55 protein-coding genes, 1 tRNA gene and 1 pseudogene (1 of these 57 running past the window's edge) are annotated in these 56,588 nt (G+C 55.9%); 31 read left to right on the forward strand and 26 right to left on the reverse strand.

Annotated elements, in window-relative coordinates:
* On the forward strand, positions 1-106 hold the 3' end of the coding sequence (sdhE, locus tag ACOYA6_RS16020) for an FAD assembly factor SdhE (RefSeq protein ID WP_039029834.1). It extends 161 nt beyond the left edge of the window; only the last 106 of its 267 coding nucleotides appear in the window; its start codon lies off the left edge, out of view; the stop codon is at positions 104-106.
* Positions 87-500 (forward strand): protein YgfX, encoded by a 414-nt coding sequence (locus tag ACOYA6_RS16025; RefSeq protein WP_138370507.1) that lies wholly within the window; start codon positions 87-89, stop codon positions 498-500. The genes sdhE and ACOYA6_RS16025 overlap by 20 nt, the downstream gene beginning before the upstream one ends.
* Before the next feature lie 4 nt (positions 501-504).
* Here the strand turns inward: ACOYA6_RS16025 and fldB are convergent, their stop codons facing one another.
* Positions 505-1,026, reverse strand: a complete 522-nt coding sequence (gene fldB, locus ACOYA6_RS16030) for a flavodoxin FldB (RefSeq protein ID WP_039029836.1) — start codon at positions 1,024-1,026, stop codon at positions 505-507.
* Positions 1,027-1,096: 70 nt separating this feature from the next.
* On the opposite strand from fldB, the gene xerD reads away from it, so the two are divergent.
* The 5 genes from xerD (at position 1,097) to lysS (ending at position 7,217) form a co-directional block, all read left to right on the forward strand.
* Positions 1,097-2,023 (forward strand): site-specific tyrosine recombinase XerD, encoded by a 927-nt coding sequence (gene xerD, locus ACOYA6_RS16035; protein WP_419761052.1) that lies wholly within the window; start codon positions 1,097-1,099, stop codon positions 2,021-2,023.
* Positions 2,024-2,048: 25 nt separating this feature from the next.
* Positions 2,049-2,762 carry a bifunctional protein-disulfide isomerase/oxidoreductase DsbC gene (gene dsbC / locus ACOYA6_RS16040; protein ID WP_039029838.1) on the forward strand — a complete coding sequence of 238 codons (714 nt, stop codon included), beginning with the start codon at positions 2,049-2,051 and terminating at the stop codon, positions 2,760-2,762.
* 5 nt (positions 2,763-2,767) lie between these two features.
* A complete protein-coding gene (gene recJ / locus ACOYA6_RS16045) occupies positions 2,768-4,501 on the forward strand; it encodes a single-stranded-DNA-specific exonuclease RecJ (RefSeq protein ID WP_039029839.1) in 1,734 nt (577 codons plus the stop codon).
* A gap of 90 nt (positions 4,502-4,591) precedes the next feature.
* Positions 4,592-5,690 (forward strand): peptide chain release factor 2 gene (gene prfB, locus ACOYA6_RS16050; RefSeq protein WP_138370509.1). Its coding sequence is split into 2 segments (ribosomal slippage): positions 4,592-4,666 and positions 4,668-5,690, totalling 1,098 coding nucleotides; the frame shifts between segments, so codons are not numbered across the junction.
* A gap of 9 nt (positions 5,691-5,699) precedes the next feature.
* Positions 5,700-7,217 (forward strand): lysine--tRNA ligase, encoded by a 1,518-nt coding sequence (gene lysS / locus ACOYA6_RS16055; RefSeq protein WP_422654996.1) that lies wholly within the window; start codon positions 5,700-5,702, stop codon positions 7,215-7,217.
* Positions 7,218-7,263: 46 nt separating this feature from the next.
* Here lysS and idi read toward each other — a convergent pair whose 3' ends face one another.
* Entirely contained in the window at positions 7,264-7,815 is a 552-nt protein-coding gene (gene idi, locus ACOYA6_RS16060; protein WP_039029842.1) for an isopentenyl-diphosphate Delta-isomerase, read from the reverse strand.
* A gap of 181 nt (positions 7,816-7,996) precedes the next feature.
* Here idi and actS point away from each other — a divergent pair, with 181 nt between their 5' ends.
* Positions 7,997-8,731, forward strand: a complete 735-nt coding sequence (gene actS, locus ACOYA6_RS16065; RefSeq protein ID WP_039029843.1) for an amidase activator ActS — start codon at positions 7,997-7,999, stop codon at positions 8,729-8,731.
* Between the two features lie 80 nt (positions 8,732-8,811).
* Positions 8,812-8,885 (forward strand) — tRNA-Gly (locus ACOYA6_RS16070).
* A 43-nt stretch (positions 8,886-8,928) separates the two neighbouring features.
* Here ACOYA6_RS16070 and ACOYA6_RS16075 read toward each other — a convergent pair.
* From ACOYA6_RS16075 to ACOYA6_RS16095, 5 genes are all read right to left on the reverse strand, one after another.
* A complete protein-coding gene (locus ACOYA6_RS16075; protein WP_422654997.1) occupies positions 8,929-9,654 on the reverse strand; it encodes a fimbrial biogenesis chaperone in 726 nt (241 codons plus the stop codon).
* The gene (locus tag ACOYA6_RS16080) at positions 9,651-10,994 is read right to left on the reverse strand and encodes a fimbrial protein (RefSeq protein WP_422654998.1); all 1,344 of its coding nucleotides are present in this window, start codon (positions 10,992-10,994) and stop codon (positions 9,651-9,653) included. Before ACOYA6_RS16080 ends, ACOYA6_RS16075 begins: the two co-directional genes overlap by 4 nt.
* A 16-nt stretch (positions 10,995-11,010) precedes the next feature.
* The gene (locus tag ACOYA6_RS16085; RefSeq protein WP_422654999.1) at positions 11,011-13,524 is read right to left on the reverse strand and encodes a fimbria/pilus outer membrane usher protein; all 2,514 of its coding nucleotides are present in this window, start codon (positions 13,522-13,524) and stop codon (positions 11,011-11,013) included.
* 43 nt (positions 13,525-13,567) lie between these two features.
* A complete protein-coding gene (locus ACOYA6_RS16090) occupies positions 13,568-14,272 on the reverse strand; it encodes a fimbrial biogenesis chaperone (RefSeq protein ID WP_039029860.1) in 705 nt (234 codons plus the stop codon).
* Between the two features lie 77 nt (positions 14,273-14,349).
* The gene (locus ACOYA6_RS16095; protein ID WP_039029861.1) at positions 14,350-14,907 is read right to left on the reverse strand and encodes a fimbrial protein; all 558 of its coding nucleotides are present in this window, start codon (positions 14,905-14,907) and stop codon (positions 14,350-14,352) included.
* 594 nt (positions 14,908-15,501) lie between these two features.
* Here ACOYA6_RS16095 and ACOYA6_RS16100 point away from each other — a divergent pair.
* Together ACOYA6_RS16100 and ACOYA6_RS16105 are read left to right on the forward strand one after the other, a co-directional pair.
* Positions 15,502-16,131, forward strand: a complete 630-nt coding sequence (locus tag ACOYA6_RS16100) for a helix-turn-helix domain-containing protein (RefSeq protein WP_039029862.1) — start codon at positions 15,502-15,504, stop codon at positions 16,129-16,131.
* A 115-nt stretch (positions 16,132-16,246) separates the two neighbouring features.
* Positions 16,247-16,864 (forward strand): outer membrane beta-barrel protein, encoded by a 618-nt coding sequence (locus tag ACOYA6_RS16105; RefSeq protein ID WP_039029863.1) that lies wholly within the window; start codon positions 16,247-16,249, stop codon positions 16,862-16,864.
* A 67-nt stretch (positions 16,865-16,931) separates the two neighbouring features.
* Here the strand turns inward: ACOYA6_RS16105 and ACOYA6_RS16110 are convergent, their stop codons facing one another.
* Positions 16,932-17,294, reverse strand: a complete 363-nt coding sequence (locus ACOYA6_RS16110) for a hypothetical protein (protein WP_422655000.1) — start codon at positions 17,292-17,294, stop codon at positions 16,932-16,934.
* A 259-nt stretch (positions 17,295-17,553) separates the two neighbouring features.
* Between ACOYA6_RS16110 and yjdI the strand changes: the two genes are divergently transcribed.
* Entirely contained in the window at positions 17,554-17,784 is a 231-nt protein-coding gene (yjdI, locus tag ACOYA6_RS16115; RefSeq protein WP_422655001.1) for a 4Fe-4S mono-cluster protein YjdI, read from the forward strand.
* A gap of 10 nt (positions 17,785-17,794) precedes the next feature.
* Positions 17,795-18,067: a GNAT family N-acetyltransferase gene (locus ACOYA6_RS16120; RefSeq protein WP_039029866.1), complete on the forward strand. Its 273-nt coding sequence runs from the start codon at positions 17,795-17,797 to the stop codon at positions 18,065-18,067.
* A gap of 34 nt (positions 18,068-18,101) precedes the next feature.
* On the opposite strand, the gene ACOYA6_RS16125 is transcribed toward ACOYA6_RS16120, so the two are convergent.
* Both ACOYA6_RS16125 and ACOYA6_RS16130 read right to left on the reverse strand, forming a co-directional pair.
* Positions 18,102-19,331 carry an amino acid permease gene (locus ACOYA6_RS16125; RefSeq protein ID WP_138370515.1) on the reverse strand — a complete coding sequence of 410 codons (1,230 nt, stop codon included), beginning with the start codon at positions 19,329-19,331 and terminating at the stop codon, positions 18,102-18,104.
* A gap of 118 nt (positions 19,332-19,449) precedes the next feature.
* On the reverse strand, positions 19,450-19,911 hold the full coding sequence (locus ACOYA6_RS16130) for a multidrug/biocide efflux PACE transporter (RefSeq protein WP_039029868.1): 462 nt from the start codon (positions 19,909-19,911) through the stop codon (positions 19,450-19,452).
* Positions 19,912-20,016: 105 nt separating this feature from the next.
* Here ACOYA6_RS16130 and ACOYA6_RS16135 point away from each other — a divergent pair, with 105 nt between their 5' ends.
* Positions 20,017-20,892: a LysR family transcriptional regulator gene (locus ACOYA6_RS16135; RefSeq protein WP_039029869.1), complete on the forward strand. Its 876-nt coding sequence runs from the start codon at positions 20,017-20,019 to the stop codon at positions 20,890-20,892.
* Between the two features lie 72 nt (positions 20,893-20,964).
* The gene (locus tag ACOYA6_RS16140; protein ID WP_156126885.1) at positions 20,965-21,492 is read left to right on the forward strand and encodes a cupin domain-containing protein; all 528 of its coding nucleotides are present in this window, start codon (positions 20,965-20,967) and stop codon (positions 21,490-21,492) included.
* Between the two features lie 14 nt (positions 21,493-21,506).
* Here ACOYA6_RS16140 and ACOYA6_RS16145 read toward each other — a convergent pair whose 3' ends face one another.
* Entirely contained in the window at positions 21,507-22,283 is a 777-nt protein-coding gene (locus ACOYA6_RS16145) for a lysine/arginine/ornithine ABC transporter substrate-binding protein (RefSeq protein ID WP_138370517.1), read from the reverse strand.
* Positions 22,284-22,298: 15 nt separating this feature from the next.
* Positions 22,299-23,477 carry a M20 aminoacylase family protein gene (locus ACOYA6_RS16150; RefSeq protein ID WP_422655002.1) on the reverse strand — a complete coding sequence of 393 codons (1,179 nt, stop codon included), beginning with the start codon at positions 23,475-23,477 and terminating at the stop codon, positions 22,299-22,301.
* A 235-nt stretch (positions 23,478-23,712) separates the two neighbouring features.
* Between ACOYA6_RS16150 and ACOYA6_RS16155 the strand changes: the two genes are divergently transcribed.
* Together ACOYA6_RS16155 and ACOYA6_RS16160 are read left to right on the forward strand one after the other, a co-directional pair.
* Positions 23,713-24,891: an acetyl-CoA C-acetyltransferase gene (locus tag ACOYA6_RS16155; RefSeq protein WP_138370519.1), complete on the forward strand. Its 1,179-nt coding sequence runs from the start codon at positions 23,713-23,715 to the stop codon at positions 24,889-24,891.
* Positions 24,892-25,219: 328 nt separating this feature from the next.
* Complete coding sequence (locus ACOYA6_RS16160) at positions 25,220-25,903, forward strand: oligogalacturonate-specific porin KdgM family protein (protein WP_039029874.1); 684 nt, start codon at positions 25,220-25,222, stop codon at positions 25,901-25,903.
* A gap of 146 nt (positions 25,904-26,049) precedes the next feature.
* On the opposite strand, the gene ACOYA6_RS16165 is transcribed toward ACOYA6_RS16160, so the two are convergent.
* Entirely contained in the window at positions 26,050-27,225 is a 1,176-nt protein-coding gene (locus tag ACOYA6_RS16165) for an oligogalacturonate lyase family protein (protein WP_039029875.1), read from the reverse strand.
* Between the two features lie 455 nt (positions 27,226-27,680).
* Here ACOYA6_RS16165 and kduI point away from each other — a divergent pair, with 455 nt between their 5' ends.
* Both kduI and kduD read left to right on the forward strand, forming a co-directional pair.
* Positions 27,681-28,517: a 5-dehydro-4-deoxy-D-glucuronate isomerase gene (gene kduI, locus ACOYA6_RS16170; protein WP_422655003.1), complete on the forward strand. Its 837-nt coding sequence runs from the start codon at positions 27,681-27,683 to the stop codon at positions 28,515-28,517.
* A 61-nt stretch (positions 28,518-28,578) separates the two neighbouring features.
* The gene (gene kduD, locus ACOYA6_RS16175) at positions 28,579-29,340 is read left to right on the forward strand and encodes a 2-dehydro-3-deoxy-D-gluconate 5-dehydrogenase KduD (protein WP_039029877.1); all 762 of its coding nucleotides are present in this window, start codon (positions 28,579-28,581) and stop codon (positions 29,338-29,340) included.
* A gap of 104 nt (positions 29,341-29,444) precedes the next feature.
* On the opposite strand, the gene ACOYA6_RS16180 is transcribed toward kduD, so the two are convergent.
* The 6 genes from ACOYA6_RS16180 to ACOYA6_RS16205 form a co-directional block, all read right to left on the reverse strand.
* Positions 29,445-30,572 carry an oligogalacturonate lyase family protein gene (locus ACOYA6_RS16180; RefSeq protein WP_223075434.1) on the reverse strand — a complete coding sequence of 376 codons (1,128 nt, stop codon included), beginning with the start codon at positions 30,570-30,572 and terminating at the stop codon, positions 29,445-29,447.
* 67 nt (positions 30,573-30,639) lie between these two features.
* Positions 30,640-31,929: an ABC transporter substrate-binding protein gene (locus ACOYA6_RS16185; RefSeq protein WP_039029879.1), complete on the reverse strand. Its 1,290-nt coding sequence runs from the start codon at positions 31,927-31,929 to the stop codon at positions 30,640-30,642.
* Positions 31,930-31,942: 13 nt separating this feature from the next.
* Entirely contained in the window at positions 31,943-33,070 is a 1,128-nt protein-coding gene (locus ACOYA6_RS16190) for an ABC transporter ATP-binding protein (protein WP_039029880.1), read from the reverse strand.
* A gap of 12 nt (positions 33,071-33,082) precedes the next feature.
* Positions 33,083-33,985 (reverse strand): carbohydrate ABC transporter permease, encoded by a 903-nt coding sequence (locus ACOYA6_RS16195; protein ID WP_039029881.1) that lies wholly within the window; start codon positions 33,983-33,985, stop codon positions 33,083-33,085.
* Positions 33,978-34,868, reverse strand: a complete 891-nt coding sequence (locus ACOYA6_RS16200; RefSeq protein WP_039029882.1) for a carbohydrate ABC transporter permease — start codon at positions 34,866-34,868, stop codon at positions 33,978-33,980. Before ACOYA6_RS16200 ends, ACOYA6_RS16195 begins: the two co-directional genes overlap by 8 nt.
* 451 nt (positions 34,869-35,319) lie before the next feature.
* Positions 35,320-35,643 (reverse strand): cupin domain-containing protein, encoded by a 324-nt coding sequence (locus ACOYA6_RS16205; protein WP_114385821.1) that lies wholly within the window; start codon positions 35,641-35,643, stop codon positions 35,320-35,322.
* A 137-nt stretch (positions 35,644-35,780) separates the two neighbouring features.
* Here ACOYA6_RS16205 and ACOYA6_RS16210 point away from each other — a divergent pair, with 137 nt between their 5' ends.
* The gene (locus ACOYA6_RS16210; protein WP_039029884.1) at positions 35,781-36,473 is read left to right on the forward strand and encodes an aspartate/glutamate racemase; all 693 of its coding nucleotides are present in this window, start codon (positions 35,781-35,783) and stop codon (positions 36,471-36,473) included.
* Here ACOYA6_RS16210 and ACOYA6_RS16215 read toward each other — a convergent pair.
* The gene (locus ACOYA6_RS16215) at positions 36,460-37,398 is read right to left on the reverse strand and encodes a LysR family transcriptional regulator (protein ID WP_422655004.1); all 939 of its coding nucleotides are present in this window, start codon (positions 37,396-37,398) and stop codon (positions 36,460-36,462) included. The genes ACOYA6_RS16210 and ACOYA6_RS16215 overlap by 14 nt on opposite strands.
* A 119-nt stretch (positions 37,399-37,517) precedes the next feature.
* On the opposite strand from ACOYA6_RS16215, the gene lysA reads away from it, so the two are divergent.
* The gene (gene lysA / locus ACOYA6_RS16220) at positions 37,518-38,780 is read left to right on the forward strand and encodes a diaminopimelate decarboxylase (protein WP_422655005.1); all 1,263 of its coding nucleotides are present in this window, start codon (positions 37,518-37,520) and stop codon (positions 38,778-38,780) included.
* Here the strand turns inward: lysA and ACOYA6_RS16225 are convergent.
* Positions 38,750-39,787, reverse strand: coding sequence for a LacI family DNA-binding transcriptional regulator (locus ACOYA6_RS16225; RefSeq protein WP_039029887.1), 1,038 nt, complete (start codon positions 39,785-39,787; stop codon positions 38,750-38,752). The genes lysA and ACOYA6_RS16225 overlap by 31 nt on opposite strands.
* Positions 39,788-40,078: 291 nt before the next feature.
* Here ACOYA6_RS16225 and ACOYA6_RS16230 point away from each other — a divergent pair, with 291 nt between their 5' ends.
* From ACOYA6_RS16230 to ACOYA6_RS16245, 4 genes are all read left to right on the forward strand, one after another.
* Complete coding sequence (locus tag ACOYA6_RS16230; RefSeq protein WP_039029888.1) at positions 40,079-41,416, forward strand: PTS sugar transporter subunit IIC; 1,338 nt, start codon at positions 40,079-40,081, stop codon at positions 41,414-41,416.
* A complete protein-coding gene (locus ACOYA6_RS16235; RefSeq protein ID WP_422655006.1) occupies positions 41,413-42,840 on the forward strand; it encodes a glycoside hydrolase family 1 protein in 1,428 nt (475 codons plus the stop codon). Before ACOYA6_RS16230 ends, ACOYA6_RS16235 begins: the two co-directional genes overlap by 4 nt.
* 90 nt (positions 42,841-42,930) lie before the next feature.
* On the forward strand, positions 42,931-43,704 hold the full coding sequence (locus ACOYA6_RS16240) for a GntR family transcriptional regulator (RefSeq protein WP_039029890.1): 774 nt from the start codon (positions 42,931-42,933) through the stop codon (positions 43,702-43,704).
* Positions 43,701-44,177, forward strand: coding sequence for a GNAT family N-acetyltransferase (locus ACOYA6_RS16245; protein WP_039029891.1), 477 nt, complete (start codon positions 43,701-43,703; stop codon positions 44,175-44,177). The genes ACOYA6_RS16240 and ACOYA6_RS16245 overlap by 4 nt, the downstream gene beginning before the upstream one ends.
* Here ACOYA6_RS16245 and galR read toward each other — a convergent pair.
* The gene (gene galR / locus ACOYA6_RS16250; protein WP_039029892.1) at positions 44,138-45,154 is read right to left on the reverse strand and encodes an HTH-type transcriptional regulator GalR; all 1,017 of its coding nucleotides are present in this window, start codon (positions 45,152-45,154) and stop codon (positions 44,138-44,140) included. The genes ACOYA6_RS16245 and galR overlap by 40 nt on opposite strands.
* Positions 45,155-45,577: 423 nt before the next feature.
* Between galR and aas the strand changes: the two genes are divergently transcribed.
* Together aas and lplT are read left to right on the forward strand one after the other, a co-directional pair.
* Entirely contained in the window at positions 45,578-47,737 is a 2,160-nt protein-coding gene (gene aas / locus ACOYA6_RS16255) for a bifunctional acyl-ACP--phospholipid O-acyltransferase/long-chain-fatty-acid--ACP ligase (RefSeq protein WP_422655007.1), read from the forward strand.
* Positions 47,730-48,923: a lysophospholipid transporter LplT gene (gene lplT, locus ACOYA6_RS16260; RefSeq protein WP_422655008.1), complete on the forward strand. Its 1,194-nt coding sequence runs from the start codon at positions 47,730-47,732 to the stop codon at positions 48,921-48,923. Before aas ends, lplT begins: the two co-directional genes overlap by 8 nt.
* Before the next feature lie 106 nt (positions 48,924-49,029).
* Here lplT and ACOYA6_RS16265 read toward each other — a convergent pair whose 3' ends face one another.
* The 4 genes and pseudogenes from ACOYA6_RS16265 to ACOYA6_RS16280 form a co-directional block, all read right to left on the reverse strand.
* Positions 49,030-50,070 carry an NADP(H)-dependent aldo-keto reductase gene (locus tag ACOYA6_RS16265; RefSeq protein ID WP_422655009.1) on the reverse strand — a complete coding sequence of 347 codons (1,041 nt, stop codon included), beginning with the start codon at positions 50,068-50,070 and terminating at the stop codon, positions 49,030-49,032.
* 116 nt (positions 50,071-50,186) lie between these two features.
* Positions 50,187-50,405 carry a YgdI/YgdR family lipoprotein gene (locus ACOYA6_RS16270; protein ID WP_039029896.1) on the reverse strand — a complete coding sequence of 73 codons (219 nt, stop codon included), beginning with the start codon at positions 50,403-50,405 and terminating at the stop codon, positions 50,187-50,189.
* Positions 50,406-50,534: 129 nt separating this feature from the next.
* The gene (mutH, locus tag ACOYA6_RS16275; protein WP_138370526.1) at positions 50,535-51,227 is read right to left on the reverse strand and encodes a DNA mismatch repair endonuclease MutH; all 693 of its coding nucleotides are present in this window, start codon (positions 51,225-51,227) and stop codon (positions 50,535-50,537) included.
* A 143-nt stretch (positions 51,228-51,370) separates the two neighbouring features.
* A pseudogene (locus tag ACOYA6_RS16280) lies at positions 51,371-51,469 on the reverse strand (hypothetical protein); the annotation flags it as partial.
* Positions 51,470-51,912: 443 nt separating this feature from the next.
* Between ACOYA6_RS16280 and rppH the strand changes: the two are divergent.
* From rppH to thyA, 4 genes are all read left to right on the forward strand, one after another.
* A complete protein-coding gene (gene rppH / locus ACOYA6_RS16285; protein ID WP_032613763.1) occupies positions 51,913-52,443 on the forward strand; it encodes an RNA pyrophosphohydrolase in 531 nt (176 codons plus the stop codon).
* Positions 52,444-52,455: 12 nt separating this feature from the next.
* Positions 52,456-54,702: a phosphoenolpyruvate--protein phosphotransferase gene (gene ptsP, locus ACOYA6_RS16290; RefSeq protein ID WP_039029898.1), complete on the forward strand. Its 2,247-nt coding sequence runs from the start codon at positions 52,456-52,458 to the stop codon at positions 54,700-54,702.
* A gap of 185 nt (positions 54,703-54,887) precedes the next feature.
* Positions 54,888-55,760, forward strand: coding sequence for a prolipoprotein diacylglyceryl transferase (gene lgt / locus ACOYA6_RS16295; RefSeq protein ID WP_039029899.1), 873 nt, complete (start codon positions 54,888-54,890; stop codon positions 55,758-55,760).
* A gap of 6 nt (positions 55,761-55,766) precedes the next feature.
* Complete coding sequence (gene thyA / locus ACOYA6_RS16300) at positions 55,767-56,561, forward strand: thymidylate synthase (RefSeq protein ID WP_039029900.1); 795 nt, start codon at positions 55,767-55,769, stop codon at positions 56,559-56,561.
* The last annotated feature ends 27 nt before the right edge of the window (positions 56,562-56,588 follow it).

Genomic DNA, 56,588 nt, shown 5'->3' on the forward strand with positions numbered 1-56,588 from the left:
ATTCAACTGGTTGATGAATCACGGCGAACCCGCCGACACCGAACTGCAACGGATGGTGCTTTTAATTCAGACACGGAATCGGGAACGTGGTCCTGTGGCAATCTGATCTACGCGTCTCGTGGCGCTCCCAGTGGATGTCTCTTCTGCTCCACGGCCTGGTCGCGGCCTTCATTCTGCTGATGCCGTGGCCGCTGAGCTACACCCCGTTATGGCTGATACTGCTGTCGCTGGTGGTGTTTGATAGCGTACGCAGCCAGCGGCGCATTAACGCCCGCCAGGGTGAAATCAAACTGTTCATGGATTCCCGGCTGCACTGGCTGGGCAACGAATGGGAGATTGTCGGCACGCCGTGGATGCTCAATTCCGGCATGATGCTGCGCTTGCGCAAAGGCGCAGGACAACGCTGCCATCATTTATGGCTGGCGGCAGACAGTATGGAAGAAGGGGAGTGGCGGGATCTGCGTCGGATGATTTCACAGCAGCCGACGCAGGGGCGATAGCGGTTTAACTGAACTGCTCCGCCATTTCACCGAGGATCTGCTCGCACCAGTTCTGCAGGCGCTCTTCACTGAGGTCGTACTGGTTGGTTTCATCGAGAGCCAGTCCGACAAACAGCTGGCCGTCGGCGATGATCGGTTTCTTACTGGTAAATTCATAGCCTTCTGTCGGCCAGTAACCGATGAACGTCACCCCTTTCGGTGCCAGCTTGTCATGCAGCATACCCAGCGCGTCGAGGAACCATTCGCCGTAGCCCAGCTGATCGCCCATGCCGTACAGCGCGATGATTTTGCCTTCAAGCTGCAGGGAATCGAGCCGATCCCAGATGGCTTCCCAGTCTTCCTGCAGTTCGCCGAAATCCCAGGTCGGGATGCCCAGAATGAGCACGTCATACTGCTCCATCATCGATGGGGCATCGTCTTTAAGGTTATGCAGGGTGACCAGTTCCGGGCCGATAATGTCGCGAATTTTCTCTGCGGCCATCTCGGTGTAGCAGGTGCTGGAACCATAAAACAGACCAATATTCATCGCTAAAATGTCTCAATACTTGCTATGACTTTGCGAGTAGTGTACCAGAAACAACACCCATTCAGGCATAATGCCCCATTGCAGAACGAAAGAGGCGGACGTGGAAAAGGATCTCTCACTCATCGAACAGTTTCTCGATGCGCTCTGGCTGGAGAAGAATCTTGCCGAGAATACCCTTAGCGCCTACCGACGCGATCTGGCTATGCTGGTGGCATGGTTACACCATCGCGGCCTCTCTCTTGCCACGGCGCAAAGCGACGATTTGCAGGCCCTGCTTGCCGAGCGAATGGAGGGGGGATATAAAGCCACCAGCTCCGCACGGCTGTTAAGCGCCATGCGGCGTCTGTTTCAGCACCTGTATCGCGAGAAATTACGTCCAGACGATCCCAGCGCGGCGCTGGCGTCGCCAAAATTACCTCAGCGTCTGCCAAAAGATCTCAGCGAAGCACAAGTTGAGAGATTATTACAGTCGCCGGTGGTTGACCAACCGCTGGAGTTACGCGATAAAGCGATGCTTGAAGTGCTATACGCTACAGGATTGCGCGTGTCTGAACTGGTGGGGCTGACGATGAGCGATATCAGCCTGCGCCAGGGCGTGGTGCGGGTGATCGGTAAAGGCAATAAAGAACGTCTGGTGCCGCTGGGCGAAGAGGCGGTTTACTGGCTGGAGAACTATCTTCAGCATGGCCGTCCGTGGTTGCTGAACGGTGTCTCCATTGACGTGCTGTTTCCCAGCCAGCGTGCGCAGCAAATGACGCGTCAAACCTTCTGGCATCGCATCAAACATTACGCCACACTGGCAGGTATCGACAGTGAAAAACTTTCGCCGCACGTTCTGCGTCACGCTTTTGCGACCCATCTTCTGAACCATGGCGCCGATCTGCGCGTGGTCCAGATGCTGCTTGGTCACAGTGACCTCTCAACGACGCAAATCTACACGCATGTCGCGACGGAACGCCTGCGGCAGCTACACCAACAGCATCACCCACGCGCGTGAGTGATGACTTGTAACAGGAACCCATATGAAAAAGTCTTTAGTGCTGTTCTCTCTGCTGGCAGCATCTTTAACCGGTCTGGCGCATGCTGACGATGCGGCCATCAAACAGTCTCTGGCGAAGCTCGGCGTCACCAGTAGTGAAATTCAACCTGCGCCCGTAGCCGGTATGAAAACGGTGCTGACCAACAGCGGCGTGCTGTATGTAACCGAAGACGGTAAGCACTTTATCCAGGGGCCGCTGTACGACGTGAGCGGCGCGCAGCCGGTCAACGTGACTAACCAGATGCTGATGAAAAACCTGAACGCGCTGGAAAAAGAGATGATCGTCTACAAAGCGGCGCAGGAAAAACACGTCATTACCGTGTTTACCGACATCACCTGCGGTTACTGTCACAAGCTGCATGAAGAGATGAAAGATTACAACGCGCTGGGGATCACCGTGCGTTATCTCGCCTTCCCGCGTGCGGGTGTGCAGAGCCAGCCTGAGCAGGATATGAAGGCCATCTGGTGTGCGAAAGATCGCAACAAAGCCTTTGATGACGCCATGAGCGGCAAAGGCGTTCAGCCTGCCTCCTGTGATATCGACATTGCTAATCACTACGCGCTGGGCGTGCAGTTTGGCGTGACCGGTACGCCAGCAATCGTGCTGAGCAACGGCTACGTCGTGCCGGGCTACCAGGGGCCGAAAGAGATGAAAGAGTTCCTCGACGCGCACCAGAAACAGTTTGGCGGTAAATAATTCGCGTGAAATCTTCGACACAACTTCGTCGTCGTGAAGTGGACGAGAGCGCTGCGCTACCCGCAGAACTCTCGCCGCTGTTGCGTCGGCTATACGCCAGCCGTGGCGTGCGAAATGCAGACGACCTTGAGCGCAGCGTAAAGGGCATGCTCTCCTGGCAGCAGCTGAGCGGCGTCGAGCGCGCCACGGAGCTGCTGTACAACGCCTTGCGGGAAGGGACGCGCATTATCGTGGTAGGGGACTTTGACGCAGATGGCGCCACCAGTACCGCGCTGAGCGTGCTCAGCCTGCGGGCGATGGGGTGCGATAACGTCTCGTACCTGGTGCCGAACCGCTTCGAGGATGGCTACGGCCTGAGCCCGGAAGTGGTCGATCAGGCCCATGCCCGCGGCGCACAAATGATCCTCACCGTGGACAATGGGATCTCATCCCATGCTGGTGTCGATCGGGCGCATGCGCTCGGGATCCCGGTGCTGGTCACCGATCACCATCTGCCCGGCGATACATTGCCGGCGGCGGAAGCAATCATTAACCCTAACCTGCGCGACTGCGACTTTCCGTCGAAATCGCTGGCGGGGGTGGGGGTCGCGTTCTACCTGATGCTGGCCCTGCGTACACGGCTGCGTGATGAAGGCTGGTTTGAGGCGAAGGGCATTGCGGCGCCTAATCTGGCTGAATTCCTCGATCTGGTGGCGCTGGGTACCGTGGCGGACGTAGTGCCGCTGGATGCCAATAACCGCATTCTGACCTGGCAGGGCTTAAACCGCATTCGTGCGGGGAAATGCCGTCCGGGCATTAAGGCGCTGCTGGAGATCTCCAACCGGGATCAGCAGCGGCTGGCGGCCAGCGACCTGGGCTTTGCCCTGGGACCGCGTCTGAACGCCGCAGGGCGGCTGGATGATATGTCGGTGGGCGTGGCGCTGCTGCTGTGCGACAACATCGGCGAAGCGCGCGTGCTGGCCAACGAGCTGGATGCCCTGAACCAGACCCGCAAAGAGATCGAGCAGGGGATGCAGGCCGAAGCCCTGACCCTGTGCGAAAAGCTGGAGCGCAGCGGCGATACGCTGCCCGGCGGGCTGGCGATGTATCATCCCGAGTGGCATCAGGGCGTAGTGGGGATTCTGGCCTCGCGCATCAAAGAGCGTTTCCACCGTCCAGTGATCGCCTTTGCTCCGGCCGGAGACGGCACGCTGAAAGGATCTGGTCGGTCCATTCAGGGGCTTCACATGCGCGATGCGCTGGAGCGTCTTGATACGCTGCATCCAGGGCTGATGCTCAAATTTGGCGGCCATGCTATGGCGGCGGGACTGTCGCTGGAGGAGGCGAAATTCGACCAGTTCCAGCGTCTGTTCAGCGAACTGGTTACCGACTGGCTGGATCCTGCCCTGTTACAGGGTGAAGTGGTCACCGATGGCCCGTTAGCCCCGGCTGAAATGTCCATGGAGGTGGCGCAGATGCTGCGCGATGCCGGTCCGTGGGGACAGATGTTCCCTGAGCCGCTGTTTGACGGGCGTTTCCGCCTGCTGCAGCAGCGTCTGGTGGGTGAACGTCATCTGAAGGTGATGGTAGAACCGGTGGGCGGTGGCCCGCTGCTGGACGGCATCGCCTTTAACGTCGATACCGCGATCTGGCCGGACAACGGCGTACGTGAAGTCGAACTGGCCTATAAACTCGATATCAACGAGTTTCGCGGCAACCGCACCCTGCAAATCATCATCGACCATATCTGGCCACTTTAGCATCACTATTCCGCTATAAAACAGGGCGTGAATCCGGTACAATTCCGCCCTTACACCGCATTTTGACTCGTCCATAAAAGAAAACAGACCATGTTTGAAATTAATCCGGTAAAAAACCGCATTCAGGACCTCACAGAGCGCTCTGACGTTCTTAGGGGGTATCTTTGACTACGATGCCAAGAAAGAGCGTCTTGAAGAAGTAAACGCCGAGCTGGAACAGCCGGACGTCTGGAACGAACCTGAACGTGCACAGGCGCTGGGTAAAGAGCGTTCCTCTCTCGAAGCTATCGTAGATACGCTGGATCAAATGGCGCAGGGTCTGGATGACGTTTCCGGGCTGCTGGAGCTGGCCGTTGAGGCCGACGACGAAGAGACCTTCAACGAAGCCGTCGCAGAGCTCGACGTGCTGGAAGAGAAGCTGGCGCAGCTGGAATTCCGTCGTATGTTCTCCGGTGAGTACGACAGCGCCGACTGCTACCTGGATATCCAGGCCGGTTCCGGCGGTACAGAAGCACAGGACTGGGCCAGCATGCTGACCCGTATGTATCTGCGCTGGGCTGAAGCCCGCGGCTTCAAGACTGAGATCATCGAAGAGTCTGAAGGCGAAGTGGCAGGCCTGAAATCTGTCACCATCAAGATTATTGGCGATTACGCTTACGGCTGGCTGCGTACTGAAACCGGCGTTCACCGCCTGGTGCGTAAGAGCCCGTTTGACTCCGGCGGTCGCCGTCATACCTCGTTCAGTTCCGCGTTTGTCTATCCGGAAGTGGACGACGATATCGACATCGAAATCAACCCGGCAGATCTGCGTATCGACGTTTACCGCGCTTCCGGTGCGGGTGGTCAGCACGTTAACCGTACGGAATCTGCGGTGCGTATTACCCACATTCCTACCGGGCTGGTAACACAGTGCCAGAACGACCGTTCGCAGCATAAAAACAAAGACCAGGCCATGAAGCAGATGAAAGCGAAGCTTTATGAGCTGGAGATGCAAAAGAAAAATGCTGAGAAACAGGCGATGGAAGATAACAAATCTGACATCGGCTGGGGCAGCCAGATCCGTTCTTACGTCCTTGATGACTCCCGCATCAAAGACCTGCGTACCGGTGTCGAAACCCGTAACACGCAGGCGGTGCTGGACGGCAGCCTGGACCAATTTATCGAAGCAAGTTTGAAAGCAGGGTTATGAGGAACCAACATGTCTGAACAACACGCACAGGGCGCTGACGCGGTAGCCGATCTTAACAATGAACTGAAAACCCGCCGCGAGAAGCTGGCTGCACTGCGCGAGCAGGGCGTGCCGTTCCCGAACGATTTTCGTCGCGATCGCACCTCAGACCAACTGCACGCTGACTTCGACGATAAAGAGAACGAAGAGCTGGAAGCGCTGAACGTTGAAGTCGCCGTTGCAGGCCGCATGATGACCCGTCGTATTATGGGTAAAGCGTCCTTCATTACGCTGCAGGACGTTGGCGGCCGCATTCAACTGTATGTTTCTCGCGACGATCTGCCAGAAGGCATCTACAACGAGCAGTTCAAAAAGTGGGACCTGGGCGATATCCTGGGCGCGAAAGGCAAGCTGTTCAAAACCAAGACCGGCGAGCTGTCCATTCACTGCACCGAGCTGCGTCTGCTGACCAAAGCCCTGCGCCCGCTGCCGGACAAATTCCACGGTCTGCAGGATCAGGAAGCGCGCTATCGTCAGCGTTACCTGGATCTCATCTCAAACGATGAATCCCGCAACACCTTCAAAATTCGCTCCCAGATCATGGCCGGTATCCGCCAGTTCATGGTTGGCCGCGACTTTATGGAAGTTGAAACTCCGATGATGCAGGTGATCCCGGGCGGTGCGTCCGCGCGTCCATTCATCACCCATCACAATGCCCTGGACCTGGACATGTACCTGCGTATCGCGCCGGAACTGTACCTGAAGCGTCTGGTGGTAGGTGGTTTCGATCGCGTATTCGAGATCAACCGTAACTTCCGTAACGAAGGTATCTCCGTACGCCATAACCCAGAGTTCACCATGATGGAACTCTATATGGCCTACGCGGATTACAAAGATCTGATCGAGCTGACCGAATCCCTGTTCCGTACCCTGGCGCAGAATATTCTGGGTAAAACCGAAGTGCCATACGGTGACGAGGTGTTCGACTTCGGTAAGCCGTTCGTTAAGCTGACCATGCGCGAAGCAATCAAGAAATACCGTCCGGAAACCGAGATGGCGGATCTGGATAACTTCGACTCCGCGAAAGCGATCGCTGAGAGCATCGGTATCAAGGTTGAGAAGAGCTGGGGTCTGGGCCGTATAGTGACCGAGATCTTCGAAGAAGTGGCCGAAGCGCACCTGATTCAGCCTACCTTCATCACCGAATACCCGGCTGAAGTTTCTCCGCTGGCGCGTCGTAACGACGAGAACCCGGAAATCACTGACCGCTTTGAATTCTTCATCGGTGGCCGCGAAATCGGCAACGGCTTTAGCGAGCTGAACGATGCAGAAGACCAGGCGCAGCGCTTCCAGGATCAGGTTGATGCGAAAGCGGCGGGCGACGACGAAGCGATGTTCTTCGACGAAGACTACGTGACCGCGCTGGAACACGGCCTGCCGCCAACTGCAGGTCTCGGTATTGGTATCGACCGTATGGTGATGCTGTTTACCAACAGCCACACCATCCGCGACGTGATCCTGTTCCCGGCGATGCGTCCGGTAAAATAAGCCACTGTTGCTAAAAAGCCCCGACGTGTTACGCGTCGGGGCTTTTTTATTGCTTCGCGTTGGCCGCGAAGTGAAGTAATGCTTCTCTCGCAGCCCGGGCTTCCATAACCATCCACGGGCTGAACGCCCAGGGTGTGGCTTCCAGCGCGCCGAGCAGTGCCTCCAGTTTTACCCACTGATGTTCCATCACCTCGTCGCGATTAATCACCAGATCGCTGACGGCACGCGCCGCAAAAACCGGGCAGATCTCATTTTCGACAATCCCGGAAGGATCGGTTTCGCGGTAGCGAAATGCCGGGGCGACCGGTGCGATCCCGGCGATTTCTGTGCCGACTTCATAGCGACAGCGGCGGATCATCGCCTGCTCCAGGGTTTCACCCTGCTGCGGATGACCGCAAACCGAGTTGGTCCAGACGCCGGCCCAGGCTTTCTTACTCATGGCGCGACGCGTGACCAGCGTTTCCCCTTTGTCGTTGAATAGCCAACAGGAGAAAGCCAGATGAAGAGGGGTGTGCGAGGTGTGTACGGCGTATTTTTCCGCTGTTCCGATAGCCGTTCCGTGGTCGTTAACCAAAATGACGTGTTCGTGTGTACCCATTATCACTCCCGTGCTGAAATCGCCGGGCGATACTGACTTGTTATCCGCTAAGTTCAGCACGGCCAGGCCGCGGCGATTATAGCGTAATCGTCACAAAACTGTTTGTCGCATAGGGTGCTCTTGGGCATCCGGGGTGAGGCTGCTATGATAGCGCGGCCATTCACGTTGACGAGGAACTGTTTTGTTTGCAGGAAGCCCGACGAAAAACCCTGTTTCTGCTCTGTTTTGCCTGATCCTGGCCCTGTTGCTGGCGGGATGTGCGGGCAGTAACTCATCGGATTCTGGTGTGTATACCGTTAAACGCGGCGATACGCTGTACCGCATCTCGCGTGCGACCGGCACCAGCGTGAAGGATCTGGCACGCCTGAACAATATTTCTCCGCCTTACACCATCGAAGTGGGGCAAAAGCTGAAGGTTAACGGCACCAGCACCACGGCCAAAAAATCCTCCTCAAAGAGCCGCGGGAAAACCGCCGCCGTCACGCCTTCTTACGTCGTGCCTAAATCCTCCTGGCCGCCTGTCGGGCAGCGCTGCTGGGTCTGGCCTGCCAGCGGTAAAGTGGTGCTTCCTTACTCCACCGCGGAAGGGGGAAACAAAGGCATTGATATCGCGGGCACCCGTGGCGCACCGGTATATGCCTCTGATGCGGGGAAGGTGGTTTACGTCGGCAATCAGCTGCGCGGTTATGGCAACCTGATCATGATTAAGCATGGCGAGGATTACATCACTGCCTATGCCCATAACGACACCATGCTGGTGAATAACGGGCAAAACGTGAAGGCCGGGCAGAAGATCGCCACTATGGGCAGCACCGGATCCAATACCGTGGCGCTGCATTTCCAGATCCGCTATCGGGCGACGGCTATCGATCCGGTACGCTATCTACCCGCGCCGGGCGGTAAACCGAAGTGCTAAGTGGTTATTTTATCGCCGGTTAGCGCGCGGGAGTCTTGTCAGAAGGGGCGTAAGGTCTATAATGCTTTACGCACCTCAAAGCGGGCGTAGTTCAATGGTAGAACGAGAGCTTCCCAAGCTCTATACGAGGGTTCGATTCCCTTCGCCCGCTCCAGAACCTCTTTCTATGTAAGAACTTATCCCGCAGCTAACCCACGCTATTGCTGCAGCGAAACCATTTTTTCTACCGATACCCCGCTGTCATTTAAATATCGAACACGCAGTCGCGATCCGTCCGGCATGCCCTTAACCGCATCCAGCGGATAACGCCGCGTGCTGAATGTTCTGATCATCATATCGGGTTGCTGGGTGACCTTCTGTTCATGCGTACCCTTTAACAGAGCAAGCGAGGTAAACGAGATATTCAGCGGTGTAGGGTTATTGCACTCAACCGCCCAGCCTTTGCCATCGGGTACCAGACGAAAAGCCAGCTTTTTCACCGCCTCTTCCAGCGTCATGGTGAGACCTTTTGGGCGCCAGAACAGCTTCATTTGCGTATTCATCGCCACCGTCAGGCGTGCAGCTTCAGCCTTTTTTGCCGACAGGGGGGGGATTTCGTAAAGGTTGATCCAGAAAACAGACTCACGATCCTGAGGTAACGGATCCTGATTGTAGATAAGCCGTAACCCCTGACGCTCTCCCGGTTTCAGGCGAAACACCGCAGGCAGCGCAACAAAAGGCGCGGCGGCAGATTCCGGATCGCCTATGCCGTCATCCACCCAGCTCTGCACGACCACCGGATACTTATTGGTATTCACCAGCATCAGCGATTGCTCCCGCTTGCCCGCCGGATAAATTACCCGCGTGCCGGCAGCCATAATCCCTGCATGCAGCGGGGATGAGATCAGCAGGCACAGAAGCCAGAGAACAGACCTTTTCATCATTGCATTTTCACCAGCACATACGCCGTCGCATGCACCTTACCTGGCGTTATCTCCTTGCCGCTCAGTTTTTTCAGCGTGGCGATAAAGGAGTAGGTGTAATAGGTGTAGCCGCTCGTGACGCTGCCCATCGCTTTAGCGCCCTGCAACACCGGGTACCAGCCCGCGCTGTTTCCGCCCGGCTTAAGCGTTGCTATACCAGGCTGGCCGACAAAGTTAAGGGTTTGTCCCGGATTAGCACTGTTTGCCAGCGTAATACCTACCCCTTTCGCCATATCCGGGTCGTTATAGTTGTCCGACACCAGTGCGCTCACGCCGCCGCTGCTGTTGACCAGTCCAAGGCTCTGCGCCGCGGCATAGGCGCCTTCAGAAACCTGGAAACCCATCGCCGTCTGCGTATCGGCCACCCCGGACTTAGCCGAATCACTGCACTCAACCTGCACCGAAAACGACGAGCTTGCCCCCATCCCGGCTTCGAGCTCGGCGGTAGAGATTGTCGGCAGAAGGACTATTGGATCCGCACTGCGGGCCACGCAGGTTGGGTTGCTGTAAATGGAGCTGCCGGTACGCATCCCATAGCCAAAGCCGTTATCTGCTCCCCAGAAACTAAAATCTGTAGAGCTATCTTCCCCGACTTCATCGTGGGCGAAAGCAAATGAAACAGAGGGATCGCCGGAAAGCTGAATGTAGGCGTTCGGTTGTATGCAGCTGTATACCTTGCCGGTAGGTTTGCCGTAGGCCAGACCAGAACCATCAGTATTATTGTTTCCGCAATAGGCTGATTTAGCAGACGTTCCTGGTAAGGCGCTAATGCGGTACAGCTCGGCCTGCAGCGGCGGGATATCCTGGAGGCGAATCTGAATTTTCCCTGCTGAGGTGGTGGCCCACGAGGTAACGGGCATTTTCTGCCAGGTGCGTTTTAGCGTTATGCCCGCCATGGTCTGACGTAACCCAACGTAAGCGAACCAGGTTGCATAGACGTCCGTCAGCCCATCATTAGTACCAATGTCATAGTAGCCGCCCACCCGGTCATCACCGTTGGTCGCCACCAGGAAATAGATGTTTGCGAGATCCGCCTCGTCACACTCCCAGAGCACCGTCGAGCCCGTCGAGCCGCCATAGGTGTAATTTGTGGGCGGTACCACGACGCTTCCCAGTAAGGAGCCTACCGGAACGAAATACGTATCCGTCAGGTTGATTTTTCCGAACGGAATGATCGCCGTATAGCCGTCCTCCGTTTGCAGTTTAGTGGTCTTAGTGCAACGACTCCATCCGGGCATGGCACTCAGGAGCAGCGCAAGGCCGAGGCAGAGTTTCAGTAGCAATCCTCTGTTTTTTTTCATCATCACTTCCTGAACCTTAACCTGAACATACTGACGTTAATCTGACCATGGGCTGCCCGGCTTCGGCGTGGGCGATGGTAAAGGGCAGGTAGCAGCGATCGCTGGGCTGCTCACCCCAGCGCACGGTAAACCGCCCACTGGTTTGTTCACTGCGAACATAGATCTGCCCGCCCTGACCGGTCATGCCGACAATGTTGCCGTTGTCATCCAGGACATCGGCCCCAAGAGGCAAAACTTCCCCGTCCGGGAAGCGCGATTTGATCAACAGCGCCGTGCCGCGACGTGTGCGGAACACCACTTTGCTGGCCGCCCCTGCAACCGGTGCAATTCGTTTTTCGCTATCGACCAGCTCGGCATCGCCATCCATATTTTGCGGATCGAGCGTTATCCGGTTGTAGCGATACGGCGTGACGGCAGGGATAAGCGCATAGCCATTGCCGTCGACGGTTACCTGCTGAGAGTTGTATACCTGGGCGCCCTCGGCGCCTTTCGCTTCAACCAGGGCAAAGGTATCGCTCAGATAGGGGCCTAAGGTGATCCCACCCGAATGGATAGCCATCGCGCCCTGGGCATTGCCGGACGCCTGCCAGTATCCCTGGCCCTGCGCGGCATTCAGCCCTACTGTTGTATCGGCCAGGCGCTTCTGCAGGTTCCCGCTGATTACGGTCTGCTTGTACTGCTGATCGCGACTCACGTTGATGCCGTAGTTGGTCGTCTGTTTCTCATCAAGCATGCCGGAGACCGAACTCTGATACTGATCCCCGCCGTTGGTGGAGTGGGTCCAGGAGTTACTCAGGGTCGGGGCGCGCGGATCGGTAGTGCCCAGCGGGATGGAGACAGACAGCGATGTCACCGTCTCCATGGTGCCACTGTCGTCATAATCCCCCATCTGCTGACGGGAGATGGACAGGTTCGCGCCGATCCCGTACATGAAGCTTTTGCTGTAACCAAACTGCAGCTGCGTATCCCGGCTGCGGCCATCGCGATAATCCTGGGTTGAGCCTGACAGAAACACGCTCCCGAGCTCCCCAAGGTTCTGATTCAGGGAGAGCTCAAAGCGGGACTGCTGGCTGTAGGTGGTGGACTCCCAGCTTTCGCCTGTTTTCGCCGCCTGGCGTACACCGAGGACATCAGTGAGATCCCGGTAGCCGCTAGTGGAATAGCGATAGCCAGCAAGTGACACCGTGGTGTCCGTTGCCGGAAACGTTTTGCTCCAGGAGAGATGCGCCATTCCCCCGCTGATATAGCCCGTATCCGGGAGTTCGGCATGCGACCAGGTCATGTCCATCCCCAGTGCGCCAAACCAGCTGCCGTAGACCCCGCCCAGCATCACGGCCTGATAAGCATCTGCGAGGAGCAGCCCGCTGTTCATGGTGACGCTGTTACTTAAACCACGTTGCCAGGTGAGATCGCTAAAAGCCGATTCATCGCCGCTATCGAGCGTTTTCCCCATCTCAACGCTGTAGCGAGAAACGCCCGCACGCATGGACTCGGGAACCGCAGAAAACGGGACGCTGAACCGGTTGACGGAGCCGTCAGCCTCGGTCACTTCTACATCAAGGTCGCCGCTATAGCTGGTAGGGTAGAGGTCGGTAATTTCAAATGCGCCGGGAGCGACCGTGGTCTGGTAAATTTCCTGGCCATTCTGACGCACCGATACTTTGGCGTTGCTGGATGCGACGCCGCGGATCACCGGTGCATAGCCTCGCATGGAATCAGGCAGCATGCGATCGTCGCTCGCCAGGCTGACGCCTTTGTAATTCATACCGGAGAAAAAGCGCCCTGACGTCACGAGCTGGCCCATCATCATCTGGCTGCCGATCTTCGGTAGCGGTCTTTGCAGATAGCGACGAATGTTTTGCCAGTCGCTGCCGCTATCCCGGCTCCAGTTCAGGTTGGATATTTGTCGGTACTGCCATTTGCCGAGATTAAGCCCGCCGTTCAGGGATAACCACGCGGAATCCTGATCGTTGGTGTTCTCCCCGGAATAGGAGACGTGGTAGTAGTTACTGATGTAATTGACAAACCCCATCGCACTGCCGACGTCTAAATCGTCAGGGTTAACATAGCCGCGCGCATCGTTGCTCATATCCGTTTGCGGCACGCTAAGATTCAGGCGCAGCTCGGCCATATTCATATCGACACTGCTGCCTTTCACCGCCTGGCTGAATAAAAAACAGCCCTTATCGGTTTTGGCGTGCGCGGATGCCTGCGGATCAAATTTAATTCCGGCGCTTTTGAAAAGTTCCGGTGACAGGCAGAGGGCGACGCTATTGTCTGCATCGTTAACAAATTCGACGCTCATGGTGTCGATAAATCGGGTGTTTACATAGACATCTACTTTGTAGATGCCTGCGGCAATACTGTCTTTCCGCGTAAACTGCTCCAGGGTAGCCTGACTGAATTTCCCCCCGCGAAACAGGGCGGGTTCAAAAGTATAATCGTCTGCTGATGAGTCATCAGGACCGCCAGCCGCCAGCGCCACAGGAACAGAAGCGATAACAGCACATAAAATAACAACGTATTTCATTTGCGTTATCCGCCTGTGCGAAATAATGCGTGCTGCTCTTTTTTTACAGCACCCTTTCACTGACGGTATCCATGCCGTAGTCGTTCACTAACGTCAGCCGTAAACGCGCGCCTTTAAGACTTTTTACGGGAGTGGAAAGCGACCATTCACTGGAGGATTTAGGGGCGACCATTACCGAATCCGCCAGGCGGACTTCGCGGCCCTGAATTATCAGGCTGGCCCGGCGAATAACGGCAAAATAGCCCCCAGGGTTTGTCACCTGAATGTTTTTCCCTTTCAGCGCGAAGGTAAGATTCTTCGCGGTATCGCCCTGGCGACCGGTTATTCCCTGAGGACGATAAAATATTTTTACGCGGTTTGTTATGGAGAGGACCAGTTGATTACTGCCTTGATTTGCTGTTTTAGTGGCGGGTAACTGGGTGAAATTCATATAAAAAATCGCCTCACGATCCTGAGGTAAATTTTTACCTGTGTACATCAAACGCACCGACTGTCCCGCTTTAGGCTCCATGCGAAATATTTGTGGCGTAATAACAAAATCGCCATCCTCTGAAGCACTATTTTTCTGACCCTTGTCCGTCTCAATCTGGACAATATAAGGTTGACTATCCTGGTTTCTTAACTGAACGCATTTTTCACGGTTCTGGGCAGGATAGATTATTCGGGTGCCAGTCATTACCACGCTGGCAAAAGCGTTCTGGCTGAGAATTAAAAAAAGCGTAACCAGCAAAGTGGAATAAGTGCGCATGTTACGCTCTCCTGAATTATTAATAAATGTGCGGCGGAATTCTGGCTGGAAGTCTTCCTCCAGCCAGTTCAGAACAATCAGAAATAGCTCAGGGTATACTCTGCAACAGCAGTGATTTTACCTGGCTTGGCGGAAGCAGCATCGACCACATAATATTGCGCACCAAAATCATGGCTTGCTGACGTTTCAGTTGCTTTCAGAACCAGACCGCTAACAGAGGTTGGACCAGAAAGGATGACAGGGTTAGTTCCATCGCTGGAAGCGGTTAACTGAATACCGTAACCAACAGCAGCATTATCTGTCGCGCGGTTACCCAGCACCCCTGAAGAGACATCAACATCATATCCCAGGAATTTAGTCTTGATATTAAGATCGGCCTCAGGCGCAGTACATCCACTAACGGAAACAGTGAATGGCGTGAGACCCGCTTTCTGCCCATTTGCCAGCGTCGTTCCAAAATCAGCGGTGGCGACGGTTGGCAGCATCACGACAGAGTTTGTTTGTCCGTTAATATTGACAGAACAAGTCTGATCGGTGACCTCGCCCTGGAAAGTCACTGTAGGTGCTGCAAAAACAGCACAAGGTAAAATCCCTACAGCCACAAGCAGTGCTACTTTTTTCAACTGATTAATCATTTTATATCCTTATATAATAATTTAATTTACTCACAACCTCACTCCTGTGAGGGGCGCTGCTTTAAACTTAAACCTTTATATCTCTGCTATAGTGACCTTACCTTTTTAGCGATTTATAAGGGATATTTGAAGTATAAAACAATGAGCGTTGCCAACAATATCCGCTCCAGGATAATAATGGTCAGGAAATAGTGGTTATCGCATCAATACATTTTGACAGTGGCCGTAAGTTAATGTAAGCGCGGGGGAAGGGCAATAAAGCAGAAATTAATTATGCGCAACTGAAATGGTGGGTTTTATTGCCCAGATTATCGAATCTACTCCAGCGTTTTGCTACCTGACATATGCTTACCAACAGTTTACAATCTTCGAACAAGCTCCCCACCTCCCGACCTTGCTCATTGTAAAAAATTTAAAAATAAACAACATAAATTTTACCCGCCGTAGAGATATTGCTATATCTGAATATCGGAAAGTGTTTTAAATCTGCATCAAAGTCAGGGTGCTGCAGAGGCGAATCAGGCCGCACCGCGCAACTTACAGGTTTGCTCCAGAGGCTAATCTGGCTGTGATGCAAAGCTATCAGGTAATACTATGCATCTTATGTCACCCATACGTCCCGAAAATTCCATGCAGCGTTTGTTGGCGGCGCTTGAGCCCATTGCTGATAAAATCCAGGTGATCCCGCGCAAAAGAATGACCTGGAACTACAAAGGCCGTCCCCAGCTCTACTTTTTTCTTGAGGGGGAGCTCTCCATACTGCGTGCCTCCGATGGGCTGCTGATTGTCACCGTGTATGAAGCGCATCTTTTTGGCATTGCAGAGATGATCCAGCCAACGAAAGGCCATATTTTGCGTACCGAATCTGAATCAACAATGTTACGGATTGATGCAAAACTGGCGGCTGAGATCATCTGCCAGCAGGGGTTGTGGGAGGACGTTGCCGCGGTGCTCTCGTACCATACCGCTTATCTGTTTTATCGTGATGCATTAGTCGTGCAACAACGAACCTATTCGGTAATACGTAACCATCTGCTTGAGATGATAACGTTGCCGGAACAGACGCGCATGCGAACATCAATTCTGGATTATATTCAGGACAGAACGCTACTTTCGCGCAGCAGTGTATTGAATGTGATCTCCGCGTTGAAAAAAGAGGGCTATATTGCCTTCAAACGTGGCGGTTATCTCCTGGAAATAAAGGCGTTACCCGAAAATTTTTGATTGAAAATTTAATTTTAAACAGAATGATAATTAACCTGACAGCGGTTTTTGTATATCGTTTGCCTACTGAAATAAATAACGAAATTTACCTCCAGTAAGTTTAAACGAGATTGTTATGAAAAAGACCGTTGTTGCTTTAATTATCGTAAGTGCTTTCACGACTACCGCAGCGTTTGCCGCGGGCGATGCCGGAACCTGGTACAGTGGTGGAAAGTTCGGTTGGTCACACTATTTCGATGCCAGTACAGGTAGCAAAGCGCTGGATAATAATAGTGGCTCAAACCATTTTGACGTAGACCATGACAACGTAGGTGGTGGAATTTACACCGGTTACCAGATTAACTCGTGGCTGGCTGTCGAAGGTGGCTACGACTATTTAGGTAACATGCAGATTAAAGGTCATCACAGCGGCGCCGGAGCCACACTGAAAAGTCAGGGGATCCAGATGTCCCTGAAAGCGAGCTATGCCATCACGCCAGAGTGGGACCTGTATGGCCGGGCCGGGGCAATGGGATACCGGGCGGAATCTGATGTAAGCGGTCATAATCGCTTTGAAACCGGTGTTCGTCCGCTGGCTGCTGTGGGCACCGAGTATGCCTTCAACAAAAACTGGGCAGGACGCCTTGAATATCAATGGGTAAGCAACGTAGGTAATGCCAATCAGATTGGGGTAAGCGCTGACGTTAGTACGGTTACGGCCGGGCTGAGTTATCGTTTTGGCCAGAACGATTGACGTACCTCTAGCCATGACTCTGCGTACAAGCCCGGCACTTACCTGCCGGGTTTTTTTATATTGGGGATTAGCCTGCCAGAACCGGTTTTAGCACGACATGAATCTGCTCCAACCCTGTTTCATTATTTTCTTTAAGGTATTGCTGATTCATCATGGCTAATGCTTCTAATCTGGAAAGGGATGTGTAGACTGGCTGCACATCGCTATCCATTTCGAATATCTCTTTCTGTTTTACATCCTGTAAATATTGTTTTTTTATCGTGTCGGTAAGCGTAGCAATATCCTTTTTATTGGTATTGTACAGCGAGGCGATATGTGATGTCGGGACAGGGTGCGTTTTTGCACCAGGAAGCACTAAAGGAATGTGCATTCGATTAATCTGCTCTACTTTGTCTGGTTTTGGCGTGCTACAACCGCTGACTGAAATCATACTGAATAACAGTATAAATGATGGTATGGTTCTCATTATCTGACCTGTATTGCTGAAAAACAGCGTTAATTATCCCGTCTGGATAATCAGATTGCAGAGTAATGTTGTTTATTTTTAAATATTCCGGATGCTCGCCACTGGAATTCGTCTCGTGAGGTCCGGTCATAAGCTTTTAAAATTAGCACTGTCTCAGTAGGTTGAATGATAATATCGCGCTATGCTTGTTCCCGGACCCCATAATAACTACAGAGGCAATGTCATGGATAACGAACTGCTGGAGGCGGGATACCGGGCCTATACCGGTGAGAAAATTGACGTCTACTTCAACACCGGTATCTGTCAGCACTCGGGAAACTGCGTGCGCGGCAGCGCTAAGCTCTTCAACCTGAAACGTAAGCCGTGGATCATCCCCGATGAAGTGGATGTCGAAACGGTTGTGCGTGTGATCGACTCCTGCCCAAGCGGCGCACTCAAATACCGCCACAAATAAGCGAGAAACCATGGAAATTCAGGAAGGCCATAACAAGTTTTACGTGAACGATGCCGAGGGCAATCAGGTCGCGGAGATCGTTTTTGTTCCTACCGGCGAGCATCTCAGCATTATCGAGCATACGGATGTCGACCCCAGCCTGAAAGGTCAGGGCGTGGGCAAACAGCTGGTGGCGAAGGTCGTGGAAAAGATGCGCGCTGAAAACCGCAAAATCATTCCCCTGTGCCCGTTCGCCAAACATGAATTTGATAACACCCGCGAATACGACGATATCCGCGCCTGATTCTGAACCTGCAGCCTGCTGCAGGTTCCCTCTCTTAAGCGATAAACATCACCGACACGCACAACACCCCGACAATCAGCGTCAGCACATTGCCGACGGAGCGGTATGGCTTCAGGGCCGGAATGAGGAACGTCGACAGGGTCGGCATGATAAACAAGATCATGGCGATAAGCGGCCCGCTGATGGCGTAGATCATCGAGATGGCGTTGGGATTAATGCAGCACACCGCAAAGGTGATCAAGGATACGCCCATCACCGACACGGCCCGGTTAAAGGCCCGGCTTTTCTTCACCCCAGCCTGATTTAACGCGGACTTCACCATCTCCGTGGCCCCCTCAATCACCCCGAAATAGGTCCCGAGGAACGACTTCGACATGGCGACAATGGCGACCACAATCCCGGAGATCCCAAGCCAGGAGGGGGAGGAGGGCATCATGGACAGCGCCGAGAGAATGGTCACCCCTTGCTCTTTGGCAGCGACGATGTACGACGGGGGGATCGACAGCAGGCAGCTGAAGACAAAGAACAGCACGCTCAGGCAGATAATCAGGTAGGCCACCTTCATGATGCGGGTGCATTTGCCCATCGCGGCATCGCCATATTTCTCCTGCCGATCGACGGCAAAGGTCGAGATAATCGGAGTATGGCTGAAGGCAAATACCATCACCGGAATGGAAATCCACACCTGGTGGAGCGTATGTTGATCGAATGCCATCTGGCTGGTAAGCAGCGACGGCTGCCAGCTCTGGGTGAGATAGAGGGACACCAGCAGGAAGTAAGCGATTAGCGGGAAAACCAGAAAGCCCATCACCCGGATGGTGACATGCCGCCCCATCAGAAAGATCAGGTTCAGCGCCAGCACCACGCCGAGGCTCACCAGCACCCGCACGGTGGTGTCCACCGTCATATGCTTCGCCAGCTGTTCCGTCAGGGAGTTGGTGATGGCCACGGCATAGATCTGCACCACCACAAAAAAGGCGATGAAATAGAGCGTGGTGATCAGATTGCCGATCTTCTTCCCGTAGTAGTGCGTGACCGCGCCGGTGATCCCTTCGCTACCTTTGGTTTTTGCGCTCAGGATGAACTGGCATAACGCTTTGTGGGGCCAGTAGGTGAATGGATATGCCACAAGGGCGGTGATAAACAGGACGACAGCGCCCGCAGACCCTAGCTGGATGGGCAGAAACAGGGTTCCTGCGCCCACGGCCGTGCCATACAGGGCAAAGCTCCAGAGGGTCTCTTCTTTAGACCAGATTTTCGACATGAGAGAAACGTATCAACTATAAAACCAACAAAAAGGAGACTATTTTACCATAATGATGGGTTGGGGTCGCAGTTGACGCTACGGGAAGCTGGCCGGAAAGCATTTCCGGCCGGAGGGATTAGTACGTGGCAGCCTGGCGCTGCTGGCGTCGCTTCATAATGCGATCCCGCAGAGTGTCATACGCCCAGTTATAAACCATGGTGTACGGCAGGAAGAAGATGAAGAAGCCGATCTCCAGGGTGAAGGCCTGCAGCAGGCTCACGCCCAGCACCAGCGACACAATGCCGACGCCGATAAAGATGAACCCGACTTCAAAGCCAAGCGCGTGCAGGGCGCGGACTTTCGCGGTGCGGGGCACCTCATGTCGCGGCCACAGCCTGTCAAACACAGCGTTAAAGATGATGTTCCAGATCATCGCCGTGGTGGCGAGGATAATGGTTAACCCACCCATTTCGAGCACCGGACGCTGCATCAGCCATGCGGTGGTCGGGGCGAGAATCGCCGTGGCGATACCTTCAAAACAGACGGCGTGGAAAATGCGTTCCGGCAGTTTTCTGCGCTGAACATCGTTGTGCTGCATAACGTCTTACCTCAAAAATAAGCCAGGATGGGCAAATAATGCGGCTATTTTTATCGTTTAAACTGATATATAAAAGTTAGATCCCATCGATAAAGTAGATACATCATGCGCTATTCACCCGAAGCGTTAACCGCGTTTGTCGAGACGGTGGCGGCGGGCTCGTTCTCCGCCGCAGCCCGCCGCCTGCGTAAAAGCCAGTCCACTATCAGTACCGCCATCGCCCATCTGGAAGACGATCTGGGCTTCGCCCTGTTCGATCGCAGCGCCCGCCAGCCGGTGCTTACCGCTCAGGGGAAGCAGGTGCTGGGCTATGTTCAGTCGATTCTGGCCGCCAGCGCCCGGCTGGATGAACTGGCGGTCTCCCTCAGCGAAGAGACCGAAGCGCGGCTGACCTTTGTCCTCTCCGATACCCTGCACCCGGACGTGCTGGAGGATATGCTGTTTCGTTTTGATGAGCGTTTCCCCCATACCGAATTCGAATGTCTGATTGGCGAAGAGGAAGACGTCATCGACCTGCTGCAAAAAGAGCGGGCGCAAATCGGCCTTACCGAGGCGCGGGAGAGCTATCCCACCGACATCGCCGCCGTTCGCCTGCCGATGCAAACCCATATGGCGATCTACACCTCGGCCAGCCATCCGCTGGCCGGGCAACAGCGCCTTGAAGCCGATGAGCTGCACGGCTGGCGGGAGCTGCGCCTGAACACCTATCTGGAGCGGGAACCGGTGCTGGCGCAGGGGCCTGTCTGGTCGGCGCCCAACTATCTGATGCTGCTCAGCATGGCGGTGCAGGGCTTCGGCTGGTGCGCGCTGCCCTGTGCGCTGGTGGAGGAGTTCGCCCCGGCAAAAGCGCTGGTGCAGCTCAACGTGCCGGGCTGGCCGCGCTCGGTGGCGATCGATCTGCTGTGGAACAAACGCTCCCCACCGGGAACGGCAGGCAACTGGCTGCGCCATTATCTGCAGCAAACAGCGGATCCGCTGTGATGAAGGCTGTAGCGGTAGTGAAATAAAAACGCACTACACTTAACTGAGTTTCATCACTGACTGAGAAAACCCATGACCGCGAAAGATACCATTACGCCCCGGGTGCTGATGCTCTCAGCGAAAGACTGGGTGCCGAATAATCCCCATCTGCCGGTGCTTATCTATAAAGGGGTGATAACGGATGGCGATATTGCCAGCCAGTTTGAACAACGGTTCGCCGACAACGGCTGGCCGCCCCAGTGGCGCGACGGGATCTTCGATTATCACCATTACCATTCCACCGCACATGAGGTGCTCGGCATTGCCCGGGGATCGGCGCGGCTGGTCATTGGCGGGCCGGGTGGGGAAGAGATGGAGGTGGAAGCGGGGGATGCACTGTTACTGCCTGCGGGAACCGGACATTGCCGCTTATCAGCCTCCCTCGATTTTCTGGTGGTAGGGGCGTATCCGCCGGGCATGGAGTTCGATCTGTGCAAGCAGGCGGCGACCCCAGCGATCCTGGCGCGCATCGTTGCGCTGCCGTTTCCTGAGCGGGACCCGTTAAACGGCGACTCGCCTCCCTTAACGCAGTTCTGGAAATCACCGCCCTTCAGCCAGTGAAGGGCGGAACAACGCTATTTGCCGGTATAGATATCGAAGCTGAAGTATTTCGCGGCGAGCTTTTTATAGGTACCGTCGGCGAGGATCGCGGCGATAGCGCCGTTCAGATCCTTACGCAGCTGCTCATCCTCTTTACGCAGGCCGATGGCTGCCCCGGCGCCAAACAGGGCGTCGTCCTGCAGCGCACCGCCGACAAAGGCAAACTCTTTGCCCTGCGGTTGGCTGAGGAAGCTATAATCCGCCATCACCCCAGAGAGCACCGCCCCATCGATACGCCCCGATTCCAGGTCGCGAATCACCTGGTCCGCACCCTGATAGGCCACCACGTTAACGCCCTTGCCGCGCCACTGCTCGTTGGCATAGGTCTCCTGAGCGGAACCCTGCTCCACGCCGATGGTTTTCCCTTTCAGCTGATCCACGCTGTTGCCGGGAAGCGTGTTTTTGCGTGCCACCAGGAAGGCCGGGCCGCTGTAGATCTTGTCGCTAAAGGCAATCTGCTCTTTGCGTTTGTCGGTGATGTACATCCCCGAAAGGATGGCATCAAACTTACGCGCCTTCAGGGACGGAATGATGCCGTCGAAATTGCTTTCAACCCAGACGCATTTCGCCTGCAGCTGCTGGCAGATGGCATTGCCCAGATCGATATCGAACCCGACCACCTCGCCCTGCGGGTTCTTGGACTCAAACGGGGCAAAGGTCGGATCCACGCCAAAACGCAGCTCTTTAGTCTCTGCCGCGAAGGCGGATGAGGCAGCCAGCAGTGCCACCAGCGGTAAAAGGTATTTTTTCATTAGTCTGTCCCTGTCTTAACGGCAATAGTTTTCAACCAGACGGGCAAAGAAGGAGGCCCCGGTGGTGATGATCTCGTCATTGAAGTCGTAGCCGGGGTTATGCACCATGCAGCCGCCTTTTTCCCCTTTCACGCCGTTGCCGAGCAGGAAGTAGCTTCCCGGACGTTGCTGCAGCATAAAGGCAAAATCTTCGCTGCCGTTGGACGGGGAGACGCTGTCGAGTACCGCATCTTCACCAAAGAACTCCACGGCCAGCTGGCGGGCAAAGGCGGTCTGTTCCGCATCGTTCACCAGCACCGGGTAGGAGTCGTAGATCTCCACTTCGCTGGTGGCACCGTAGCTGCGGGCGGTGAAATCGGTGAGCTCCTGAATACGGCGGATCAGCAGGTCGCGGATCTCCGGCTTCATCGAACGTACCGTCAGCTCCATCACCGCGCTGTCCGGGATCACGTTGGAGGCAATGCCCGCCTGGAAGGTGCCAACGGTGACGACCGCGGTTTCACCCGGCGGCACGTTACGCGCCACAATGCTCTGCAGGGACATGATCAGGGCCGCGCCGGTCACAATCGGATCCACGGTGCGTTCCGGATGCGCGCCATGCCCGCCGTACCCTTTCAGGGTGATTTTGACGGTATCGGCGGAGGCCATAAAGTTGCCCTCATAGAAGCCAAATTTCCCGGTCGGCAGGTAAGGCATATTGTGCAGGGCAAAAATACGATCGCAGGGGAAGCGGTCGAACAACCCGTCTTTGATCATCAGATCCGCGCCGCCAATGGCCTCTTCGGCAGGCTGGAAGATAAGGTGCACGGTGCCGTTAAACTGGCAGGCGTCGGAGGCGATGTATTTCGCGGCGGCTAATAAAATGGCCGTGTGGCCGTCGTGACCGCAGGCGTGCATTTTGCCCGGCACGGTGCTGGCCCAGGGTAAGTCGGTGGCTTCGAAGATCGGCAGGGCATCCATGTCGGCGCGCAGGCCGATGGATTTTGTCCCCTGGCCTTTGGCGATCGTGCCGACCACGCCGGTTTTGCCGATCTCCCGCGTCACCTTGTAGCCCCAGCCTTCGAGCTGGCGGGCCACCAGGTTGCTGGTATTGAACTCTTCCAGGCTTAGCTCGGGGTTGGCATGTAAATGACGACGGATGGCGATGATCTCTTCTTCTGATTCTTTTATTTCTGGAATGATACAGTCGGACATTTGTTACTCCAGTGTTAACGCGTGTTTGCATTCCTAACTTATCGCCACGTCGCCGGTAATGCCAACGAGTTATCTAATAATTACCGTGAAAATTATCAATTGCGTGAATACATCACGGGGCGTTAATCCGGGCCCACGGATTCTTTGTGATAAAACTCACTTTTTTTAAACAATTACATCATTAGTTGATAACAACCCTCTACTATGGGCGGTGTCATTTTGCACAGAGGTAGAGATGAAAGACGTCGTGATAGTGGGTGCATTGCGTACCGCAATCGGCTGTTTCCAGGGAGCGCTTTCACGCCATTCGGCAGTGGAATTAGGCAGCGTGGTGGTGCGCGCGCTGGTGGAGCGCAGCGGCATTGAGGCACACGAGATCGACGAAGTGATCCTCGGTCAGGTGCTGACCGCCGGTGCCGGGCAAAACCCTGCCCGCCAGGCCGCGCTAAAGGGAGGATTACCCAACACCGTCTCTGCCATTACCATCAATGACGTGTGCGGCTCCGGCTTAAAGGCGCTGCATCTGGCGACCCAGGCGATCCAGTGCGGCGAAGCCGATGTGGTGATCGCGGGCGGCCAGGAGAACATGAGCCGCGCGCCGCACGTGCTGACCGACAGCCGCACCGGGGCGCAGCTGGGCAACAGCCAGCTCATCGACAGCCTGGTGCATGACGGCCTGTGGGACGCGTTCAACGACTACCATATGGGCGTCACCGCAGAAAACCTGGCGCGTGAATATGGCATCACCCGCGAATTGCAGGATGCCTACGCGCTGAGCTCCCAGCATAAGGCCCGGGCCGCTATCGACGCAGGCCGCTTCCGGGACGAGATTGTGCCGGTTGTCGCCCAGAAGCCCGGCGGGGAGAATCTGCTGGTGGATACCGACGAGCAGCCGCGCACCGACGCCAGCGCAGAAGGGCTGGCGCTGCTCAATCCTGCCTTTGAGCTTACCGGCTCGGTCACCGCCGGAAACGCCTCCTCTATTAACGACGGGGCCGCAGCGGTAATGATGATGAGCGAGAGCAAAGCTGAATCGCTGAATCTGCCGGTGCTGGCGCGGATCAAAGCCTTTGCCAGCGTCGGCGTCGATCCTGCCTTAATGGGGATCGCCCCGGTACACGCCACGCGCCGCTGTCTGGAGCGGGCGGGCTGGCAGCTGGCGGACGTTGATCTGATCGAAGTGAATGAAGCCTTTGCGGCTCAGGCGCTGTCGGTGGGTAAAATGCTGGAGTGGGATGAACGCCGGGTCAACGTCAACGGCGGCGCCATTGCGCTGGGCCACCCTATCGGTGCCTCGGGCTGCCGCATTCTGGTCTCGCTGGTGCATGAGATGGTGAAACGCGATGTCCGCAAAGGGCTGGCAACCCTGTGCATCGGCGGCGGACAGGGCGTGGCATTAGCCATAGAAAGATAATTCGCGTTGATATATATCAACCAAAACAGGCCTCCGTCCACGGAGGCTTATTTGTTTGTGACTCCCGTCATATTTTTACCCTTGTAAGTCAATTCTCAAACACCCTCGAAATATTTAACGCATTCACTGAATCGCTAATAACGATTTAGTGTGATCGCGATCCGTTAAATTCCCCTTAAAACTCTTCTTTTGTTGATATTGCTCACGGCTGGCTTTGCCAAAAAAAATGAAACAAATAATTACGATCATGATCACTAAAATTACGTATTTAAAAAAATAAAATGCAATTCCATAAAAACGAAACATCATTTTAAACGAGGGTTTTTCCATGTTTAAGAAATCTCTGGTCCTTGCTTCACTTATTGGCGCTTCTTTCGCAGCTCAGGCTGTCACCGTGGATCTGCGTCACGAATACATCGATAGCGGCTCGAACGCAGACCGTGTTGCGGTTTCGCACCGTTTCGAAAATGGTTTTGGTTTTTCTGTAGAAGCAAAATGGAAATCAGGCGGCGATAAAGCTGACCAGCCATTTGCGGATGTGGTGGGTAACGGTCACGAAGATCAGATCAGCTGGCGCTGGAAAGCCAACCAGAACATTGCGTTAACACCAGGTTTTACGCTCGAAAGTAAAGACAGCTTCACCATTTATAAACCCTATCTGCACGCGCAATATAGCTTTGATAATGGCTTCTATGTCGCAGCCCGTTATCGCTATGACTACACCCGTTATCCATCAAGCTCGAATAAAGACGATGATAAAGTTAACCGTGGTGATGCGTGGGTAGGTTGGGTAATGGGCGACTGGCGCACCGAGCTTAACTACGTATACGCGAAAAGCTCCGAAGGGACGATTCGTAATAATAACAAAGATTACTCCCAGGAATATAACGTCAAGCTGGCGTACAAAATTGATAAAAACTGGGCACCGTACGGCGAAGTGGGTAACGTTGGTGTGAAAGAGACCGATGAGCGTCAGACCCGTCTGCGTGTCGGCGTTGCATATTCATTCTGATAACAAGCAGTACCTTCGGGATAAACCGGCTCTTATGAGCCGGTTTTTTTATATCTGTTATCTGGCGGTGCTGATAAAAGCGGACAATAAAAAAAGCCCTCCATAAAGGAGGGCAAGGCCAGTTACAGGAACACAAACACTAACATTTATTCACGCAATAATTCAGGTTGCTCAGGAAGCTTCGCAATATAGAGAGCAGGTTTGCCGTCTTTATCAGAACTAAACAGAACCGCTTTATCATCCGGGGTAAAGGAAGGGTGCGGATGGGTCACCTGGCGGCTGTTGGCCACGGTTGCCCAGGAAGTATCGTGACGCGCGATGCGGAAGTAAGCCTCTTTCGCCACGTCAAACGCGTAGAGATACGGATCGTTGTCGATGGTGTAGCCGCTGGTATCTTTCACATCCACCGGAGTGCCGGAACCGTCCCCCACCAGCAGCGTGCCGTCAAAGTTACTCATCAGATGCGAACAGGCTGGCATCTTCATTACCGCTTTGTTCTCGCCGGTATCCGGGTTGAAGCTGTACACGGTACGTCCTTGCTCACCTTTCAGATAAGAGACATACACCAGCGCCGAGCCGTTCGGGACCCAGAATTCATGGGTGCAGCTTTCGCCTTCGGCGTGCTCTTTCACCTTACGCACGTTGCTGCCGTCTTCGTTGACCATCCACATGCGGGCATCCACCAGATCGTGCGGACCTTCATGGCAGAACGCGACGGTATTGTCGTCAAACGGACGGTAAATCGGGTGACCGAGCCAGTTTTTCTCTTCGTGGATCACGCTGCTTTCACCGGTCTGCAGATCGACCCGCAGCAGGCGGCAGTGCGGCCCTTTATGGAAGAAGTCGTGGAAGATTTTCCAGTCGTTCAGCGGCGTCCAGTCGCTTTTCGCGATTTCGATACCGACCAGTTTGGTGCAGTCGCTGTTCGCCACCCAGGTGCCATAGCCGACCCAGTCGTCGCTGACGCGATAGACTTCGCGCTCTTCAAAGGTGGTCAGATTGACTTCCCGCAGAGTGCGATCATTCTTAACGTAATAGAGGGATTTATCATCCGGCGACAGGAAGCCGCCGAAGGTGTTATCACCCGCGCCTTCGGTTAACTGCACCGCTTCGGCGTTTTTCAGATCCAGCAGATAGTAGTTCCAGTGGCCATCGAATTCACCGGCAAACAGCAGGTGGCTACCATCGTTGAAAAAGCACTTTTGGTAGAAGTAGTTACGATGACAGGTAACTTCAGGGGGGGTCAGGCGGGTCACTTCCACGCCTGTATCCGGATCGCGACTGACCTCGTAGTTCAGTTTGACCCGCATACCTTTTGCCATGATGCACTCCTTGAATTCGACGGCAGGATCGCGCCTGCGGTCCGATCGGTAAAATATGAGTTTAAAAACTGGGTGTTAAAATATCAAAACATCGTTTCAGTGTGTGTGACTGGTGGCGCACTTCTGAAGGAAAACCCCGCTGACTCATCAAATTCGTTAAATTCGTTGAGTTTTATCTCATCGCGGCATTAATTTTTAATCCTTTCATAACTGATTGTTTATTATAAAAATTAACGCTAAATAATTAAAAAAATGTTTAAAGAAAGCGTTGTCAACTCCCTGACAATCGTGATCGCAATTGCAATTTTGAGATTAACTTGCAGAAAAAGTGAAACATCGTTTTGAATGTAATTGAAAACCCATTTCACAGCAGATAATATGTGCCCATCATGAAAACGGAACATCGTTTTGTTAATTATCCAGGCCTTCGGGGCCGATAAATTCTGGAGGTTAATGTGGAAGTCAGACAAAGCATCCACAGCGCGCATGCAAAAACGCTGGATACCCAGGGGCTGCGTGATGAGTTTTTAGTCGAGAAAGTGTTTGTCGCTGATGAATACAGCATGGTGTACAGCCACATTGACCGCATCATCGTTGGCGGCATCATGCCGGTTGCCAAAACGGTCTCTGTCGGTGGCGAAGTGGGCAAACAGCTGGGCGTCAGCTTCTTCCTGGAGCGTCGCGAGCTGGGCGTAATTAATATCGGCGGCCCGGGCACCATCACCGTTGACGGTCAGTGCTATGAAATTGGCCATCGCGATGCCCTGTACGTCGGTAAAGGCGCGCAGGAAGTGGTATTCGCCAGCGTCGATAGCAGCAAACCGGCGAAGTTCTACTATAACTGCGCCCCGGCACACACCACGTATCCAACCAAAAAAGTGACCCCGGCGGAGGTTTCTCCGGTCACGCTCGGTGACAACCTCACCAGCAACCGCCGCACCATCAACAAATACTTCGTTCCTGATGTGCTGGAAACCTGCCAGCTCAGCATGGGTCTGACCGAGCTTGAGCCGGGCAACCTGTGGAACACCATGCCGTGCCATACCCACGAGCGCCGCATGGAAGTGTACTTCTACTTCAATATGGAAGAAGACGCCTGCGTATTCCATATGATGGGTCAGCCGCAGGAGACGCGCCATATCGTTATGCATAACGAGCAGGCAGTCATCTCTCCAAGCTGGTCTATTCACTCCGGCGTAGGCACGCGTGCCTATACCTTCATCTGGGGCATGGTCGGTGAAAACCAGGTCTTCGATGATATGGACCACGTTGCCGTTAAGGATCTGCGCTAGTCGCGGACAGTTAAGCATAAACTTGCCTGTTCGTTCAGGCGCTGAAAGATAAGGATTAAAAATGATTCTGGATGCATTTTCTCTGCAGGGTAAAGTTGCGGTTGTGACCGGTTGCGACACTGGCCTCGGCCAGGGCATGGCGGTGGGTCTGGCAGAAGCGGGCTGCGACATCGTGGGTATCAACATCGTTGAGCCGCAGGAGACCATCGAGCGTGTAACCGCGCTGGGCCGCCGTTTCCTGAGCCTGACCGCTGACCTGCGTAAAATCGACGCGATCCCTGAGCTGCTGGATCGTGCGGTGGCTGAATTCGGTAAAATCGACATTCTGGTGAACAACGCCGGTCTGATCCGTCGTGAAGACGCGATCAACTTCAGCGAGCAGGACTGGGACGACGTCATGAACCTGAACATCAAGAGCGTGTTCTTCATGTCTCAGGCGGCCGCGAAGCACTTTATCGCCCAGGGCAACGGCGGCAAGATCATCAACATCGCCTCTATGCTCTCCTTCCAGGGCGGCATCCGTGTCCCGTCTTACACCGCTTCCAAAAGCGGCGTAATGGGCGTAACCCGTCTGCTGGCGAATGAGTGGGCGCAGCACAACATCAACGTCAACGCTATCGCGCCGGGCTACATGGCGACCAACAACACCCAGCAGCTGCGTGCTGACGAAGAGCGTAGCGCGGCAATCCTCGAGCGTATCCCTGCGGGTCGCTGGGGTCTGCCAAGCGATCTGATGGGCCCGGTTGTGTTCCTGGCGTCCGGCGCATCTGACTACATCAACGGCTACACCGTAGCGGTTGACGGCGGCTGGCTGGCGCGTTAATCCAGCGCATTGATAAAAAACCGCTGCCCATGGGCAGCGGTTTTTTTTGCCTGGCGGCGACGCTTTTGTAGGCCGGGTAAGGCGTAGCCGCCACCCGGCTTTTTTCACACCTGCGCCAGATACAGCGCCGGCATGCCTTCTTCATCTGACGTATACAGCACCCACTTATTGTCCGGCGAAAACGACGGATGCGGATGGGTCACCTGACGATCGCCATCCAGCACTTTCCAGCTGGTATTGTGCTGACAGATGGCGGTCTGCGTCCCTTTTTGAATATCAAACACCCAGATAAAGGGATCATTGAGGCTGATATCGCCGGTGTTGTGCGGCGCGCCGTCGCCCACGATCAGCGACCCGTCGTGGTTACTCATCAGGTGGGAGCAGGGCGGGATCGCCATCAGCTGGCGATTTTCCAGCGTGGCGGGATCGGCGCTGAACAGATAGCGCTGCGGATCGTTCTCCTTGTGCGCCACGTAATAGAGCGCCGAGCCGTCCGGCACCCAGAATTCGTGGGTAAAACTCTCGCCTTCGCCATGCTGGCGCACCTTGCGCAGGTTGCTGCCATCCTCGTGAATCAGCCACATGCGGGCATCGATCGCATCGCGCGGCCCCTCGTGACAAAACGCCACGGTGTTGTCGTCAAACGGGCGGTAGATCGGGTGCCCGAGCCAGCGTTTTTCCTGCAAAATCACCCGGCGCTCGCCGGTTTGCAGGTCGATATTGATCAGGCGGCATTCCGGGTTTGTGAAGTAAAACGCGCGGAACTTGCTCCAGTCGGTGAGCGGCTGCCAGTCGCTTTTTTTGATCTCGATGCCCACCAGCTTCGTGCAGTCTGAGTTCGCCACCCAGGTGCCGTACGCCACCCACTCGTCATCCACCTCATACACCACGTACTCTTCCAGACTCTCGAGATCGACGCGCCGCAGCTCGCGGCTGTTTTTCACGTACCACAGAGAGCGATCGTCTGCGGAGAGGAAGCCGCCAAAGGTGTTATCGCCGGCGCCGTCGGTGAGCTGGGTCGCCTGTTGGCGGGCAATATCCAGCAGGTAGTAGTTCCAGTGCCCTTCGAAGGCACCGCCAAAGATCAGCTTGCTGCCGTCCTGGGTAAAACATTTCTGATAGAAGTAGTTACGGTGACAGATGATGTGCGGTGGCGTCAGGCGGATCACCTCGTGTCCGGTTTCGCTGTCGTGGCGGGTCCGAAAACTCAGGGGAATGATTTTTCCTTTCATAGTATGTTCCTTCAGATAAAAAAATACCCCACCGCCTGGGCGGTAGGGTATTGATAACGTAAGGGAATTAGCGCATTGCGCGTTTCAGTATACGTTCAGCCTGACGCTGGAAGTCAGCTGCAGTCTCTTCGACGGTTTTCTGGCCATAGTCGATGTACTGCAGAGAAGTACCGAACTGGGCCACGATCTGCGGGTCGTCAAAGTAGGGCGATACGGAGAGTTTGGCTGGCAGAGACTGCGCCAGACGCAGGCCCGCAACCGCCGGATCGTTCTCTTTGATGGTGCCGTCTTCGGTCAGGTATTTCACCGCCACTTTGCTCAGCGGTACGCCACGCTCCAGACCCAGAGTCTCAACGCCTTCTTTACTGTTCAGCAGGAAGTTGATGACTTTCGCTGCCGCTTCCGGGTTCTTGGTAGATTTACCGATAGAGAGCATCTGGGCTGGTTTGAAGAACAGACCGGCATCCGTTGCGCCCGGCAGCATTGGGTAGCTGCCCAGCTCAAGTTTCGCTGGTGGCTTCAGGTTATCGGAGTATTTCTTGATGGTGGAGTTCCACATATAGGTGCCGCCCCATTCACCCTCGATCCACGGCTTCATCTCATACATGTTGCTCTTACCGAACGACGCGTAGTACTTGGTGTCCGGCATTACGTGGCTGTCGATCAGCTTTTTGTAGGTCTGGAAGAACTCAACCCACTGCTCTTTGGTATAGGAGAATTTCTTCGTCTTCTCGTCCACCGCCGGGATGTTGTACTTCTGGATCATGTAAGAGTTCAGCAGCGCCAGGGTATCCTGGTGCTCCAGCACCACCGGGTAGTACTGTTTGCCCAGTTTGCTTTCGAAGGCTTTGCCCGCCGCCATCAGCTCATCCCAGGTTTTCGGGTACTCTACGCCCGCTTTTTTCCAGGCTTCATCGTTGAAGTAGAAGACGCGCGCGGTCACGGAGATCGGAATACCGTTCAGCTTGCCGTTCACCGTGGTGGACTGCAGCTCTTTGGGATCGAACTGAGAAAGGTCGATCACGTCCTTCATCTTGTTCAGATCGTAGAAGCCGTCGCCGGTTTTCGAGAAGATCGGCAGCCAGTTCCAGTTGGTCTGCATCACGTCCGGCTCGGTGCCGCCCGCAATCTGCGTGGTCAGACGCGACAGGTGACCGTCCCAGCCGGTGTATTCCGACTTAACGTTAATATCCGGGTTCTGTTTGTGGAACTCTTCCAGAGCTTTCAGGGTGACCTGGTGACGGCCATTGCCGCCCCACCAGGACATACGCAAATCGGTGCTGTCCGCAGCAAAAGTGGGTAGGGCACTCATTCCAAAGGTAGCGGAGATAACGGCGCTTAAAAGCACTTTTTTCATTTTTATAACTCCATTAAAGAGAGATGTTCTGTTCAGTTTTTGCGTCAAAAATATGACACTTATTCATATCGAACTTAAAGTAAACCTTACGGTGAAGACCCTTGTTGATCATAGGCTTAGCTTCATCGGAAGGGATTCGGGCTGTCAGTTCATACTCGCCAACTTTCAGGTACACGAAGAATTCATGGCCCATGTTCTCGGCGCGGACCATTTCGCCGGTGCAGCACCCTTCGGCAAACGGCTCGTCGGAGATAGAGACAAAGTCAGGGCGAATGCCGTAGAAAATGTCCTGGTTGGCGTAGCTGGCGACTTTCTCTTTCAGCTCAGCGCTTAACGGCAGGGTCTGGTTGCCGATGGTCAGCGCCAGCTGACCGTCTTCCTGCACCAGCCTGCTGGCGCGGATGTTCATCTCCGGTGAGCCGATAAAGCCGGCCACGAACATGTTTTTCGGTTTGTGGTACAGGTTGTCCGGGGTATCCACCTGCATGATGTGGCCGAGCTTCATCACGCAGATGCGGTCGCCCATGGTCATGGCTTCGGTCTGATCGTGCGTCACGTAGACGGTGGTCGCCGGTTTGCCGGAGGCCTTGAGCTGCTTGTGCAGGTCGGAGATACGGATACGCATCGACGCACGCAGTTTGGCGTCGAGGTTGGACAGCGGTTCGTCAAAGAGGAACACGTCTGGCTTTTTCACAATCGCACGGCCCACGGCCACGCGCTGGGCCTGACCACCGGAGAGCTGGCGCGGCAGACGGTCCAGCAGCTCTTCCAGCTCGAGGATTTTTGCCGCTTCGTTAACCTGGGATTCAATCTGCGCTTTCGGCAGCTTGCTCAGCTTCAGGCCAAAGGCCAGGTTTTCCCGCACGGTCATGTGCGGATAGAGCGCATAGTTCTGGAACACCATCGCAATCCCGCGCTCTTTTGGCGCGAGGTTGTTGACGATCTTTTCGCCGATGCGCACTTCGCCGCCGCTGATGGTCTCCAGACCGGCCAGCATACGCAGGGTGGTGGACTTGGCGCAGCCGGAAGGGCCGACGATGACCATGAACTCCCCTTCAGCGATTTTCAGGTCGATAGCATGTACCGCTTTGAAGCCGTTGGAGTAAACCTTTTCCAGTTTGTTGAAGATAACTTCAGCCATGATATTTCCCTCTTAACCTTTAATTCCGCTGCTGGTTACGCCCTGTACGAAGTAGCGCTGTGCCAGGAAGAAGACAATGATGGATGGCAGAATGGAGATGCTCGCCATTGCCAGAATTTCGTTCCACGGCGCACCTTCGGTGACGTCGATGGACATTTTCAGAGCCAGTGCAATCGGGTATTTATCCACGCTGTAGACATAAATCAGTGGCCCGATAAAGTCGTTCATTGACCACATGAACTGGAACAGCGCCACGGAGATGATGGCTGGCTTCAGGATTGGCACGACCACGTACCACAGCACCTGAATGGAGTTACAGCCGTCAATCTGCGCCGCCTCTTCCATGTCACGCGGTACGCCGCGCAGGAACTGGATCAGCATGAAGACGAAGAACCCTTGCGTGGCGAAGGCCAGCGGCAGGTACAGCGGCATATAGCTGTTCAGCATGCCCATTTCACGGAACATCAGGTACTGAGGGATCAGCAGTACGGTGCTTGGCAGCAACATGGTGGTAATCAGCGTCGCGAACCAGAACTTCTTCCACGGGATCTCGAAGCGGGCAAAGCCGTACGCCACGATGGTGGATGAGATAATGGTCAGGATCACTTTCGGGATCACATACTTAAAGGTGTTCAGCATGTAATGGCCGAAGTTATACTCGGTACCGGTTTTCCAGCCGTTTACAAAGCCGTCCCAGGTGGCGTGTGCCGGCCACAGGCTCAGGGTGGTGAAGATCTCGTGGTTCGGTTTGAACGACGCCGAGAACATCCACACCAGCGGATAGAGCATCAGCAGGCCAACAAACAGCAGGATCACATAGCGAATGCCGGCGCTAATTTTTTCACGACGCTGGGTACGCGCCACTTCACGCTCTGCGATGCTTCTCGCCGTGGAGAGTTGTTGAATATCAGCCATTTTTGCCTCCCTTATCGGCGGAGTAGAAGACCCAGTATTTCGAAGACTTAAAGGCGATAGCGGCAAAGACAGCAACCACCAGGAACAGGATCCAGGCCAGCGCCGCGCCGTAACCCATGTCAAAGTACTTGAATGCGGTGTCGTAGATGTACAGTGAGAACAGGTAGGTGGAGTAGGTTGGTCCACCGCCGGTAATAACATACGGACCGGTAAATTCCTGGAACGCCTGGGTGGTCTGCATGATGAAGTTAAAGAAGATAACCGGGGTGATCAGCGGCACGGTTACTTTCATGAACATCTGCCATTTAGAGGCGCCGTCAATCATGGCGGCTTCGTACTGCGACTGCGGTACGTTTTGCAGGGCGGCGAGGAAAATTACCATCGCGGAGCCGAACTGCCACACGCGCAGCAGGGTGACGGACATCAGCGCCAGGGACGGCTCGCCAAGCCAGTTCACCGCGTCAAAACCAAACACGCCAATAAAGCTGTTAAGCAGGCCATCAATCGCGAACAGCGCACGCCACAGAACGGCGATAGCAACGGAGCTGCCAAGGATCGACGGAATATAGTAAGCGGTACGGAAGAAGCCGATGCCGCGCAATTTAAAGTTCAGAACAAAGGCAATACCCAGCGCAAAGGCCAGCTTCAGCGGGATAGTTAAAAATACGTAGGCAAAGGTCACGCCCATGGATTTCCAGAAGAGGGTATCTTCCGTAAACATGTAGCGATAGTTTTCGATGCCGTTAAATACCGGCGGGCTCATCAAGTCATACTCAGTAAAACTGAGGAAGAACGATGAGACAAAGGGGAAGGCGGTGAAAAGTATCAACCCAATTATGTAGGGTGATATCCACGCCAGCCCCAGCATCTTGTTTTCATTCATACATACCTACCTGGTAATTAAGGGTTTAAAACGGAATCTTTACGCCTGGTGCAAGCCGGTGTTTCAATTTTTTAAAACTTATGAACCATCGTTTTCAAATTGTAAAACGTCGTTTTAATTTATTTTATTGCGATTAAAATCCACGTCATTCGATAAATAGTGGAAATGTGATCAAGGTCGAAACAGCGTTTCAATAAGGTGAGATGGGTGGCATTTTTATCGGTTTGCGCGGAATAGCAAGGTGGAGAGAACCGGCTAAACAGAGGACTTTGCTCAGGTATTCTGGAAATTATTGGCGGCAGATACAAACTACTAATATTTGTAGCAAATCTGTAACATGGCAATTAAGCTAGCGGGGATATTATTAACTTATTGAATGATTAACGGCTGAAATAACGCGAAATTGCGCTTAAGCAGAAAAAAGGCGATGCCGGAACATCGCCTTTTTCATTTATTTGAGGAAGTCTTCACGCACCGGGGTAAAGGTATCCAGCAGGGTGCCCGGTTTCAGGCAAACGCAGCCGTGCATAATATGCGGCTCCTTATAAAGCGTATCCCCAGCGGTGACGACATGTTTCTCTTCACCGATGGTAAATTCGAACTCGCCGGACAAAACATAGGTCAGCTGCTCATGCGGATGGTTATGCATTGGGCCAACGGCGCCCTGTTCAAAATTAACCTCAACCGCCATCATTTTGCCGTCGTGCGCCAGAATGCGGCGCGTCACGCCGTTACCCAGATCTTCAAGCTGCGTCTCTTTGTGGAAAATAAACATGCTCATGTCCTGTTATATAGTGAAACATCGTTTCATTTAATTTATCCCAGAGAGGGCTAAAAGGAAATGTCGAACCAGAGAACTGGAAACTCGATCACAAGTTTGCTTCACTGGATGAAACCGGAAAGGAGAGCACGATGAAAACGATTGGCCTGTTGGGGGGAATGAGCTGGGAGTCCACCATTCCATATTATCGTCTGATCAACGAAGGGGTAAAACAGCGCCTCGGGGGATTACATTCGGCGAGCCTGCTGCTGCACAGCGTCGATTTCCATGAGATCGAAGCCTGCCAGTCCAGCGGCGACTGGGAAAAGGCCGGGGAGATCCTGGCGACTGCGGCGCTGGGCCTGCAGGGAGCAGGGGCGCAGGCCATTCTGCTCTGTACCAATACCATGCACAAAGTCGCGGAGCAGATTGAAACCCGCTGTTCGCTGCCGTTCCTGCATATCGCCGACGCCACGGGCCGGGCGATCACGGCGGCGGGCATGAACCGCGTGGCGCTGCTTGGCACGCGCTACACCATGGAGCAGGATTTCTACCGCGGACGACTGACGGCGCAGTACGGCATTGAGAGCCTGATCCCGGACGAAGCGGACCGGGCGCGTATCAATCAGATTATCTTCGACGAGCTCTGTCTCGGCACCTTCAGCGAGGCGTCACGCCGTTACTATCTTGAGGTGATCCAGAAACTGGCCGATCGAGGCGCGCAGGGGGTGATCTTCGGCTGCACCGAGATTGGCCTGCTGGTTCCGGCGGATGAGAGCCCGATCCCGGTGTTTGATACCGCCGCGATCCACGCCGCCGATGCGGTGGAATTTATGCTTTCGTAACGGGCGAGGACAACAGCTGCTCCAGCGGGCCGGTGAGGGTCGCCAGCCCCTGTTGCAGATGCGTGCTGAAGGCGTCCACCAGCGCCGAGGCCGGACGGTGCAGGGGGCGGATCAGGCTCACCGTAAACGGCACCGAAATACTGAAGCGACGGATCACGATCCCGCTGTCGGCATAATCCAGCGCCGTCAGCGGGTTCACCACCGAAATCCCTACTCCCGCCCGCACCATGGCGCAGATTGATGCCGCGCTGTGGGTCTCCACCACCATCCGCCGTTTCACCTGATGCTCGGCAAAAAGCTGATCCAACAGCTGCCGGTAACTGTCGGTGCGCGACAGGCTGATGTAGTTCTCGCCCTGAAAATCCCCCGGCGTCAGCACCGCTTTTTCAGCCAGCGGATGTCCGGCAGGCAGGACGCACACCTCATCTAACGACAGCAGCTCGTGGCGGGCAGTACCCGCCGGGGTGGCGAGGGTTTCGGTCAGGCCGAGATCGTGGCGCTGGGCCGAGAGCCACTCCTCCAGCAGGGGTGACTCCTGCGGCACGATGGTGAGATTCACATCCGGGTAGCGGGCGAGGAACGGCTGCAGCAGGGCAGGCAGGAATGACTGGGAGAAGACCGGCAGGCAGACGATGGAGAGCTCCCCCTGGCGAAACTCGCGCAGGCTGTCGGCGGCGCTGACGATGCGATCCAGCCCGTACCAGGAGCGCTGCACTTCCTCGAACAGACGCAGCCCCTGCACCGTGGGGTGCAAACGCCCGCGCGTGCGTTCAAACAGCGTCAGGCCGATCACCTTCTCGAAGCGCGCCAGCTCGCGGCTCACCGTCGGCTGGGAGGTGTGCAGCAGACGCGCGGCTTCGGTCAGATTCCCCGCCGTCATCACGGCGTGGAAAATCTCGATATGGCGTAAATTCACAGCGGGCATGGCGGCGACCTCGTTGAACTAATCCATATCATTTTTGCATAGACTGGCGATAAAACGATATTTTTTATTCTCTTCGCGCTGTGGCGTAATCATAAAAAATTGAATTCCCGGAGAGCACCATGCCACGCCCGCTGAACAACACCGATACCTGCCTCAATGCCGACAATCTGCTGCGCCTGCCTGCGGAGTTTGGCTGCCCCGTCTGGGTTTACGACGCGCAGATTATTCGCGACAAGATTGCGGCCCTGCATCAGTTTGACGTGGTGCGTTTTGCCCAGAAAGCCTGCTCCAACATCCATATTCTGCGCCTGATGCGCGAGCAGGGGGTGAAGGTCGACTCCGTGTCGCTGGGTGAAATCGAGCGTGCGCTGGCGGCGGGCTATGATCCAAAGGCCGACAGCGATGCGATTGTCTTTACCGCTGACCTGATCGACAGCGCCACCCTGGCCCGGGTGCACGAGCTGCAGATCCCGGTCAACGCCGGTTCCGTGGATATGCTGGAGCAGCTGGGCCAGGTTTCGCCGGGCCACCGCGTCTGGCTGCGCGTTAACCCGGGCTTTGGTCACGGCCACAGCCAGAAGACCAACACCGGCGGCGAGAACAGCAAACACGGCATCTGGTACAGCGATCTGCCTGCCGCGCTGGAGGTTCTGCAGCGCTACAGCCTGAAGCTGGTGGGAATTCATATGCACATTGGCTCCGGCGTGGACTACGGTCACCTTGAGCAGGTGTGCGGCGCGATGGTGCGCCAGGTGGTTGAGTTTGGTCAGGATCTGGAGGCGATCTCCGCCGGTGGCGGTTTGTCGATCCCGTATCGCGAAGGGGAAGAGGCGATCGATACCGATCACTACTACGGCCTGTGGAACGGCGCGCGCGACAAAATTGCCGCCCATCTGGGCCATGCGGTGAAACTGGAGATCGAACCGGGCCGCTTCCTGGTGGCGGAATCCGGCGTGCTGGTATCCCAGGTGCGCAGCGTGAAGGCGATGGGCAGCCGTCACTTCGTGCTGATCGACGCGGGCTTCAACGATCTGATGCGCCCGGCGATGTACGGCAGCTATCACCACATTACGGCGCTGGCCGCCGACGGCCGCGATTTAACCCAGGCTGAATCAGTGGAAACGGTGGTCGCCGGTCCGCTGTGCGAATCCGGGGATGTGTTTACCCAGCAGGAGGGCGGGAAAGTGGAAACCCGCGCGCTGCCGCCGGTCGTGCCGGGTGATTACCTGGTGCTGCACGATACCGGCGCGTACGGCGCGTCCATGTCATCCAACTACAACAGCCGTCCGCTGCTGCCGGAAGTGCTGTTTGATAACGGCGTGGCGCGTCTGATCCGCCGCCGCCAGACCATTCAGGAACTGCTCGCCCTCGAACTGTTCTGATCGAACCAGGGTCCCGTCGCCACCGAATCGCGTAACACCAGCGTGCCGGTAAAGGGCGGGATCGCTTCGATCGGCTCGCTTTTGACCAGCCGGATGGCCTGATCGATAGCGGTCGTGATCATGTTATCGATAGGCAGATAGACGGTTGAGAGCGCCGGTTCCAGCCACTTCGCGCACGGCGCGTCGTCGAAGCCGAACAGCGACACGTCTTCAGGAATGCGCAGCCCCGCCTGGTGCAGCGCTTTCGACGAGCCCAGCGCCATATCGTCGTTACAGGCAAACAGGGCGCTGAAAGGCACCTTCTCGTTCAGCAGCTCCTGACACAGCTCGTACCCGCGCGTCATCCCCGAATCGCCATACTTCACCCGGTTTTCATCCCAGGGAATACCGTGCTTTTCCAGCGCCTGGCGATAGCCCATCAGCCGCGCCTTGCCGGTAGGGGTGTGGATCGGCACGGTCATGCAGGCGATCTCCCGGTGGCCCTGGCTTATCAGATACTCCACCGCGTTGAAGGCCGCCTCCTGCTGCTCGAAGAACACGCAGCGCTCCCGCGCCTGGCTGACGTCACGGTTGATGACGATAAGCGGCATCTGCACGCTGTTGATGAGCTTCATGATCGCTTTTTCGCTCATATAGCGGGTGTAGAGCACGATGGCATCGCACTGGCGGTCGGCCAGCATCTGCACCGCTTCCTCTTCCCGCTCCGGGGTGTCGTGACCGTCGGTGACAATCAGCTGCTTCCCGTGCGTTTCTGTCTGTCGGGAGGCCTGCTGCAGCAGGCGACCAAAGTAAAAACCGTCAAAGGTCGAGACCACCAGACCAATGCTGTTGCTGGTCCGGTTCGCCAGGGATCGCGCCAGGAAGTTGGGACGATAGCCCAGCTCTTCCATCGCGTTAAAGACCTGCTGACGGGTGCTCTCTTTTACCTGACCTGTGCCGTTCAGTACGCGCGACACCGTGGCTTTCGACACGCCCGCGCGCAGTGAGACATCCAGCATTGTTGCCATTCGCTATTCCTGCTTCCACGTTATGCACCGAAGTTTATCACAGACGTTCAGGGGCATAAGCCGGGCGGGAGGGGGAAAACCCCCATCAGGATCACGCTTTCTGGTTACGGGTAGCGTACCGGGCAAAAGTGGCATACCAAAGTGGCGATAATTCACACTCCGGGATACCTCTTAACGCGTTGGGAGCTTAATCACAGAACAAATCTTCACCAGAAGCTATTTTTGGTATGCCAATAGAAGCCGGCTGAACACCTTATCCCAATAAAGGCCCTTTTACTGAGGTATTACCCCATGGCATTACAGGAAAAACTGATCAACTCTCTGGGCAGTTTCGCCACGAAGTTCAACAGTTATCGCTATATCATGGCGATAAAGTCCGCCTTCATCACCTTAATGCCGGTCATCATTGTTGGCGCATTTTCGGTGCTGATCTCCAACATGGTGCTGGATCCAAAGAACGGCTTAGCCAGTTTCCAGTCGCTCTCTTTTCTGGCCGCGCTGAAACCCATCACCAGCGCCCTGAACTACGCCACGCTTAACTTCCTCAATATCGGGGCCGTGTTCCTGATCGGTATTGAGCTCGGGCGTATTAACGGCATCAAGTCGCTGTTCCCCGGCCTGCTGGCGGTGATCTGCTTTATCTGCGTTACCCCGACTACCGTTGAGATGATGGTCGATGGTGAAATGCACATGGTCAAAGATGTGCTCCTGCGCCAGTTCTCTGATACCCGCAGCCTGTTCCTCGGCATGTTTATCGCCATCCTGTCGGTGGAGATTTACTGCTGGCTGGAGGGGCGTCCGGGACTGAAAATCAAGATGCCGGACACCGTCCCGCCTAACGTGTCGGCCTCGTTCTCGGCGCTGATCCCGGCGATCATCACCACCACCACCATCGCCACCTTCGGCTTTGTGTTCCATCAGGTCACCGGCATGTACCTCTACGATGCGGTATACCAGGTGGTGCAGCAGCCGCTGGAGCGCGTAGTGCAAAGCCTGCCGGGCATTCTGCTGCTGATGTTCGTCGCCCAGCTGTTCTGGGTGATTGGGATCCACGGCAATCAGATGATCAAACCGATCCGCGAGCCACTGCTGCTGGGGGCGATCACCGTCAACATGAGCGCCTTTGAGCAGGGAAAAGAGATCCCGAACATCATCACCATGCCGTTCTGGGATGTGTACATGAGCATCGGCGGTTCGGGCTTAACCATCGGCCTGCTGATCGCGGTGATGATCGGCACCAAACGCAAAGAGATGAAGGAGATCGCCAAGCTCTCTATCGGCCCGGGGATCTTTAACATCAACGAGCCGGTGATCTTCGGTATGCCAATCATGCTCAACCCGATTCTGGCGATCCCGTTCATCATCACCCCGCTGGTGACCGGCTCCATCGGCTACTTCGCCACCGTCACCGGTTTTGCCGGCAAAGCCGTGGTGATGGTGCCCTGGACCACGCCGCCGCTGATCAACGCCTGGCTCTCAACCGCTGGTTCGATGGGGGCGGTGATCACCCAGGGTATCTGCATCATCACCGCCGTGCTTATCTATCTGCCGTTCGTGAAGATCGCATCACGCCGTGCGGAACAGGCCGCGATTCAGGCTGCAAATCAGGAGGCGACGAATAACGCATGAGCATTAAACAGATGACTATCCCCGGGGACTTTATCCTCGGGGCGGCGGCCTCCGCCTGGCAAACCGAGGGCTGGAGCGGCAAAAAAGCCGGGCAGGACTCCTGGATCGACCTCTGGTACAAAAACGATCGTCAGGTGTGGCATAACGGCTACGGCCCGGCGGTGGCGACCGATTTCATCAACCGTTTCCGTGAAGACGTGGCGCTGATGAAGCAGGCCGGGCTGACCCACTACCGCACCTCCATCAACTGGTCGCGTTTTCTCACCGACTATGAAAACGCGACGGTGGATGAGGAGTACGCCGCGTATTACGACGCCCTGTTCGCCGAGATGCACCGTCAGGGCATTGAGCCGATGATCTGCCTCGAACACTACGAGCTGCCGGGCACCCTGCTGGAAACCTACGGCGGCTGGGCATCGAAGCACGTGGTGGAGCTGTTCACCCGCTACGCCGAAAAGGTCTTTGCCCGCTATCACCAGGTGGTGACGCGCTGGTTTACCTTTAACGAGCCGATTGTGGTCCAGACCCGGGTCTACCTTGACGCCCTGCGCTGGCCCTATGAGCAGAATACCCACACCTGGATGCAGTGGAACCACCACAAGGTGCTGGCCACGGCGAAGGCGGTGAAGCTGTTCCGCGAGAAGGGCTATCGCGGCACGGTGGGCTGCATTCTTAACCCGGAAGTGACCTATCCCCGTTCCCGCGCCGCCCACGACGTGAAGGCCGCGGAGATTTACGACCTGTTCTACAACCGGGTGTTCCTCGATCCGCTGGTGCACGGACGCTATCCGCAGGAACTCTTCACCCTGCTGGAAAAACATCAGGTGCAGTGGGAGTACAGCGACAACGAGCTGGCCCTGATTGCCGCCAACACCGTCGATGAACTGGGGATCAACCTCTATTACCCGCACCGGGTGAAGGCCCCGTCCCGGGCCTGGCATCCCGACACGCCGTTCCATCCGGCGTACTACTACGAGCCGTTTGAGCTCCCGGGGCGGCGGATGAACACCTCCCGCGGGTGGGAGATCGCCCCGCGCATCATTTACGACATGGCGATGCGCATCAAAAACGACTACCGCAACATCGACTGGTTCGTTGCTGAAAGCGGAATGGGGGTCGAAAACGAAGGCCAGTACCGCAACAGCGACGGGGTGATTGAGGATAACTACCGCATTAACTTCATCAGCGAACATCTCTATTACACGCTGCTGGCGCGGGAGGAGGGGGCCAACTGCCACGGCTACATGCTGTGGGCCTTCACCGATAACGTCTCGCCGATGAACGCCTTTAAAAACCGCTACGGTCTGATTGAGATCGATCTGGCGGACAACCGCGTCCGACGCGCCAAAAAATCGGCCAGCTGGTTCCGGCAACTGCGCGATGAGCGCGTGCTGACCCTGACCATCGACGATGAATGGAAGTAGGCGAAGATCGCGACGATTCTGCTAACATAGTGCCCAAACTGGCCGGGAGGATGCCCGGCCCGCGCATTAACTCAGAGTACAGGTGATAACGTGGATAAGGCTGTCGTCCCGGCGGAAAAGAAGCAGTACCAGGAGATTGGCGAGGATTTACGCGCCCAGATCATCCAGGGGCACTATCCCGTGGGCTCACGTCTGCCGCCGGAGCGCAATATCGCGGAAACCTACGGCGTCAGCCGTACCATCGTGCGTGAGGCGCTGCTGATGCTGGAGCTGCAGGGCACCGTGGATATTCGCCAGGGTTCCGGGGTCTACGTGATGCGCATCCCCGAAGAGCACGAGAACGAGGAAGAGCGCCTGTTAACAAGCGACGTCGGCCCGTTCGAGATCCTGCAGGCGCGCCAGCTGCTGGAAAGCAACATTGCCGCCTTTGCCGCGAAGATGGCGACCCGGGCAGACATCGACAACCTGCGACGCATCATCGAGCAGGAGCAGCGGGCCATCGCCGCCAACGATAATAGCCAGGACAACAGCAAGATGTTCCATCTGGTGCTGGCGGGGGCCACGCAGAATCAGATGCTGCTGGCGACCGTCGAAAGCGTCTGGCACAACATGGACAGCAGCCCGCTCTGGCAGCAGTTTAATGCCCACATTGCCAGCCGGGCCTATCGCCTGAAGTGGCTGGGCGACCGTCAGACCATTCTCGCCGCCCTGCGCCGTCGCGACGTGATGGGGGCCTGGCAGGCGATGTTCCAGCATCTGGAAAATGTCAAAAAGAGCCTGCTGGAGCTCTCCGACGAGGACGCCCCGGACTTTGACGGTTATCTTTTTGATTCGGTTCCCATTTTTCAAGGGAAACCGGTGTGAATATCCAGCCGCTGTACGCCGCCCCGCAGCACGCGGAGCAGGTGATCGACTGGCAGTGGCAGGCCTTTGGCGACGGCGTGCCGCGCGCGTTTTTCGAAAGCATTGTGAACCACAGCCAGACCCCTGGCGCGCTGCCGCTCACCTTTATTGCCACCGAGGGCGAACGCCTGCTCGGCACGGTGGGGCTATGGCGCTGCGATCTAATCACTCGCCAGGATCTCTGCCCCTGGCTGGCGGCGCTGTACGTTGACGACGCCGCGCGCGGGCAGGGGCTGGCGGGGAAATTACAGCGGCACGTGCAGGCCCATGCCGCAGGGCTCGGGTATCGCGAGTTGCATCTCTGGTCCGCCTGCCGCGATTTTTATGAGCGCTACGGCTGGCACTACATCGGCGACGGTCTGGAATACCCGGACAAAACCGTGCATCTCTACCGCTATTCGCTGGCCGACTCGGCCGGCGGCACAACGGAGTGACGACGCACCAGCGTCGGGCTGAAGAGGTGGGTGATTTCCGGCGGCTGGCGTTTATCCGCCAGGGATAGCGCGAGCTCCGCCGCCTGCGTCGCCATGGTGACGATAGGGTAGCGCACCGTGGTCAGGCGCGGTCGCACGTAGCGCGAGATCAGAATGTCATCGAAGCCGATCAGCGAAATATCCCCCGGCACGTCAATCCCGTTATCGTTCAGCACCCCCATCGCCCCGGCGGCCATCGAGTCGTTGTAACAGGCGATCGCCGTAAAGTTACGTCCGCGCCCCAGCAGCTCGGTCATCGCCTGCTCGCCGCCGCGCTCGTCGGGTTCCCCGTAGGTGACCAGGCGATCGTTGCAGGGAATGTCGTTTTCGCGCAGCGCATCGTAGTAACCCTGTAGCCGGTCTTCGGCGTCGGAAATGGGATGGTTAGAGCAGAGGTAGCCGATGCGGGTATGCCCCTGTTGGATCAAGTGTCGGGTGGCAAGCCAGGCGCCATAGCGATCGTCCAGCGCCACGCAGCGCTGCTCGTAGCCGGGAATAATGCGGTTCACAATCACCATGCCGGGGATCTGCTTCATCAGATGCACCAGCTCCTCATCCGACAGCTTTTTGGCATGCACCACCAGCGCCGCGCAACGATGGCGGATCAGCTGTTCAATCGCCTGCCGCTCTTTCTGCTCATTGTGGTAGCCATTGCCGATCAGCAGGAAGTTGCCGGTCTGGTAGGCCACCTGCTCGACGGCTTTCACCATCGCGCCGAAAAAGGGATCGGAGACATCGCCCACCACCAGCCCGACGGTATCGGTGGACTGCTGAGCCAGCGCGCGGGCGTTAGCGTTGGGGTGATAGTTCAGGGACTCCATGGCGGTCAGCACCGCCTGGCGGGAGGTTTCACTGGCTTTAGGGGAGTTATTGATAACGCGCGAAACCGTGGCGACGGAAACACCCGCCATTCGGGCCACATCCTTAATAGTCGCCATTCTCTACCTTCTTGTTGGGGTAAGCGTTTACACATCAAATAGTGTTGCGGAAAAGTGAGGTGTATTCAAGCGCAGGGCGGTGAGGCAATTCACAAAGGTGATAAACGTAATCTGAAAGTGTGTAATCGTTACACAGCGAAGCGTGACAGACGCGGGTGAATTTGAATCTTTGGTTACACTTTGCCTCAGGCTGTTGCGATTGTCTGCTGGCAGGGAATTAACCCCCGTTGCTACAGTTGAGATCCCAGAGGTATTGATTGGTGAGAATTCTTAGTACGTACTGCGTACTCATCTCTTGCACCAACCTGCGCAGATGCGCAGGTTTTTTTTTGTCTCTATCCGGCTGTCGCTCCCACCGCACTTCTCGTGTAATCTGCCACAATTTACCGTAACCCTACTCATTGAAAGGCAAAGGAAGTTGACATGCTATTTGGGTTTTTCCGCACCTTATTTCGAATTCTGTTTCGCGTCCGTCTGACTGGCGACACCCATGCACTGCACGCGGAACGTGTTCTTATTACTCCTAACCACGTCTCCTTTATAGACGGCATTCTGCTGGCGCTCTTTTTACCCGTGCGCCCGGTGTTTGCGGTCTACACCTCTGTGAGCCAGCAGTGGTACATGCGCTGGCTGACAAAACTCATTGATTTCGTTCCGCTCGACCCGACCAAACCGATGATGATCAAACATCTGGTGCGTCTGATTGGCCAGGGGCGTCCGGTGGTGATCTTCCCGGAAGGACGGATCTCGATCACCGGCTCGCTGATGAAAATCTATGACGGCGCAGGCTTCGTGGCGGCGAAATCCGGGGCGACGGTGGTGCCGCTGCGTATTGAAGGCGCGGAGCTTACCTTTTTCAGCCGCCTGAAAGGGCTGGTAAAACAGCGCATGTTCCCGCGCATCACCCTTCACCTGCTGCCACCAACCACCCTGCCGATGCCCGACGCGCCACGCGCCCGCGACCGGCGTAAAATCGCCGGTGAGATGCTCCACCAGATCATGATGGAAGCCCGGATGGCGGTGCGCCCGCGCGAAACGCTGTATGAATCGCTGCTGTCGGCGATGTACCGTTACGGGGCGAAGAAGAACTGCATCGACGACATTAATTTTGCCCCCGATACCTATCGCAAGCTATTGACCAAAACGCTGTTTGTTGGCCGCATCCTTGAGAAATACAGCCAGCAAGGGGAGAAGATCGGCCTGATGTTGCCAAACGCAGGGATTAGCGCGGCAGTTATTTTTGGTGCCGTCTCCCGCGGACGTATTCCGGCGATGCTCAACTACACCGCAGGGGTGAAAGGGCTCAGTAGCGCCATCACCGCCGCGCAGATCAACACCGTGTTCACCTCCCGCACCTTCCTCGATAAAGGCAAACTCTGGCATCTGCCGGAGCAGCTCACCCAGGTGCGCTGGGTATTCCTCGAAGATCTTAAGGCGGAAGTAACCACCGGTGACAAGCTGTGGATTTTTGCCCACCTGCTGGCGCCGCATCTGGCGCAGGTGAAGCAGCAGCCGGAAGATGCGGCCGTGATCCTGTTTACCTCCGGCTCGGAGGGGAATCCGAAAGGGGTGGTTCACAGCCATAAAAGCCTGCTGGCTAACGTCGAACAGATTAAAACCATCGCCGATTTTACTGCCCGGGATCGCTTTATGTCGGCGCTGCCGCTGTTCCACTCCTTTGGCCTGACGGTGGGGCTGTTCACGCCGCTGCTGACCGGTGCCGAAGTGTTCCTCTACCCGAGCCCGCTGCACTACCGCATCGTGCCGGAGCTGACCTACGATCGGAACTGCACGGTGATCTTCGGCACCTCGACGTTCCTCGGCAACTACGCCCGCTTTGCCAATCCGTATGATTTCCATCGCGTGCGCTACGTGGTGGCCGGGGCGGAAAAACTGCAGGAGAGCACCCGCCAGCTGTGGCAGGACAAGTTTGGCCTGCGCATTCTGGAAGGCTACGGCGTGACCGAGTGCGCGCCGGTGGTCTCCATTAACGTGCCGATGGCGGCAAAACCCGGCACCGTCGGGCGCATTCTGCCGGGGATGGACGCGCGTCTGCTGGCCGTACCGGGTATTGAAGAGGGCGGACGCCTGCAGCTGAAAGGGCCGAACGTCATGAACGGCTACCTGCGGGTGGAAAACCCTGGCGTGCTGGAAGCGCCGACGGCGGAAAACATCAACGGCGAAGTGGAAACCGGCTGGTACGACACCGGCGATATCGTGCGCTTTGATGAGCAGGGCTACGTGCAGATCCAGGGCCGCGCCAGGCGCTTCGCCAAAATCGCCGGTGAAATGGTGTCGCTGGAGATGGTCGAACAGCTGGCGATGGCCGTATCGCCTGACAAAATGCACGCCACCGCGGTGAAAGCCGATGCCAGCAAAGGTGAAGCGCTGGTGCTTTTTACCACCGACAGCGAGCTGAAACGCGAGCAGCTTCTGCAGCATGCGCGTGAACATGGCATCCCTGAGCTGGCCGTGCCGCGCGATATTCGTTATCTCAAGCAACTTCCGGTATTGGGCAGCGGTAAACCGGACTTTGTCACCCTCAAAGGCATGGTTGATCAGGCGGAGTCGCATAATGAGTGAGTCAGTACCCACTAACACCTCCATCTGGTCGAGAGGGATGATGGCGGTAACCGCCGCCCAGTTCCTCTCTGCCTTTGGTGATAACGCGCTGCTGTTTGCCACTCTGGCGCTGCTGAAATCTCAGTTTTACCCGGACTGGAGCCAGCCGATCCTGCAGATGGTGTTTGTGGGCGCTTACATCATTTTTGCCCCCTTTGTCGGCCAGGTGGCGGACAGCTTCGCCAAAGGGCGGGTGATGATGTTTGCCAACAGCCTGAAACTGCTGGGGGCGGCCAGCATCTGCTTCGGCGTGAATCCGTTCATTGGCTACACGCTGGTGGGGATCGGAGCGGCCTCCTACTCACCAGCCAAGTACGGCATCCTGGGGGAGCTCACCACCGGGGATAAGCTGGTTAAAGCTAACGGGCTGATGGAGGCCTCGACCATTGCGGCGATCCTGCTGGGCTCGATGGCGGGCGGCGTGCTTGCCGACTGGCACGTGCTGGCGGCGCTGGGCGTTTGCACCCTGATGTATGCCGGGGCGGTGATCGCCAACCTGTTTATCCCGAAGCTGCCGGCGGCGCGTCCGGGACAGTCCTGGCGCTTTACGCCGATGACCGCCAGCTTCTTTAACGCCTGTCGCGTACTGTGGCATAACGGCGAAACCCGCTTCTCGCTGCTGGGCACCAGCATGTTCTGGGGTGCGGGCGTCACGCTGCGCTTCCTGCTGGTGCTGTGGGTGCCGACGGCACTGGGGATCACCGATAACGCCACGCCAACCTATCTCAACGCCATGGTGGCGGTGGGGATCGTGTTGGGTGCCGGGGCGGCGGCAAAACTGGTGACGCTGCAAAACGTGGCCCGCTGCATGCCCGCCGGGATCCTGATTGGTGTGATGGTACTGATCTTTGCCCTGCAACATGCGCTGTTACCCGCCTATGCGCTGCTGTTCCTGATGGGGATCTGCGGCGGCTTCTTTGTGGTGCCGCTGAATGCGCTGCTGCAGGAGCGCGGGAAGCATACCGTCGGGGCAGGGAACGCCATTGCAGTACAAAACCTCGGCGAAAACGCCGCCATGCTGTTGATGCTCGGGCTTTACTCGCTGGCGGTAAAAGTGGGTGTGCCGGTGGTGGGCATTGGCGTCGGGTTTGGCGGCCTGTTTGCGCTGGCGATTGCGGCACTGTGGGTGTGGCAGCGTCGGCGGTGATTTTGACCTTGTAGGCCCGGCAAGCAAAGCGCCGCCGGGCGATTATGCGGCATCGGAGCGATTTGTCGGGTGGCGGCTTCGCCTTACCCGACCTACGTAGCGTTTATCACGGTGCCGGGTAGGTATACACCTGATGCACCGCTTCAATCTCCGCTAATACCTCTTCGCTCAGCTCCAGATGGAAGCTTTCGACGTTGGTTTTCAGCTGCTCCATGGTGGTCGCGCCCAGCAGGGTGCTGGCAACAAACGGCTGACGGCGTACAAACGCCAGCGCCATCTGCGCCGGATCCAGCCCGTGACGTTTCGCGATATCCACATAGGCCGCCACTGCTTTTTGCGTCTGCTCACCGCTGTAACGGGTAAAGCGGCTGAACAGGGTATTACGCGCGCCCGCTGGTTTTGCACCGTTCAGATATTTACCGGTCAGGGTGCCAAAGCCGAGGCAGGAGTACGCCAGCAGCTCAACGCCTTCATACTGGCTCACTTCCGCCAGACCCACCTCATAGCTGCGGTTCAGCAGGCTGTACGGGTTCTGAATGGTGACAATGCGCGGCAGATCGTGTTTGTCCGCCAGGTGCAGATAACGCATCACGCCAAACGCCGTTTCGTTAGAGACGCCGATGTAGCGGATTTTGCCCGCGCGCTGGCACTCGGTTAACGCTTCCAGCGTTTCCAGCAGGGTGACGACGGGGGCGCTGTCGCTCCAGCTGTAGCCCAGCTTGCCAAAGCAGTTTGTCGCGCGCTGCGGCCAGTGAACCTGATAGAGGTCGAGATAATCGGTCTGCAGACGCGTCAGGCTGGCGTCCAGCGCGGCGCGAATGTTTTTACGGTCGAGGATCTGATTCGGGCGAATGCCGCTGTCGTTATTGCGGGACGGTCCGCTGACCTTGGAGGCCACCACCAGCTTTTCGCGGTTACCGCGTTTTGCCAGCCAGTTGCCAACGTAAGTTTCGGTTAATCCCTGGGTTTCCGGGCGCGGCGGGACCGGGTACATCTCTGCCACGTCAATCAGGTTAATGCCCTGGCTGACGGCGTAATCGAGTTGTGCATGGGCATCGGCTTCGCTATTTTGTTCACCAAATGTCATCGTGCCCAACCCCAGTTGGCTTATCTCAAGAGCGCTATGGGGGATACGGTGATAATTCATAGCCGGCTTCCTTATTAGACATGTTAACTGCGTCAGGAAACTCCCGACAAAGGAATATAAACATGACAGAGAGGAAGCGAAAAATCAAAAGGCCAGCAAGCTGCTGACCTTTCTTACTATCTTTCGATAATCTGGGAAACTTCGTCGCGGTTAATCTGCATATTGTTACCCTGCTGATCGCGGTAGCTGACCAGCCCGGTATCATCGTCGACTTCGGGTTTGCCGTCGGTCAGGATCATGCGACCATCTTTTGTGGCCATGACGTAATCGCTGCTACAACCTGAAACGGCAAACGCTAAACCAACAGCCGAGATTATTACTGCCCATTTTTTCATCTTTATGACCTCCACCTGGCTTGTATCTCATCTTAGTGTAGTAATAACTCCGCAGAGGGTTTTCTGAAAGCGGTGAAATCTGAAAAAACAGGCAAATATGTGATAAACGGCAAGATTCCGTTTAAAAAGTTACGTATTCAGTAAAAAATGACGCGCCAGCAACGCCCCCGTGAAGTTCTTTTTCAAATAAAAGCCCCGGGGCAGGGTGAGGATCGGTTCGCCACGCGCGCCGATGGCTTCGGTGAGGGCTTTGCTGTTGGCGGCTTTTGGCCGTAGCTGAAGCACTTCGCCGTGGCGGGCGGTGATGCGTTCAACCTGGCCCAGCACGATCATGTCCATTAACTCTTCCCAGTCCAGACGCAGCTGACGATCTTCCTCTTCGTCCGGGCTCCAGATCAACGGCGCTCCGACGCGGCGATCGGCCAGTGGGATCGCGCGATCCCCTTCGACCGGGATCCACAGCACGCGCTTCAGCTTATGGCGCACGTGACTGCTCTCCCAGGTGATGCCCGTATTGCCGGTTAACGGTGCCACGCAGACAAACGTCGTCTCCAGCGGACGGCCCGCGCTGTCGATGGGAATGGTCTTCAGCTCAACACCCAGCGCGGCAAAATCCTGTTCAGGTTTACTGCCCGCGCTGGCCCCCAGCCATAGCTCCAGCAGCACGCCCGTCCATCCTTTATCACGCCTGAGATCGGGAGGAATGGGCAGGCCAGCCAGAGCGGCGAGTTCACCCAGCGAGTATCCCGCCAGGCGCTGCGCCTGTTGCAGTAACACCGCTTCGGATGCAGGGGGAGAAGTCAGGGGAGCCAGGGGGAGCATGGTTATTGCCTTTTGGTTAAAAAATGAACAGCAGTTTTCCACCGCACAGGGAGAGTTTATCTTTTTCTTTTTGCATGCGCCAGGTGAATGATTTATATGTATTTTTATTGCTTTTGTTCGCTATGCTGCTAAGTGGATATCCCGGTTGTCCAAAACTGGTCACTGACAATAAACAGGATCTTACACCCACTTATCCACAGAAAAATGGGATAACTGGGAATAACCCCTACTACTGTTTCCATTTACAGCCTTGACGTGGGACGAAAATCGAAAAATCAGACAAAATGTGCCTAACTTATTGGCACAATCTGTGGATAAAATCAACGTTGTTCGATCTTTCATCAGCTCCAGGATCTTTCTGGTGACCTGCATCACACTATGCTGTGTATTTCACACAATTCATAATTTAACCACATGAAATATAGAGAGTTGTAAAAATCGCTAATCTCTGCAATATTCAGAGTGATCTGGGTTGTCCATCGGTAATTCCACACTTCTTCACAACTCTATCCACAGAAAAAGTGAATAAAATTGCCCTTTTGAGCGGTCATCTGTTTATAACTCAGCTGATAATTGTGAGTTATTCAAATGTTATTAGGCTCCAGGCCACAAAGAGAGTGGTTTACCGCCTCTCTGGAGTGTGAAACAATCGTTTATATATAAGGTTTAGTTTTGGGGTAGTCCGGTGATTGATGACGATGGCTACCGCCCGAATGTAGGTATCGTAATTTGTAATCGCCAGGGTCAGGTAATGTGGGCCCGGCGATATGGTCAGCACTCCTGGCAATTTCCCCAAGGGGGGATTAACCCGGGAGAGTCCGCAGAGCAAGCGATGTATCGGGAGCTGTTCGAAGAAGTTGGCTTAAGCCGCAAGGATGTCCGCATTCTGGCTTCGACCCGCAACTGGTTGCGTTACAAGTTACCGAAGCGTTTGGTGCGTTGGGACACAAAGCCGGTATGTATCGGCCAGAAACAGAAATGGTTTCTTCTGCAATTGGTGAGCAGCGATGCGGATATCAATATGCAAACCAGCAGCACGCCGGAGTTCGATGGCTGGCGCTGGGTCAGCTACTGGTATCCCGTTCGTCAGGTCGTGTCATTTAAGCGCGACGTTTACCGCAGGGTAATGAAAGAGTTCGCAAGTGCCGTAATGATGCTTCAGGAGGCCCCTCCTAAGCCGCAGAGCGCACCTGCCTGGCGACGTAAAAGAGGTTAAGCTACGCACATTATGCTCACCCGCCTGCGCGAAATAGTCGAGAAGGTGGCCAGTGCCCCACGGCTCAACGAGGCGCTGGATATTCTGGTCACGGATATCTGCCTTGCGATGGAAACCGAGGTATGTTCGGTCTATCTGGCCGACCACGACCGCAGGTGTTACTACCTTATGGCCACGCGCGGATTAAAAAAACCGCGTGGCCGTACCGTTGCGCTGGCGTTTGATGAAGGCGTTGTGGGTCTGGTCGGGCGTCTGGCTGAACCCATCAACCTTGCCGATGCACAAAAGCACCCCAGCTTTAAATATATCCCCTCGGTAAAAGAGGAGCGCTTCCGCGCCTTCCTCGGCGTGCCGATTATCCAGCGTCGTCAATTGCTGGGCGTGCTTGTGGTTCAGCAGCGTGAACTGCGTCAGTACGACGAAAGCGAAGAGTCCTTCCTCGTTACGCTGGCCACGCAAATGGCGGCGATCCTCTCCCAGTCTCAGCTTGCTGCACTCTTTGGTCAGTACCGGCAGACGCGCATTCGCGCCTTACCGGCCTCACCCGGTGTGGCGATCGCAGAAGGCTGGATGGACGCCACGCTGCCGCTGATGGAGCAGGTTTACGAAGCCTCGACGCTAGACACAGCCCTTGAACGCGAACGCCTGACCGGCGCGCTGGAAGAGGCCGCTAACGAGTTTCGCCGCTACAGCAAGCGCTTTGCTGCCGGCGCGCAAAAAGAGACGGCGGCGATCTTCGATCTCTACTCGCACTTGCTGTCCGATGCCCGACTGCGCCGGGAACTGTTTGACGAAGTCGACCGTGGCTCCGTGGCGGAGTGGGCGGTCAAAAAGATCATCGAAAAATTCGCCGAACAGTTTGCCGCCCTGACCGATGGCTATCTGAAAGAGCGTGCCGGGGATCTGCGTACTTTAGGTCAGCGCCTGCTGTTCCATCTCGATGACACCATTCAGGGGGCCAATACCTGGCCACCGCGCTTTGTGCTGGTGGCGGATGAGCTCTCTGCGACCACGCTCGCGGAATTGCCGCAGGACAGGCTAGCCGGGATCGTGGTCCGCGACGGTGCTGCCAACTCCCATGCCGCCATTATGGTGCGCGCGCTTGGGATCCCGACCGTTATGGGCGCTGATATTCAGCCCTCTGCGCTGCACCGGCGAACGCTGGTGGTTGACGGCTATCGCGGCGAGCTGCTGGTCGATCCTGAACCGGTCCTGCTGCAGGAATATCAAAAGCTTATCAGCGAAGAGAACGAGCTGAGCCGCCTGGCGGAAGATGACGTTAACCAGCCCGCCGCGCTAAAAAGCGGTGAGCGGATCAAGGTGATGCTCAATGCCGGGTTAAGTCCGGAACACGAAGAGAAGCTCGGCAGCCGCATCGATGGCATCGGTCTCTATCGCACGGAAATCCCGTTTATGCTGCAAAGCGGCTTCCCCTCTGAGGAGGAGCAGGTCGCGCAGTATCAGGGCATGTTGCAGATGTTCAACGACAAACCGGTGACGTTACGTACCCTGGACGTTGGCGCGGATAAACAGTTGCCCTATATGCCCATCAGCGAAGAGAACCCGTGCCTGGGCTGGCGCGGGATCCGCATCACTCTCGATCAGCCGGAGATCTTCCTGATCCAGGTGCGCGCCATGCTGCGTGCCAATGCGGCGACCGGCAACCTCAGCATCCTGCTGCCGATGGTCACCAGCATTGATGAGATCGATGAGGCTCGTCGTCTGATTGAACGTGCCGGGCGTGAAGTCGAAGAGATGATCGGCTACGAAATACCGAAACCGCGTATCGGCGTGATGCTGGAAGTTCCGTCGATGGTCTTTATGCTTCCGCAGCTGGCTGCTCGCGTCGACTTTATTTCGGTGGGCACCAACGACCTTACCCAGTACATGCTGGCGGTGGATCGCAACAACACCCGGGTGGCGAGCATTTACGACAGTCTGCATCCGGCGATGCTGCGTGCGCTGGCGATGATTGCCCGCGAGGCGGAAGCGAACGGTATCGACCTGCGTTTATGCGGTGAGATGGCTGGCGACTCCATGTGTGTGGCGATCCTGATTGGCCTCGGCTTCCGCCACCTCTCCATGAACGGTCGATCTGTGGCCCGCGTGAAGTATCTGCTGCGCCATATTGACTATGAGGAGGCCCAGCAGCTGGCGCAGCGCAGCCTTGAAGCACAGCTGGCGACGGAAGTACGTCATCAGGTGGCGGCCTTTATGGAACGTCGCGGCATGGGCGGGCTGATCCGCGGCGGGCGTTAAGCCCCGGGTATCCCTCGACCTTCGGGCAGAGGGATACAAACCCCTATACACATCTTTTACATCTCCGGCGCAACCTCCACGCTCGCTTGTGCTATGATTCGCAACTTTGGAGCGCAGGGTATTCCTCTGCGCGCTTCGCTACCGCTGTCCACTTTCAGCGGAATAACAACATCTTGTGGTGACAGATGAACAGTGGCTATCTGCATTTTCCGGAGTTTGATCCGGTCATTTTCTCAGTAGGACCCGTTGCGCTTCACTGGTACGGACTGATGTATCTTGTCGGCTTTGTTTTTGCCATGTGGCTGGCTGGCCGTCGCGCCAAACGTCCTGGCAGCGGCTGGACCAAAGACGAAGTGGAAAACCTGCTGTATGCCGGTTTCCTTGGCGTTTTCCTTGGCGGTCGTATCGGCTACGTGCTGTTTTACAACTTCCCGGTCTTCCTGAACGATCCGCTCTACCTGTTCCGCGTCTGGGACGGCGGGATGTCCTTCCACGGTGGCCTGATTGGCGTCATCCTGGTGATGATCATCTTCGCGAAACGCACCAAACGCAGCTTCTTCCAGGTTGCTGACTTTATTGCGCCGCTGATCCCGTTTGGTCTGGGGGCCGGTCGTCTCGGTAACTTCATCAACGGTGAGCTCTGGGGCCGTGTCGATCCGAGCGTATCCTTTACCATGCTGTTCCCGCAGTCCCGTGCCGAAGATTTGGCGCTGCTGCCGTCGCACCCGGAATGGCAGTCGATTTTCGATACCTACGGCGTCCTGCCGCGCCATATGTCGCAGCTGTATGAAATGGCGCTGGAAGGTGTCGTGCTGTTTATCATTCTGAACCTGTTTATCCGTAAACCGCGTCCGACGGGCTCTGTGTCTGGCCTGTTCCTGATTGGGTATGGCGCGTTCCGCATCATCGTTGAATTCTTCCGCCAGCCGGATGCGCAGTTTACCGGTGCGTGGGTGCAGTACATCAGCATGGGGCAGATCCTCTCTGTACCGATGATCGTCGCGGGTATTGCAATGATGGTCTGGGCGTATCGTCGTCCACAGCAACAGGTCTCCTGAGGAATCATGAAACAGTATCTTGAACTGATGCAAAAAGTGCTCGATGAGGGCACACCAAAAAACGATCGTACCGGCACCGGTACCCTCTCCATTTTTGGGCACCAGATGCGCTTCAACCTGCAGGAAGGTTTTCCGCTGGTCACAACCAAGCGCTGCCACTTACGCTCAATTATTCATGAGCTGCTCTGGTTCCTGCAGGGCGATACCAACATCGCTTATCTGCGTGAGAACAACGTCTCTATCTGGGACGAATGGGCGGACGAAAATGGCGACCTGGGCCCGGTATACGGCAAGCAATGGCGCGCCTGGCCAACGCCGGATGGCCGCCATATCGACCAGATCACCACCGTGATGAACCAGCTGAAAAACGATCCAGACTCGCGCCGTATTATTGTGTCGGCCTGGAACGTGGGCGAACTGGATAAAATGGCCCTGGCCCCGTGCCACGCGTTTTTCCAGTTCTATGTGGCGGATGGCAAGCTCTCCTGCCAGCTCTATCAACGCTCCTGCGATGTCTTCCTCGGCCTGCCGTTCAACATCGCCAGCTACGCGTTACTGGTGCATATGATGGCTCAGCAGTGTGACCTCGAAGTGGGGGATTTTGTCTGGACCGGCGGGGATACCCACCTGTACAGCAACCATATGGAGCAGACCCATCTGCAACTGACCCGCGAGCCGCGTGCGTTGCCGAAGCTGGTTATCAAACGTAAACCGGACTCCATTTTCGACTATCGGTTTGAAGATTTCGAAATCGAAGGTTACGACCCGCATCCGGGGATCAAAGCCCCTGTAGCCATCTGATGCTGCAATCCTGACACAACCGGCGCC

This window comes from Leclercia barmai, assembly GCF_049312895.1.
Classification (GTDB): Bacteria; Pseudomonadota; Gammaproteobacteria; order Enterobacterales; family Enterobacteriaceae; genus Enterobacter; species Enterobacter barmai.

Coding starts and splice junctions, on each gene's coding strand:
- kduD (WP_039029877.1), top strand. CDS start 28,579: ATGATTCTGGATGCATTTTCTCTGCAGGGTAAAGTTGCGGTTGTGACC.
- ACOYA6_RS16150 (WP_422655002.1), bottom strand. CDS start 23,477: ATGTCCGACTGTATCATTCCAGAAATAAAAGAATCAGAAGAAGAGATC.
- ACOYA6_RS16225 (WP_039029887.1), bottom strand. CDS start 39,787: ATGGCAACAATGCTGGATGTCTCACTGCGCGCGGGCGTGTCGAAAGCC.
- ACOYA6_RS16230 (WP_039029888.1), top strand. CDS start 40,079: ATGGCATTACAGGAAAAACTGATCAACTCTCTGGGCAGTTTCGCCACG.
- ACOYA6_RS16125 (WP_138370515.1), bottom strand. CDS start 19,331: ATGTCGAAAATCTGGTCTAAAGAAGAGACCCTCTGGAGCTTTGCCCTG.
- ACOYA6_RS16190 (WP_039029880.1), bottom strand. CDS start 33,070: ATGGCTGAAGTTATCTTCAACAAACTGGAAAAGGTTTACTCCAACGGC.
- ACOYA6_RS16130 (WP_039029868.1), bottom strand. CDS start 19,911: ATGCAGCACAACGATGTTCAGCGCAGAAAACTGCCGGAACGCATTTTC.
- lgt (WP_039029899.1), top strand. CDS start 54,888: ATGAACAGTGGCTATCTGCATTTTCCGGAGTTTGATCCGGTCATTTTC.
- ACOYA6_RS16080 (WP_422654998.1), bottom strand. CDS start 10,994: ATGAAAAAAAACAGAGGATTGCTACTGAAACTCTGCCTCGGCCTTGCG.
- ACOYA6_RS16075 (WP_422654997.1), bottom strand. CDS start 9,654: ATGATGAAAAGGTCTGTTCTCTGGCTTCTGTGCCTGCTGATCTCATCC.
- lysA (WP_422655005.1), top strand. CDS start 37,518: ATGCCACGCCCGCTGAACAACACCGATACCTGCCTCAATGCCGACAAT.
- lysS (WP_422654996.1), top strand. CDS start 5,700: ATGTCTGAACAACACGCACAGGGCGCTGACGCGGTAGCCGATCTTAAC.
- ACOYA6_RS16185 (WP_039029879.1), bottom strand. CDS start 31,929: ATGAAAAAAGTGCTTTTAAGCGCCGTTATCTCCGCTACCTTTGGAATG.
- ACOYA6_RS16140 (WP_156126885.1), top strand. CDS start 20,965: ATGACCGCGAAAGATACCATTACGCCCCGGGTGCTGATGCTCTCAGCG.
- ACOYA6_RS16095 (WP_039029861.1), bottom strand. CDS start 14,907: ATGATTAATCAGTTGAAAAAAGTAGCACTGCTTGTGGCTGTAGGGATT.
- dsbC (WP_039029838.1), top strand. CDS start 2,049: ATGAAAAAGTCTTTAGTGCTGTTCTCTCTGCTGGCAGCATCTTTAACC.
- ACOYA6_RS16235 (WP_422655006.1), top strand. CDS start 41,413: ATGAGCATTAAACAGATGACTATCCCCGGGGACTTTATCCTCGGGGCG.
- lplT (WP_422655008.1), top strand. CDS start 47,730: ATGAGTGAGTCAGTACCCACTAACACCTCCATCTGGTCGAGAGGGATG.
- ACOYA6_RS16215 (WP_422655004.1), bottom strand. CDS start 37,398: ATGCCCGCTGTGAATTTACGCCATATCGAGATTTTCCACGCCGTGATG.
- ACOYA6_RS16160 (WP_039029874.1), top strand. CDS start 25,220: ATGTTTAAGAAATCTCTGGTCCTTGCTTCACTTATTGGCGCTTCTTTC.
- ACOYA6_RS16110 (WP_422655000.1), bottom strand. CDS start 17,294: ATGATTTCAGTCAGCGGTTGTAGCACGCCAAAACCAGACAAAGTAGAG.
- ACOYA6_RS16205 (WP_114385821.1), bottom strand. CDS start 35,643: ATGTTTATTTTCCACAAAGAGACGCAGCTTGAAGATCTGGGTAACGGC.
- ACOYA6_RS16195 (WP_039029881.1), bottom strand. CDS start 33,985: ATGGCTGATATTCAACAACTCTCCACGGCGAGAAGCATCGCAGAGCGT.
- ptsP (WP_039029898.1), top strand. CDS start 52,456: ATGCTCACCCGCCTGCGCGAAATAGTCGAGAAGGTGGCCAGTGCCCCA.
- ACOYA6_RS16270 (WP_039029896.1), bottom strand. CDS start 50,405: ATGAAAAAATGGGCAGTAATAATCTCGGCTGTTGGTTTAGCGTTTGCC.
- ACOYA6_RS16120 (WP_039029866.1), top strand. CDS start 17,795: ATGGAAATTCAGGAAGGCCATAACAAGTTTTACGTGAACGATGCCGAG.
- ACOYA6_RS16200 (WP_039029882.1), bottom strand. CDS start 34,868: ATGAATGAAAACAAGATGCTGGGGCTGGCGTGGATATCACCCTACATA.
- aas (WP_422655007.1), top strand. CDS start 45,578: ATGCTATTTGGGTTTTTCCGCACCTTATTTCGAATTCTGTTTCGCGTC.
- idi (WP_039029842.1), bottom strand. CDS start 7,815: ATGGGTACACACGAACACGTCATTTTGGTTAACGACCACGGAACGGCT.
- galR (WP_039029892.1), bottom strand. CDS start 45,154: ATGGCGACTATTAAGGATGTGGCCCGAATGGCGGGTGTTTCCGTCGCC.
- fldB (WP_039029836.1), bottom strand. CDS start 1,026: ATGAATATTGGTCTGTTTTATGGTTCCAGCACCTGCTACACCGAGATG.
- ACOYA6_RS16155 (WP_138370519.1), top strand. CDS start 23,713: ATGAAAGACGTCGTGATAGTGGGTGCATTGCGTACCGCAATCGGCTGT.
- ACOYA6_RS16210 (WP_039029884.1), top strand. CDS start 35,781: ATGAAAACGATTGGCCTGTTGGGGGGAATGAGCTGGGAGTCCACCATT.
- ACOYA6_RS16090 (WP_039029860.1), bottom strand. CDS start 14,272: ATGCGCACTTATTCCACTTTGCTGGTTACGCTTTTTTTAATTCTCAGC.
- ACOYA6_RS16265 (WP_422655009.1), bottom strand. CDS start 50,070: ATGAATTATCACCGTATCCCCCATAGCGCTCTTGAGATAAGCCAACTG.
- ACOYA6_RS16145 (WP_138370517.1), bottom strand. CDS start 22,283: ATGAAAAAATACCTTTTACCGCTGGTGGCACTGCTGGCTGCCTCATCC.
- mutH (WP_138370526.1), bottom strand. CDS start 51,227: ATGCTCCCCCTGGCTCCCCTGACTTCTCCCCCTGCATCCGAAGCGGTG.
- ACOYA6_RS16085 (WP_422654999.1), bottom strand. CDS start 13,524: ATGAAATACGTTGTTATTTTATGTGCTGTTATCGCTTCTGTTCCTGTG.
- ACOYA6_RS16180 (WP_223075434.1), bottom strand. CDS start 30,572: ATGAAAGGAAAAATCATTCCCCTGAGTTTTCGGACCCGCCACGACAGC.
- thyA (WP_039029900.1), top strand. CDS start 55,767: ATGAAACAGTATCTTGAACTGATGCAAAAAGTGCTCGATGAGGGCACA.
- ACOYA6_RS16100 (WP_039029862.1), top strand. CDS start 15,502: ATGCATCTTATGTCACCCATACGTCCCGAAAATTCCATGCAGCGTTTG.
- ACOYA6_RS16135 (WP_039029869.1), top strand. CDS start 20,017: ATGCGCTATTCACCCGAAGCGTTAACCGCGTTTGTCGAGACGGTGGCG.
- ACOYA6_RS16105 (WP_039029863.1), top strand. CDS start 16,247: ATGAAAAAGACCGTTGTTGCTTTAATTATCGTAAGTGCTTTCACGACT.
- yjdI (WP_422655001.1), top strand. CDS start 17,554: ATGGATAACGAACTGCTGGAGGCGGGATACCGGGCCTATACCGGTGAG.
- xerD (WP_419761052.1), top strand. CDS start 1,097: ATGCCCCATTGCAGAACGAAAGAGGCGGACGTGGAAAAGGATCTCTCA.
- ACOYA6_RS16165 (WP_039029875.1), bottom strand. CDS start 27,225: ATGGCAAAAGGTATGCGGGTCAAACTGAACTACGAGGTCAGTCGCGAT.